We start from the raw sequence: 50,830 nt of genomic DNA, 5'->3' as shown, positions 1-50,830 counted from the left end.
GCGCCCCACACCCCCGCCGGGGCCGGCCCCTCCGCCCCCCCCCCGCGGAGCGGCCCGGCCGTGCCCGCCCCCCGGCCGGGCGGCGGCCGGGCCCCCTCGACACGTGGGGGGCGGCCGGCCCCCTCCGAAGGGTGCGGCGGCCGGGCCGCCGCACACCGAACCGACCAGGAGTACCCGATGGACACCGCAGTCCCCACCCCCACCCGCCCGAGCGGTCAGCCGCTGCTGCACCAGAAGGGCGCCGAGACGCAGGCGTTCGGCACGCTCACGCAGCTGCCGATCGGCCTCGGCCACGACACCCGCATGTACGCCTGTCAGCGGCTGAACCGTGTCCTCGCCGACACGCAGATCCTGTACTCGCTCTACAAGAAGCACCACTGGCTCATGCGCGGTGCGACCTTCTACTCGCTCCACCTCATGCTGGACCAGCACGCGCAAGCCCAACTGGCCGTCGTGGACGCGCTGGCCGAGCGGATCCAGAGCCTCGGCGGTGTCGCGGTCGGAGACCCCCGCCATGTCGCGGAGCTCACGTCCGTCCCCCGTCCGCCGGACGGCGTGGAGAAGGTGCCCGTGATGCTGTCGCGCCTCCTCGACGCGCACGAGCGGATCCTGATCGACGCGCGGGACGCCGCCGCCCGCATCTCGGCCGAGGGCGACGAGGGCAGCACCGACCTGCTCGTCTCCGACGTCATCCGCACCGGAGAGGCACAGGTGTGGTTCCTGGCCGAGCACCTCGTGGACACCCCCCTGGTGCGCGGCTGATGGAGGCGTACGGCCTCTGAGGCGCGGGGCCGGTCCGGACCCTCGCCGACGCCTCGGCCTCGACCGGAAGCCATCCGCCGCCCGTCACCCCACGCCTCGGCGTCGGCCGAAGCCACCCGCCATCCACCGCGCTCACGTCCCCAGTCCACCCCTAGACCATCCCCCCGCCCCGCCCCACCAAGGAGAGCCCGTCATGCCCAGCAAGCCCATCCTCGAACCCGCCGCCCAGGCCTTCGCCGACGCCACCGCCCAGCCGCCGTACCTCTACCAGATCCCCGTGGCGGACGGCCGCAAGGCCGTGGACGACGTCCAGAGCGGCGAAGGTGTCCCCCTGCCCGCCGTCGACGAGGAGTGGTTCACCGTCCACGGCGGTCCGACCGGTGACGTCCGCGTCCGGATCGTCCGCCCGCACGGAGCCACCGGCCCCCTCCCCGTCGTCCTCTACCTCCACGGCGCCGGTTGGGTCTTCGGCAACGCCCACACCCACGACCGGCTCGTCCGCGAACTCGCCGTGGGCACCGGGGCGGCTGTGGTCTTCCCCGAGTACGACCTCTCGCCCGAGGCCCGCTACCCCGTCGCGATCGAGCAGAACTACACCGTCGCCCAGTGGATCGCGCGCGAGGGACACCACAAGGAGCTCGACGGCACGCGGATCGCCGTCGCGGGCGACTCGGTCGGCGGCAACATGACCGCCGCCCTCACCCTGATGGCCAAGCGGCGCGGCGACGTCCGCCTCGCCCAGCAGGTCCTCTTCTACCCGGTCACCGACGCCGCGTTCGACACCGGCTCGTACCACGACTTCGCCGAGGGCTACTTCCTCCGCCGTGACGCCATGAAGTGGTTCTGGGACCGATACACGACCGAGGAGGCCGAGCGCGCCCAGATCACCGCCTCGCCGCTGCGCGCCACCACCGAGGAGCTGACCGGACTGCCGCCCGCCCTCGTCATCACCGCCGAGGCCGACGTCCTGCGCGACGAGGGCGAGGCGTACGCGGCGAAGCTCCGCGCCTCGGGTGTCCCGGTCACCGCGCTGCGCGTGCAGGGGACCATCCACGACTTCGTCATGCTGAACGCGCTGCGGGAGACGCGGGCCGCCGAACTCGCCATCGGTCTCGCGGTCGACACCCTGCGCAAGGCCCTGGCGTGACCGGGCCGACGACGAGCATGCCGGTGGCGGGCCTCGTACCCGCCCCGCGGCGTGAACAGCGGCAGGCCGACCTGCTGGTCCGCAACGCGAAGGTGTTCACCGGTGACCCGGGCCGCCCCGCGGCCCACGCCGTCGCCGTCCGCGACGGCAGGATCGCGGCCCTCGGCGACGACCACGACCTCGCCCACCTCGTCGGGCCGGGCACCCGGGTCGTGGACGCGCTGGGCCGACGGGTGGTCCCCGGCCTCAACGACTCGCACCTGCATGTCATCAGAGGCGGCCTGAACTACGTCCTGGAACTCCGCTGGGACGGGGTACGCAGCCTCCGCCACGCCCTCGCCATGCTGCGCGAGCAGGCCGGCCGCACCCCTAAGGGGCAGTGGATCCGGGTGGTCGGCGGCTGGACGGCCGAGCAGTTCGCCGAGCGCAGGATGCCGACGGTCGCCGAGCTGAACGCCGCCGCGCCCGACACCCCGGTGTTCGTCCTGCACCTGTACCAGTCGGCCCTGATGAACCGCGCGGCGGTGGCGGCGGCCGGGTTCACCCGCGACACCCCCGACCCGCGCGGCGGCCAGATCGTCCGGGGCCGGGACGGCGAGCCCACCGGCGTCCTGCTCGCGGCGCCGGGCGCCCTCGTCCTGTACTCGACCCTGGCCAGGGCGCCGGTCCTGGACGAGGCCGACAAGCGCACCTCGACCCGTCACTTCCTGCGCGAGCTGAACCGGTTCGGACTCACGTCGGCGGTCGACGCCGCCGGAGGGTTCCAGAGCTTCCCCGACGACTACGCCACGGTCGCCGATCTCGCCGCGTCGGGGCAGCTGTCCCTGCGGATCGCCTACCACCTCTTCCCGCAGACGGCAGGTCAGGAGCTCGCCGACCTGAAGCGCTGGACGGAGACGGTCAGGCCGGGGGACGGGGACGAGTGGCTGCGGCTCAACGGCGCGGGCGAGAACCTGACCTGGTCCGCCGCCGACTTCGAGAACTTCTCCGAACCGAGGCCCGAGCTCGCCGAGGGGTACGAGGCGGAGTTCGAGCAGGCCGTGCGGCTCCTGCTGGAGAACGGCTGGGGGTTCAGGCTCCACGCGACCTACGACGAGACGATCCGCCGCGATCTCGCCGTCTTCGAGAAGCTCGCCGCGGAGGGGCTCTTCCCGGGCGGCAACCGCTGGCTCTTCGACCACGCGGAGACCGTCTCCGGGCACAGCCTCGACCGGATCGCGGCCCTCGGCGGAGCCCTGTCCGTCCAGAACCGCATGTCCTTCCAGGGCACGGCCTTCCTCGGCCGCTACGGCGCCGACGCCGCCGCCCACACGCCCCCGGTCCGGGCCATGCTCGACCGGGGCCTGACCGTGGCCGCCGGGACCGACGCCACCCGCGTCTCCTCGTACAACCCGTGGGTCGCGCTCCACTGGCTGGTGACCGGGCGGACCGTCGGCGGCACGACGCTCCGGCCGGCCGCGAACCTCATCGACAGGGAGACCGCCCTCGGCCTCTACACCCGTGGCGGCGCCCGGCTCACCGGCGAGCAGGACGTCAAGGGCATCCTGCGCGAAGGCTTCTTCGGCGACCTCGCGATCCTGTCCGACGACTTCCTCACCGTGCCCGAGGACGCCATCCCGGACATCGAGTCCGTGCTCACCGTCGTCGGCGGCCGCATCGTCCACGCGAGCGCGGAGTACGAGGGGCTCGACGAGGCCGTCCCGCCGGTACGCCCGGAGTGGAGCCCGGTGGCCCACTTCGGCGGCTACCAGAGCGGCGCCCGCCAGGCGTCGCTCGTGGCCGAGGCCGTCGCCGAGTCCGAGCGGCATCGCCGATGGCGCGTCGCCCGCGGCTCAGGTCCCGAAACACCTCCGCCGTTCCACGACCCCTGCTTCGCGCACTGAACGAGGGATCCCATGAGTACAGCCTCCGCCGGCGCCGCCGACGCGCCGGACCCCCGGCCGGACACACCTCCGGGGCGCCGCTTCGAACCGGACCTCCGGTCGATGACGCGCATCACCCTGCACCCCATCGCCTCACCCATGCCCCTGGGCTTCTTCACGGTCGCGATCGCCTCCGTGATGACGGGATGCCTGCAACTCGGCATCCTCGGTCCCGGGGCCCGGGTCGCCGTCGCCCTGTGCGTGCTGCCCGCCTTCGCCCTGCAGTTCCTCGTGAGCGTCCTGGCCTTCGGTGCCCGCGACGTGATCGCGGCGACGCTGATGGGCGTCTTCGCCGGAAGCTGGCTGGCCTACGCGCTCGTCATGGTCAGCGGCGCGGCCGACGGCCCGCGCGTGCTCGGCGTCCTCAACCTGGCGTTCCTCTGCTTCGGCGCGCTGATGACGGCGGTGACGCGGGCCAAGCGGGCCCTCTGGCTCGTCCTCGCGGTCTCGCTGCCCCGCTGGGCGGCCACCGGCCTGGCGGGTCTCACCGGCGCGGAATGGCTCACCCGCACCTCCGGGGTCCTCGGCCTGCTGGTGGCGCTCGTCGCGATGTACGCGGCGTTCGCCCTGATGCTGGAGGACATGCGCAGCGAGGAGGTCCTCCCCATCGGCCGCAGCGGCCCGGCCCACACGGCGGTGGAGGGCGACCTCGCCGTCCAGCTCCGCAACCTGGAACGCCAGGCGGGCGTGCGCCGCACGCTCTGAGCCACCGCCACCGGGTGTCCCGGCCCCGGGCCGGGACACCCGGGACCCGGGGCTCTCACCCCACGGCGAAGGCTGCCACCAGGAGGGCTGGTCCGGGGCCCTCAAGGCCGGACGGGCGGCATCAGATCGCTCTCGCTGACGGTGTACGTCAGCGGCGGGTAGACGAAGTCCGTCTCGTTGTTCTCACGGCGCCGCAGCCGGTAGAACTCGTGCCGCTGCTCCTCGTCCGCCGGCACGAGGCGCGCGCCCTGCGGAAGGAACGCGTCCCCGTCGCGGAACCGGACGTAGGTCTTCGACGTCCGGAACGTCACCCCCAGCCATTCGTTGTCCGCCGCCGGGGCGGGAGCGTCCAGCACGATTCTGTGCCTGAACAGCCGATTGGTGTCGACGGAGAACGCGACGACACCGTGGTGGGCGAGGGGGATCTCGAACGTCTCGCCGCCGGGTTCCTTCGACTCGAAGATCAGCTTCCTGGGCGGGCCCGCTTCGGGATGCCGATAGCAGGAGAGGACGGCGATGAACGACCCGTCGGCCAGATCGAGGGCCTGGTCGGAGTGGCCGCCCATGGTCCGGTAGGCGTTCGTGTAACGCTCGACGAGCGCGTTGTTGAATCCGACCGGGAGCGCCGCACGTTCCCGAATCTCTCGGGCCAGCCGTTCGTGCACCGCCCGGAAAGGCTGCGCCGGGCCGCCGTATCGCGTGGTGGTACGGACGAGAGGCACCCCGCCCGCCGCGTCCGTCCTGGTGAGCACGGCGCCGCGCCGGCCCTTTCCCGTGTCCTCCAGGTGAGCCGACGCGGACAGCTCCGCGAAGAGGTCCTCCCCGGTCGGCAGGGCGTACGAGAGGACCGCGTCCGGGATCCTAGACCCGGGGCGCAAGGTAGTCCCCCGTGTTCATGCTGAAGGGGAACGCGTCGCCGTAGTCGATGAAGGACGACGTCCTGTTCTCCTCGGCGTACAGCCTGCGCAGCTCGTCCATGCCGGACGGTGTGGGCGGCCCCAGTCTCACCAGATCTCCGGCCCTGTCGAGGAACGTGTGACCGTCCCGGTGAACGGCCTCGGTGCTCGAACAGCGCACCACGTATCCCAGGCGGGTCGGGAGCAGCTCGGCGTCCAACGGCGAGGGCCGGATCTCGTGCGTGTACAGGCGGTTGGTGGAGAGCGGCACGAAGAACACGGAGCCGGGGTGGAGCGTGACGGTGAACCGCGGGGGGAGTGCGACGCCGTCGTGTCGTGCGGCCGGCTCCTTGAGGCGGAAGTGGAGCCTGGTCAGCCCGCTGGTCCCCTTCACGCCGTGGCCGAAGGGGTCGTCGGCCAGGGGCCGCAGCCGGTCCAGCCGGTCGTAGAAGGTGCAGAAGGCCATGAGGCCGTTGACGGGCATGTCCTTGGTCTTGTCGGCGTGGGCCGAGATCCTGGCCTTGGACTGCTTGCGCCCGGCCGTGGCAAGGGTGTTGTGGTAGATCTGCGCCAGGACGTGGTTCAGCGGTGCCTGGTCCCGGAAGACGGTGGCGGCCTCGTGGTTCAGGGCCTCGACGATGTGGGTGTCGGTCGGGCGAAAGCCCTCGGTCGGCCCCGAGAGGTTCGTGGAGCACCGGAGCAGCCGGAAACGCAGTGCGTCACCGCTCCGTGTGACGGCCGTCAGGTAGATCCCGCTGCGGTGGGCCGTCCCGGGCTTGGTGGACTCCGTCAGGGACTGGAACGCGTGCTCCGCGCGGATCCGTCCGAAGTGGTCGGCGTCGATGTCGAAGAACCGGCGGTAGTACACGCCGACGCCGTGCACGCGGAGGGGGAGCCGGCCGACGCCGACGAGGGGCCACGCCCTGTCGACGTCCTCGTGGTAACCGTGTGACAGCTCCCGGACGACGCACACCCGGGCGGCGGCGTCCAGCGGGCGGTCGCCCATCCCGGAGATGTCACCACACAGGTAGACGGTCTTCCCCGCGAGGTCGTGCGAACCGGCGGCAAGCTCCTCCGGCGTGATGACGGACCCGAGGAAGTCCCTGATCAAGCCGGAGTCCCGCAGCGCCGAAGGCGCGACCAGGACGGTGCCCGTCTCGTCGACGCGGGCTTCCGTCGGCTCTGTCGTGTGCATCGAACAGTACCTGCCATTCCACCGCCCCCACGGACGGCACGGGAGGGGGCGGGCCTACGCTTCGTCGGCCACGGGGTCGGCGGAGGACGGGACCGCCCTCCTTCTGCGGTACACCACCACCCCGCACACGGCGAGGAGCAGGACGGCCACGGCCGACACGCCGAGCGCCGTCCGCTCGGCGAAGAGCCTTCCCAGCACTTCGAGCGCACCGAGCCCCAGCGTCCCGTAGATCAGCGCCCAGGCCGCTCCGCCCACGAACAGGGCGGGGAGGTAGCGCGGCAACGGCATGCGCATGCTGCCCGCGAGGAAGTTGGCGGCGGTCTGGAACCCGATGGTCAGGAAGGAGACGGCCACCACCGGCGCGCCCCACCGCTGGATCGCCCGTTCGGCGCGCTGGAACTTCGCCGAAGAGATCCGTCCGGCGAACCTGCTGCGCCGGGCGCCGGCGCCCGCGAGCCATCCGACGGCGAACGTCCCTCCGGCGCGGAGCAGGACGATGACGTACAGGGCTCCGGCCGTGAGCGCGATCTTACCCACGACGCCTCCTCATGGACGCCGGGCCGAAGCCCGCCTCCCTCGTCACCCGCATGGGCGTCCCATCTCACCGGGCGCGCGAAGCGCGCAAGCCCGGTCACCGTCTCTCACCTGCGCCCCGCCTCTGCCGTTCCGACCTCTGGGATACCACCTGCGGCGCCCGCACCCGAACCGCGCGCCAGGCAAGGTCAGCCTAACCGAACGGGTATACGGCGGATACAGGGCACCGGCCCACCGGGGTCCGTCGCGACTCGCCCGCCCCCCACGCGGTGCCCCGGGGCGCACTCCCGCCACCGCGCGCCGTACGGGTGCGATCTGGACATTCCTGGTTCGGCGGAGTCGGCATCGCACGCCGTCGGCCTGCGTCCCCTTCGGGGGAACGCACCGGATCCGGCCGAGGCGCTCCGGAGTGCGCCCCCTGTGCACCCGGTGCCGTGTTCTCCCGGGTGCGGCAAGGGCAGAGGGGTGAGGGTGGCTGCTCGCGTCGTGCACCCCTGGCACGACGGAGGACCGAAGGGGTGGGAATGATACGAGTGACGGTGGTCTACGAGGCGCAGCTCCTGCGGACCGCGCTGGTGGAACTGCTGCGGTCGAGCGGGGTGATGGTGGTCTCCTCGCTGCCCCGATGGCCGCACGGCCCGGCGTCGGGGATGTCGGAGCCCGACGTGTACGTCGCGGACGCCGAGTGTCTGCCACCCACGGCGATGCGGCCCGCGGTCGCCGCCGCACCGGCGTCGGGAGAGGGCCGGGCGGGCCGTTCGGCCCTGCTGGCCCTCGTCCCCGGGCAGCGGCCGGGGGTGCTGCGACGGGCCCATGCCGCGGGGGCGACCGGCTTCGTCGACAAGAACGGCCCGAAGTGTCGATTACTGGAGGCCGTGCACCGTCTGGCCAAGGGGGAGCGCTTCATCGACGACACGCTCGCGGTCGGGTTCCTCCAGGCCGCGGAGATGCCCCTGACCCGGCGTGAGCTGAGCGTTCTCTCGCTGGCCGCCGGCGGAGCGCCGGTCGCCGAGATCGCCGCGACGCTCTTCCTGACCAAGGGCACGGTCCGCAACTACATGGCGAGCGTCATCCGCAAGGTCGGCGCCCGGAACCGCGTGGACGCCATCCGGATCGCCCAGGGCGCCGGGTGGACCTGACCGGCCCGGCGGCGTCCCCGCGGTCCGGTCCGCTCACCCCTGGACCTCGCTCCAGTGTCCCACCAGGTCGCGGTAGAGAGCGGAACGCACGAGCAGCTCCTCGTGCGTTCCGTACGCGGCCCGGGTGCCGTCGAGGACGAGGACCCTGTCCGCTCGGAGCGCCGACGACAACCGGTGGGCCACCACGACCAGGGTTCCCGGCCGTGCGCTCAGGGCGTGCTCGGCCGTGGCCTCCGCGACGGGGTCCAGGTGGCAGGTCGCCTCGTCGAGCAGCAGCAGCGGGGCGGCGGCCAGATGGGCGCGCCCCAGCGCGATCAGCTGGCGTTCGCCGAGGGACAGGGCGTCGGGCGTCAGCGTACGGTCGAGCCCGCCCACCCGGTCGACGAGCGGCTCCAGGGCGAGCGCGTCCACGGCCCCGTCGACGGCTGCCCGGCCGGCGTCGGGCCGCAGATACCGCAGGTTGTCCCGCAGGGTGCCCGTGAAGACGTACGCCTCCTGGGGGATCAGCACGCGCAGGGCGGTGAGCTCCGGGGGCGGGCAGGCCGCGACCGCTCGGCCGAAGAGCCGTACGTCGCCCTGATCGGGTGCGAGCATGCCCGCCGCGACGTGCAGCAGGGTCGACTTGCCGATGCCGCTCGGGCCGACGACGGCGAGGTGCTCACCCTGCTCGACGGTCAGTTCCAGCGCGTCCAGTACGGGGCGGGCCCCGGGACCGTACGCGGCTCGTACGCGGCGCAGTTCCAGCGCCGCGGTCGCCCGGCCCGTACGGCGCGGGGCGGGCGGGGCGGCGGCGGGGGGAGGGGTCGCGGGCAGCGGCCGGGTGAGCCGGTCGAGGACGACGAAGAGCCGCGCGCCCGCGGCGCCCAGGACGGTCATCAGCGTGTGCAGGGCGGGGAGCAGCGACTGCAGGACGTAGGTGAGCGCCCCCACCACGGCTCCGGCCGTGACGCCCTGGCGGAGGAGCCACGGCGCCGTGGCGAGCAGCAGGAGCACCGGCAGCTGTCCGGCCGTCGCCACGGAGAACGTGCGGACGGCCGCCCAGCGGGCCAGGGCGCGCTGGGCGGCCGCCGCCTCGTCGACGGCACGGCGGTTCCGCGCGGCGGTCGCCTCCTGGGCGCCGCAGGCCACGGTGTCCCGCAGGGCGGTGCGGGTGATCTCGGCGCGCCGGCCGACGACCTCGTCCGCGTCGAGGTACCGGTGCTGGGCCCGCGCCATGGGCCGCAGGGAGGCCGTGAACAGGGCGAGGCCCAGGACCAGGGGAGGGAGCACGACGAGGAGGAACTGCGGCGCGAGCGACAGCAGGCCGGCGAGGGCCCCCGCGGCGACGAAGACGAACGAGCGGGTGGCGAGCACCAGTCCGGCGAAGCTGTCCCGGGCGATCTCGGTCTGACTCGTCAGCCGGGACACCGCGGTGGCGTCCGCGCCCGCGCCCGCGGTGGTCGCGGTGCGCAGGGCGCGTACCACCGACCCCCGGACGAGCTGGTCGCGCAGCGGTTCCGTGAGGTGGGGGAGCTGGGCGAAGACCCCCCGGACGACGGGAGCGCCGAGCAGGACGGCCACGGCGGCCCCCGCCAGCCAGAGGAGCCCGGTCGAGGGAGCGCCCCGCAGGAATCCGTCGTCGAGGGAGCGGGCCACGCAGTAGCCGCCGAGGAAGGTCTGCGCGGATTCGGCGGCCGACCACGCCGCCAGTTTCGCCAGGACGCCCTTGCGGCGCAGGAGGAAGGACCGGAGCGAGGCCGTGACGCGCCGGGCCGTGTCCGTCTCTCCGGAGGCGGTCGCCGGTGCCGGAGGGTCTGTCGCCTCCGTCGTCGCCGGTCCCTCCGCCCGCCCTGTGCCCGGAGTCACTCGCCCGCTCCCGTCCCCGAGACGGCGGGCAGGGCGCCGGAGCCGGCGGACGCCGGGAGGCCGTCCGGCCCGGCGGACGAACGCCGGACGTCCGCCGGCGGGGCCTCCGCCGTGAACACCGCGCGGTACTCCGGTTCCTCCCAGAGCAGGCTGTGCGGTCCGGACCTCCGCACGCGGCCCGCCTCCATCCAGACCACCACGTCGGCCCGGGCGGCGGTGGACACCCGGTGGGCCACGATCAGCCTGGTGCGGGTGCGTGACGTCGTGGCGAGGGCGATCTCCACCTGCCGTGCGGTGGCCGTGTCGAGGCTCGACATCGCGTCGTCGAGGATCATCAGCCGGCTCCTGCCCATGAACGCCCGGGCCAGTCCGAGGCGTTGGGCCTCGCCGCCGGAGAGCGGGGCGTCGTCCACCGGGGTCCCGTAGCCCAGCGGCAGCAGTCGGACGAAGGTGTCGGCGCAGGCCGCCGCCGCTGCCTCCCGGACCCTCGCGGCCGTGGCGGGGCCCGGGGCGGGCCCGGTCCCGGCGGCCAGCGCGGCGCCGACCGTGGGGGTGGCGCCGCCGTCGAAGACGGGACGCGCGAAGGCGTACGAGGTCGCCCCGCGCAGTTCCGCGCGGGACAGCTCGGCCAGGTCGACTCCGTCCAGGAGGACGCGCCCGGCGTCGGGGTCGGTCAGCCGGCCCGCGACGGCCGCCAGGGTGGACTTGCCCGCTCCGGAGCGTCCCACGACGGCGACCGTCGACCCGCCGCCGATCGCGAGCGTCACGTCCGTGATCAGGGGGACGCCGTCGCGCGTCACCCGCACTCCCCTCAGCTCCAGGTCCCCGGGCGCGCCGGCCGGCAGGGCGGCGGAGCCGTGCGGCATCGGCGCCAGATCGGCGAGTTCGGCGGTGCGGCGGCCCGCGCTGCGGGCTCGCACCAGGGTGCCGAGCGGCGCCGCGATGCCTCCGATCCCGGCGGCGAGCGCCGCGTAGCGGGAGGCGGCGAGCAGTTCGCCGACGCTGACCTCACCCGCGGCGAGACCGACCCCCGCCACCGCGACGACGGCCGTGGTGAGCAGGGGGAGCAGGACACCGCTCCGCGCCACGGCGCGGCCGTGGACGAGCCACATGCGCGTGCCGTACCGGGTCATGTCCGGCAGCGGGGCGAGGACGCGCTCCTCCTCGTGCCGTGCCGTGCCGGCGGCGGCGATGGTACGGGCGCCGCCCAGCGCCTCGGCCAGCCGGGCGGCGACGGCGCCCTGCGCCCGCTGGTAGTGGCCGACCGAGTCGGAGGACTGGGTGGCGAACGCGCGCAGCAACAGCAGGAGCAGCGGCATTCCGGCCACGAAGACGGCGGCGGTCCAGGGGTGGATGAGCGCCAGGGCCACGAGGGCTCCGATCGGCACGAGCACGGACGACACCGAGCTCGCGAGAGCCGCCGGGGCGGTGCCGCTGTCGGTGGCGTTGACGCACAGCCGGGCGGCGACGTCGCCGCCCGAGTGGGGCGCTGCCCGGTGCGGCGCGGTGCCGAGGAGGCCGGCCAGGGCGCGCAGCCGGATCCAGGCGGTGGCGCGGGCGTTGGCGAGCTGCGTCAGGAGCACCGAGCCGGTCTCCAGGAGGACTTCCGCCGCGAGCAGTACGGCGGTCCACAGCAGCCACGTCCCGGCCCCGGGCTGGTGACGCAGCAGCAGGTCCAGGGTCCTGCCGGCGAGCGCGGGTACGGCGAGCGAGCAGGCCGCGCCGGCGACCGAGCAGAGCAGCAGCAGCGCGGTGGTGCCCGCTGTGTGCCGTACGGCGCCGCGGAGCAGCCGGTCGGAGCCGGTCGGCGAGGCCATCCGATCCCCTCTCTTCCCCTCCGGGAGCGACGTTCGGGCCGGGCCGCCGGAGCCCGGCCCCGACGGCCGGAGCCCCGGGAGCGGTGCTCCCGGGGCCCCGTGACTTCTCACCGGCGCTCGGGGCGCTGTGCGGGAAGCCGGATCAGCTCAGTTACAGGTGGTGATGCTGAGGCTGCTGTCACCGCAGAGGAGCAGGCTCGCGCGGCTGCCGGTCTCGACATCGCCGATGGCCTCGTCCTTGGGGGTCTCCAGCGACTGAAGGTCGAAGAGGTTCATGATCGTTTCCTTTCGTAGGGGACGGGTGGTGCGGGGCGACCCCGTCACGGGGCCGGTTCGTGGGGCCGCGGAAGCGGCGGAAGGAACGGCAGGTGGGCCGGGCGGTCGCCCAGCGCCGCCGCGAGGGCGAGCAGGACGCCCGCGGTGCCGGTGGAGAGGTCCATGGAGAGGCGCATCATCTGCTCGCCGGGGAAGGCGAGCCGACCCTGGTAGGACATGGCGTGCCAGCTCAGGCAACCGACCTGGCGGCGCACGTCCTCCGGTGTCGTACCGGGCCCGCCGACGTTCGTACGGGCGAGGTGGAGCACCATCCCGGCGACGCCGCGGAAGAGGCCCGGCTGGGCGTAGAAGGTGGCCTGCGCCGCCCGCACGATCTCGTGGCGCGCCCGGTCCAGGGCGTCGTCGCGCCGGTGGAGCAGGTAGTCGTCGATCACCATGCCGATGCCCACGCTGCCGGCGCCGAGGTACGGCATCGTGCGCCAGCCCTCGTCGACCTGGAGGGTCCCGGAGGCGCCGCGGACGCAGCGGCTCAGGTCGTCGTGGAGCGCCTCGGCGGCGAGGTCGAGGAGGGCGGTGTCCCGGGTGCGTTCGTAGAGCCGTACGAACAGCAGGGCCCGTCCGGCGGAGCCGTGCAGGAGCCCGGTGCGCATCTTGCCGGCCGCCCCCGGTGTCCGGGCGGGCGCCCGGAGCGGACGGGCGGAGAGCTCGGCGCATCGCAGGGCCGCCGCGTGGAGGCCGCTCTCACCGGTGGCGGTGGCCAGGGCGTCCAGGGCGAGGCCGATACCGGCCGTCCCTCCGTACAGGTCGGGGGCGAGGCCCTCGTGGTCCTGTGCGAGGGCGAGTGCGGCCAGGTCGAGCGCGGCGGCCGTGTGCCCGAGCCGTTCGAGGGTCCACGCGACACCGGTGAGCCCGTCGTAGAAGCCGAGCGGTGTGCCGGAGTCGGGTTCCTTGGCATGCCGCAGGAGCCGGTCCTCGGCCTCCGGACATCGAGGTGCCCCGCTCTCGTTCAGGGCGTGGAGCACTCCGGCGGTGCCGTGCCCGACGGTCATGCCCCCGCCGGCCGTGGCGAACTGCGCGATGTCGCCGGGAAAGAAACGATCCTCCCTGTCGGGCGTCGCCGACGCCATGATCGCGGCCACCATGGAGTCACGGCTGTTCGGCCAGTCTCCCGGCTCCGCGGGCAGGAACCGGGAGGGGTCCGCCGGACGGTCGGGCGCCCGCAGGCCCCCGCCGGCCGGCTCGCGCGTGATCTCCCGAACCGCCTCGTCCAGGAAGGCGGGAGGCAGCGGGAACCGCGCCGCGGCGGCCTCCGCGAGGTGCGCGGCCTTGGCCCGGTCCACCGCGAGCAGACTCGTGAGCGGGATGAACAGCGCGATCCGGAGACACGCGAGGGCGTACCGGTCCACATCGAAGCCCCGCCGGTCCGCGGGCGCCACGAACCCCGGGTTGGCGACGGTCTGGCGACCGCCCTCCGAGGCGGGCTGGGCCGCCTCGAAGTCCAGCAGCACCACCGAGGACTCGTCCTCGGAGACCATGATGTTGAACAGGTGCAGGTCGTTGAAGACGATCCCGCGTGCGTGCACCGCGGCCACGGCCCGCTCGACGAGCCCGTGGATCCGCAGGGCCCACTCCGTGTACTCGGCGAGCCGCTCCGCCGGCGGATCGGCCTCCATCAGCGGATGCCGCCGCGCGAAGAAGGTGTTGAGCGGCTTTCCCTCCACGAACTCCATGGCCAGGAAGTGGTGCTCGCCCACCGTGAAGCTGTCGAGGACCTCCGGCGTGCAGGCGAGCCCCGAGAGCCGTTCCAGCGCGTCGCGTTCGCGGTGCAGCCGCGTCACGGCGTCCGCGCCGTCGGCGGCGAGACCGGCGTGGGGCCGCGCCTCCTTCAGGACGACCCGCCGCCCCGTCCGCCGGTCCCGGGCCTCGTACACCCCGCCGCCGTTGGAGAAGTGCAGGGCCTTCTCGATGTCGTACGGCATGTCCTGGACGGTCACCGCGGCCCTCGCGTCGAGGTGCGGGCGCAGGAAGGCGGGCGGGGTCACCCAGGCGGGCACGTGGAAGACGGGATCGCGCCGGTCGGGCACGAGCGTGCCGGACCCGTCCTCGACGGCCGGCCGCAGCTCCCCGTGCTCGTCGTAGCAGTGGCGGAGGGTGAAGCTGCCGTACCGCAGGTGCACGGGGCCCCGGCCCCAGCGCAGGTCGCTGAGGATGTACGGACCGGACCGGCCCTCCAGCAGCCCCGCCAGATCGGTGGCCACGCGCTCGCACTCCGCGTCGTCGGCCGGGTAGACGGTGATGAACTTGCCGCTCGCCGAGCGGTCCGCGTACTTGGCGTTGCGCTGGTGCAGCAGGTACCGGCTGGGGACGAACTTGAAGGCCACGTCCTGTCCCAGACAGTACGCACGGACCGTGGCGAGGACCGCCTCCGCGTCGTCGAGACGGGCCGAGACGTGGATCTTCCAGCCCTGCGACGGGAGCGGGTGGTCCAGGGGACGCAGGGCGAGCCAGTCACCCGTACGGTGAGACGTCCAGCCTTCGGGTACGGGGAGGGTGGCCGCCCGGTAGAGGGAGCCGCCCGCTCCCTCCGCGAAGACCAGACGGTGCGGCGCGTCGTAGAAGTGACGGTCGGCGTCGCAGAACACCGCGTACCCCTTGTTCACTGCGCACTCCCTCGGTCGGTGACGGACACGACGCTGTCACGTCTCCCGAGGGCCCCGACAGTCGCCGCTGTCACCTTCCACCCATGCGGAACGCATGGGTGGGAACAGCCCCGCGCACACCCCTCCGGTCCGCACGGCCGACCCCGCCCGTGGCGGCGGACGGTGCCGTGCGGGGGGAGGTTCCGGCCGGGCCGCCGGGCGGGCCTCGTGGCCCCGGGCGCGGTCCGGCGGTCCGTCAGACCGCGGGCGGGGGACCGCCGACCAGGGCCCGCGCCGCGGCGTACTCCTCGCGCGCCGCCTGCTCGGCGACGTCCAGGTATCCGTACGCGTCGATGCCGACCGGGATGCGCAGGGGCGTGGGGCCCTCCGTGTGGACGATGTCCAGGACCCGTGCGGCGAAGTCGTCGGGGCGTCCGGTCTCGGGGCTGTCGGCGAGCCCCCGCGCGCCTTCGAGCATCTCGCGGTTGGTCACGTCGTAGGCGGGGACCCGGTGGGCGGCCTCCGTCATGGCGGTGCCGTACCGGGTGGCGAACATGCCGGGCTCGACGACCGTGACGCGGATGCCGTGCGGGGCCGCCTCCACCGCGAGGGCCTCGCTCATGCCTTCGAGCGCGTGCTTCGCGGCCACGTAGGCGCCGAGGCCCGGGAAGGCCATCCGGCCGACGATGGACGAGATGTTGAGGACGTGGCCGTGGCCCTGGGCCCGCATCAGGGGCAGGACGAGCCGCGCGAGTCGCCAGGGCCCGACGAGCAGGATCTCCAGCTGGTCGCGGAGTTCGGCGTCGGAGACCTCCTCGACCGCGCCGAACAGACCGACGCCGGCGTTGTTGACGAGGACGTCGATGCCGCCGAGGCGGTCGACGGCCGTCCGGACGGCCTCCTCGCAGGAGGCCGCGTCCCGCAGCTCCAGCGGGACCGGGACGATCCGGCCGGGCCAGGCGGCGGCCAGCTCCTCCAGGTCCGCGGTCTTGCGGGCGGTGACCACGAGTTCGTGCCCCGCCCCGGCCGCCGCCGTGGCCAATGCCTTCCCGAGGCCGGAGGAGCACCCCGTGATCAACCAGCGCCTGCCCATGGATCCCCCCGTATGGATCGCCGAAGTGGTGACGCGCGACCGGTCCGGCCCCTCGCGCCGCCGGGTGCGCACCGTCCCGCCCGCGCCGGGCGGCCGGGGGCGCGCTTCATCGTGGAGGCGAGATCCGGCCACGGCCATCCCTCACGCAGGGGCGCGCGGACGCACGGGCGGGCGCATCGGCGCCCGGTTCCTCACCGCCCTGACGCGGCGAACCACCCGTTCCGGGGCGCAGAGTTCACGCCACTCTCCCCGGGGCCGTCCGGAGGGCGGCCTGCGCCACCCGAACGCGGCCGGACGCCCCTGTCGCTCGGATGTACGGCAGTCACAGGGATGTCCCGGAGCATCCGGGGCAGCCGTACCCCGAGGTCCGCACGCGGCGGCCGCACGGCCGCGACGTTCGGAGGCGACCACCGCCCCGGGCCGGACGGTAAGGATCCGGGCGGGGGCGAGGGGCGGCACACCGCTCGCCGACGAAAGGGCGGACGGCAGAAGGCGGCAACGGAACACAGGGAGCACCGATGCAGGTCCGTCCGTGGCGCGTCCAACCCGATCCCCGGCTGACGGCTCACGCGGTCGCCGGCCGGTACCGGCTCGACGGCCTGCTGGGGAGAGGAGGAGCGGCCGATGTCTACGAGGCCGTGGACCTGCGGCTGCGGAGGCCCGTGGCGGTGAAGGTCTTCCGCCGGGGCGACGCCCGGACGGAGGAGCACTCCGACGACGAGGGACGGCTCCTCGCCCAGATGCAGCACCCCGGTCTGGTGACCCTCTTCGACTCCGGTCGCGACGAGGGCCGCCCCTTCCTGGTGATGGAGCTCGTCCGAGGGACGACCCTGCGCCGGCGCATCGCCCGCTCCGCGCTCTCGGTGACCGAGGCCTGCCGCATCGGGGTCGCGCTGTCCTCCGCCCTCGCCCACGTGCACGGACGGGGAATCGTCCACCGTGACGTCAAGCCGTCCAACATCCTGCTGGACCCGACGGACGCCCCGCGCCTGACGGACTTCGGGATCTCCCGCCGCTTCGCCGCCACCGACGTCCGGACGGCCGCGCCCGACGACGCGGCCGGCGGCGTCGCCGACCCCGCCGCCGACGGCGAGGGCATCCTCACGGGGACGGCTTCCTACATGGCCCCGGAACAGGCGCTCGGCTGGACCACGGGGCCGCGGGCCGACGTCTACAGCCTCGGCCTCGTGCTCCTGGAAGCCCTCAAAGGCGAACGGGAGTACGGCGGCCCGCCCCTGGAGGCGGCGCTCGCCCGCCTGCACCGCCCGCCGGCCCTGCCCGACGGACTCCCCCCGGAGCTCGGCGAGTTGCTGAAGGCCATGACGGCGCACGAGGCCGACAGCCGGCCCGACGCCCACACCTGCCAGCAGGCCCTGGCCGCGGTGCCGATCCCCGCCGCGTGCGACGCCCGGCAGACCGGCCCCCGGCACGCCGCACCGTCGGCGTCCGAGGGCCACGCGCACCGGGCCGGAGTCCACCGCTCGCCCGGTACGTCCCCGAACGGGCCGACCAGGCCCACGAAGGCGGAGTCCACCTCTTCCCCCCGCCGCCCGGGGCGGCTGCTCGCCAAGAGCGCGGCCCTGGCCGCCCTCGGCGTCACGCTGACGGGCTCCATCGGCGCCGCCCCCGTCGGGAGCCGGGGTGCGGTGGAGCCGGTCTCCCACCGCGTGACCACCCAGCGGACACCGGACGTGCCGAAGACGATGACCGTCGGCGGAGCCGCGCCGTGTGAAGTGACGCTTTGCGGACAGACGGAACGGCAGGAGAACACGACGGCCACCGGCCGCACAGGAGGAAGGAAGCAGACATGACTCGTGATGTCTGGACCTACACCGAGACCGCGACCCACGCGACGGAGCTGGATCTGACGGGGTACAAGGTCGAGTGCTCCGACGGCGGCATCGGCAAGGTGGACAAGCACTCGGCGGAGGTCGGCCGCAGTCACCTGGTCGTGGACACCGGTCCGTGGATCATCGGCCGACAGGTCGTCATCCCGGCCGGAGTCGTCACCGCCGTCGACCTCGACGAGGAGACCGTCTTCGTCCACTGCACCAGGGAGCAGATCAAGAACGCCCCCGAGTTCGTTCCCGGCCAGGAGGACGACGCGACCGGACCGCACAAGATGAAGTTCGTCGACTACTACCTGGCGTTCTTCCGGTAGGACCGCGGTGCGGGCCGCCGATCGGCGGCCCGCGATCACGGCGCCCGCCTCGGGTGAGCAGGCGTCACCCCGCCCGGCGACAGGCCGGTCGGGGACCGCGAAGAAGGGGTGTACCCAGGTACACCCCTTCTTCGGGTGGTAGGCACCATGCGCCCCCGCACCGCCGACCGCGACTCTTGGGACATGCGAAGAACGCGGTTCGACGGAGGGAACGGAACGGTGCGACGTACCGGAAGGACCGAGCACGGCGGCACGGCCGAGGCCCTGCGTCTCGTGGGCGTCACCAAGGTCCATGGGACCGCCGACAACGCCGTCACCGCTCTCGACGACGTGAGCCTGAGCCTGCCCACCGGAACCTTCACGGCGGTGATGGGCCCCTCCGGCTCGGGCAAGTCCACGCTGCTGCAGTGTGCGGCCGGGCTGGACAGGCCGGACCGGGGCAAGGTGTTGGTGGACGGCGAGGAGATGACCGGCGGGAGCGAAGCGGCGCTGACGAAGTTCCGTCGGCAGCGGATCGGGTTCGTCTTCCAGCAGTACAACCTCCTGCCCACCCTGACCGTCCTGCAGAACACCACGCTTCCGCTGAAGCTCGCCGGGCGCCGCGTCGACAAGGGCCTGGCCCGGGACGTCCTCGGCAGGGTGGGCCTGGCGGGGCGCCTGGACCACCGGCCGGACCAGCTCTCCGGCGGACAGCGGCAGCGGGTCGCCATCGCCCGGGCGCTCGTCACCGAGCCCCGCGTGATCTTCGCCGATGAGCCGACCGGGGCGCTGGACACCCGCAGCGCGGGGGAGATCCTCCGTCTGCTGCGGGAGGCCGTCGACGTCCACGGCCGGACCGTGGTCATGGTGACGCACGACCCCGTCGCCGCCTCCTCCGCCGACTCCGTGCGGTTCCTCGCGGACGGCCGCCTGGTCGGACGGATGACGGACCCGACCGTGGACGGCGTCGCGGAGCGGCTGGCCCACCTGGGCGACCTGGTCCACTCCGAGCCCCGAACGGAGGTCTGACCGTGCTCGCACTGGCCCTGCGCTCCCTCAGGTTCCGCCCCGGGCGCCTCCTCGCCACGCTGCTGGTGACCTTCCTCGGCGCCTCGATCATCATGGCCTTCAACTCGATGCACGACACCGCGCGGGCGGAGGACGTCGACGACGTCAGCGCGGAGACGCTGGGCCTCGTCGCCGGGGTGGTCGGCGGCTACGGCACGCTGCTGGTCTTCTTCGCGGTCGCCTCCACGATGACCGTGAACGTACGGCAGCGCGGCGACGAGATCGCCCTGCTGCGCAGCACCGGGGCGACGCCGGCCCAGGTCAGACTCATGATCGTCGGCGAGTCGGCCGCCGTGGCCGTGATCGGCTCGCTGCTGGCCGTCGGACCGGGCATGCTCGGCGGCCGGCTCCTGCTCGACATGTTCCAGGACAGCGGGCAGGTGGCCGGCGACGTCGAGTACGGCTTCGGCCTCATCGCGCTGCTCTCGGGCGTCGACGTCACCCTGCTGGCCTCCGTCGGCGCCGCGTTCCTCGCGGTGCGGCGCGCGACGAGGAACGCGGCCGGGGCCGCCACGGCCTCCCGGAAGCGGGGCCGGGTCCGCGTCCTCCTCGGCTCCGTCGCGGTCGCCGCCGGCGCGTCGGGCGTGTGCCTCACCCTCACGTTCGACCCGGACGACCCCTCGCTGATGGCGCCGGCGGCCTACGGGGCCATCGTGATCGCCGTCGGCCTCGCCCTCCTCGCCCCCTTGGTGCTGCGCTCCCTCACGGGCCGGTTCGCGGGGCTGCTCGCCGGACTCGCCGGAGTCAGCGGGTATTTGACCGCGCACAACCTGCGGCAGCGCGCCGCACAGCAGTCCGGCGTGCTCATGCCGTTGATCGTCTTCACCGGCATGGCGACGGCGACCGTCTACATGCAGGCGATCGGCAACGACGCGCTGGAGGCGTCCGGTGTGAGGCGGTCGGTGGCCGACAAGAACCTGGAGACCATCAACCTCGTGGTCGTCGGCATCGTCGTGGCCTTCGCCTGCGTCATGCTCGTCAACAGCCTGTACGCGGCGACCTCCGACCGCGGCAGGGAGTTCGGCCAGCAGCGTCTGGCCGGCGCCACCCCGGGCCAGGTGCTGAGCATGGTCGCCGCCGAAGGGCTGGTCCTGACGGTCCTCGGAGTGGTCTTCGGCACCGTCGCCGGCATCGCGGGGATCCTGCCCTTCAACGCGGTCAGGACCGACGCGGTCCTGCCCGACCAGGGACCGGGGATCTGGCTGGGCATCGTCGCGATCGCCGCCGGGGCGACGCTGATCACCACCCTGTGCACGGCGGTCCGGGTCCTGCGCACACCGGCGATCGACGCGGTGGCGGTGACGGCCTGATCCCGTCCGCCGGCTCGCGGACTAGGGTCATGCCCGAGGCAGGGGCGACGGAAGGGGAGCGGAATGCGGTTCCGGAGCGCGGCAGTTGCCGCCCTGAGAGGCCTGGCCCTCGCGGTGTTCTCGCTGGCGGGCTCGATCGTCCTCATCGTGCTGACCGTGGTCTCCGGGGTCCTCATGGTGACCGGCGTCGGCGCGTTCACCACCCCCTGGGTGCTCCAGGGAGTCCGCTGGTTCGCGAACGTCCGCAGGGCGCTCGCGGCCGAGTGGTGCGGGGTCCGCATCCCGGCCGCCTACCGCCCCTTCCCCGCCGACCTGCGTACGGGTGCCACCGGGCAGATCGAGAAGCTCGGCCACCTGGGGAAGGACCCGGCCACCTGGCGGGATCTGCGCTGGCTGTGCGTCGACATGACCGCCGGGTTCCTCACCGCGCTGCTCCCCGCCGCGTTCTTCCTCTACCCCGTCGAGGGATACGCGATCGCCCTCGGCCTGTGGCGCGTCCTTCCCGACGCGGGCATCTATTGGTACGGCTTCGTGCACCTCACCGGCCCGCTGTCCGCCCTCGCCGCCGCCCTCCTCGGGACGGTGCTCCTCGCGATCGCCCTCCGCTTCAACCCCCTTCTCCTGCGGGCGCATTTCCTCCTGACCAGAGCTCTCCTGGCCCCTGCCGAGCGGGACCTCCGGCAGCGGGTCGACGAACTCACCAGGACCCGTCACGACGCCGTGGACACCTCCGCGGCGGAACTGCGCCGGATCGAACGCGACCTGCACGACGGGGCCCAGGCACGGCTGGTGGCCGTGGGAATGAGCCTGGGCACCGTCGAGGCGCTCATGGAGAAGGACCCGGTCAGGGCCAAGGAGCTGTTGGCCAGGGCCCGTTCGGACTCCGCCGACGCCCTGGCCGAACTCCGCGACCTCGTCCGCGGCATCCACCCGCCCGTGCTCGCCGAGCGCGGACTGGCCGACGCGGTCAGAGCGCTCGCCCTGCGCATGCCGGTCCGCGTGGAGGTCGCCGTCGACCTGCCGGGAAGGCCCCCGGCGTCCGTCGAGACCGCGGCCTACTTCGCGATCAGCGAGACCCTGACCAACGCCGTCAAGCACTCGGGCGCGGAGCGGATCCGGCTGGACGTCGGCCACCGGGACCGCGTGCTGCGGATCTCCGTCACCGACGACGGCCGGGGCGGCGCGGACCCGCGCGGGTCGGGGCTCACCGGGATCGAGCGCCGACTGGGTACATTTGACGGTGTCCTGGCGATCAGCAGCCCGGCCGGCGGCCCCACCCTGGTGACGATGGAGATTCCGTGCGCGTTGTCCTCGCCGAAGACCTCTTCCTCCTCCGGGACGGCCTGATCCGCCTGCTGGAGGCGTTCGACTTCGAGGTCGTCGCGGCGGTGGACAACGCACCCGAACTCACCCGGGCCTTCGAGGAGCTGGAGATGGAGGTCGCGATCGTCGACGTCCGGCTCCCGCCCTCCCACACCGACGAGGGCCTGCAGTGCGCGCTCGCGGCGCGCCGCAAGCGCCCCGGGCTGCCGGTGCTCGTGCTGTCCCAGCACGTGGAGCAGTTGTACGCCCATGAGTTGCTGGCCGACGGCAGCGGCGGGGTCGGCTATCTCCTCAAGGACCGCGTCTTCGACGCCGGGCAGTTCGTCGAGGCGGTGCGCCGGGTGGCCGCCGGCGGCACCGCCATGGACCCCCATGTCATCTCCCAGCTCCTGAACCGCCATTCGGCGGCCGACCGCCCGGTGAACAGGCTGACGCCGCGTGAGCGCGAGGTGCTGGAGCTGATGGCGCAGGGACGCTCCAACGCGGCCATCGCGGCGCGGATGGTGGTGACGGAACGGGCTGTCGCCAAGCACACGGCGAACATCTTCACCAAGCTGGGCCTCACCCCGTCGGACGACGACAACCGCCGCGTCCTCGCCGTCCTGGCCCACCTCGACCGGAACTGAACGACCGGGTCCCGGTGCGGCGAAGCCGCGCACAGGACGGACGGGCAGGGCCTCGACGAGACCGGGTGCGGAGGCGGGCGTCGTCGACCGATCCGGCTACCCGGGCGTGCCACCCGAATGGCCCCGGACCTCCGGAGGTCCTCCGTACGGCCCAGGGGGTGCACCGGAGAGGGGTGCCGCCCTCGGTCGACGGGTTCGTGGCGGCTCCGTGCGTGATCCGCGTGATTCCGGGGAGGCGCCTGGGGGTGACGCGGTGGACATTGGACGGACACCGCGCAGACGAGAGGACCCCCATGAGCCAGAACGACGGCCGCGGCGACGAGGTCTACCAGCCCCAGCCGCAGGACGAGCCCTCGGAACTCCAGCCGGACAGGGACGGCAGCATCGACGAGCCCGACACGGACGCCCTCCTCGACCAGGGGTACTCGCCGCCCGAGCGCCCGTACGCGAGCGAGCGGAACGACACCACCGCCGAGGGGCAGCGCAGGGGCGAGAGCCTCGACGGCCGGCTCGCCCGGGAGCGGCCCGACCTGGAGGACCCCGCCGGGGACGGCATCGGGGACCTGGCGGACGGCGACGGCGAGCCCGTCGACCCCCAGGCGGGCCGCGAGCGGGCCGGGCGGCTGGCGCCGGCCACCGACTTCCCCCACGAGAACAACGTGCGCGCGCACGACGTCGGCATCGACGCGGGGGCGGCGTCCGCGGAGGAGGCCGCCATGCACGTCATCCAGGACCCCGACGAGGGGGAGACCTGACGGGGACGGCGCCCGCGCGCTCCGAGACACGGTTGTTCGTGGCGGGCCCGCTCCGGGACACGAGTGACCGGGAGACGGGGCGAGGAGGCCGGGCGCGGCGCTGACGGGATCGCAGCGCCGCGCCCGGCCTCCTCGTCGTGCCCGGATCACCGGGAGAGGAGCCGGTTGAAGAACGACCGGTACTGGCGCAGGGCCACCCGCAGGCTCTCCGTGTCGACGGCGTCCCCTTGGCCCCACTGCCCTTCGAGGTTCCTCTTGTGGTCGGCGAAGGTCGCGGCGAGCTGCCGCATGACATCGGCGACCAGGGCGTCGGCCGCGAGCACGGCCTCCCGGGGATCGTCGACGAACATGCTCTGGACGTCGCTCCAGCGGTCGCGGAACGACGCGTCGTCCCGGCTGTCCAGCAGGCGGGCCGTGTCGTCGTCCTGATCCTCCGCCGCCGATTCCCTCCGGGCCGGTTCCGCGGCACCCGCTTCCTGCCGGGCCGCGCGTGGGGCGTCCGCCCCTTCCCGGGCGGGACCCGCGGCCTCCGCCTCCTCCCGTGCGGAGCCTCCGGCGTCCGTGCTCTGCCGGTCCCGGATTCCGGCGTCCGTCCCCTGCCGGTCCCGGTCTCCGGCGTCCGTCTCCTCCCGCGTACGTTCCTCGGGAGCCTCGCCCCGTCCGGGCTCTCCGCCGACATCGGTGGTGTCACCGACGGCCGTGCTCTCTCCCGGGTACACGGGCGCGTTCCCGGCGCCGCTTTCCCGCTCCCGTTCGCCTTCCGTGTCCGTCCCGCGACCGCCCCGCTGGGCGATGTCCTCGGTCGACAGCCCGCTCGCGGTCCGCGACGGTGCTTCACGATCTCGCATGGCGCACCTTCCGTATCAGCTCCGGCCGGGACCGGCCGAGCTTCCGTTGGTGAGGAGATCGTCGAAGAGAGCCCGGTAGTGGACCATGGCTCCCCGCAACTGCTCGGTGGTGGCCCGCTGCGTGGTGCTGAGCGTGTTGATCTCGTGCGCCGCCCAGTAGTGCTCCAGCGTGCGCCCGTGCTCCACGGAGAGGTCCCGTGCCTGCTGCTCGAAGTCCTCGGTGGGATACCCGCGCTCGTGCATGAGGGACGTGACGAGCCGGTCCGCGTCGTGTACCGCGCCTTCGGGCCGGTCCACGAACTCCTCCTGGACTCCGCGCCACTCCTGGGCGTAGCGCTCCCGCTGCCCACTCGACAGCGGCTTGATGTCCAGGGCCTCATGGCGCTTCTCACGGGCGCCCAGTTCGTCCTCGGCGGCCCGCCTGCTCCCGGCGTCCTCGACCGTCCGGTCGTACTCCGGTCCGAACTGCTCACGGAGACGACGTCGGCGTCGCATACTGACGGCCGTGGCGATCAGCGCGATCACCACCACAGCGCCGATGACGATGGCCAGAATCATTCCTGTTGACATCGGCCTCGCTCCCTCGGGAAGTCGTTCGTCCCACGGCGGTTTCCCGAGCGAGCCGTCCTGAAACGTGTCGCGTGCCGGTCGTCCGGAACGGCCGGATCCAGGGGCCGTACGCCGACGTCACCGCTGGTCGGCGGGCTCCTGCGCGGCGGGGACGCGACGCAGCGCGAGGAGGGTCGCGTCGTCGGTGCGGTGGGGGCCGTCGAGACGGTCCAGGACGCGTTCGGCGTACTCCTGCAGCCCGTCGTGCCCGGCCGCCGGAGCCGTCTCGCGTGCGCACTGCTCCGCCGCTCCGAGGAAGCGGTCCCGGTCCTCGTCAGGGTCGGTGTCACGGCGCTCGACGAGGCCGTCGGAGTACAGGAGGACGATGTCGCCGTCGGCGAGGACGGTCTCGGCCGCCGTGTAGGTGGTGCCCGGCAGCACTCCGATGGCGAGCCCGGGGCTGCCCGGCGGGTCGGGAAGCTGGCCGGCCCGGCCGCCCCGCAGCAGCACGGGGCGGGGGTGGCCCGCGCAGGTCCAGCGGAGCAGCGAGCGTTCGGGATGGTAGCGGGCGATGACGGCGGTGGCGGTCGACTCGATCCCGTCGCCGCAGGCGACCTCGTTCAGCCACCGCGTCAGCTCCTCCACCGGCTCCTCGGTGTAGGCGAGACCGGCCAGCGCGTAGCGGAGCTTCGCCATGAGGGTCACCGCCTCCAGGCCGTGCCCGCGGGCGTCGCCGAGCGCGACCAGAAGCCGTCCGTCGGGGAGTCTGAGTGCCTTGTACCAGTCTCCGCCGACGCCGGAACCGGTGGACTCGGGCCGGTAGACGACGGCGGTGTCGAGACCGTACGAGGCCAGCTCGTCCTGGAAGCGGGGCAGGACGGCGTCGCGGAGCACCTCGGCGACCTCGGTCAGGGCGACCGCGCGCGAGCGCTGGCGGCGGGCCTCCTCGTCGGCGGCCCGGGCCAGGGCACGGCGGCGGTGATCGTCGCTGACGTCGACGAGGACGGCCCGCACCGCCCACACGGGGCCGCCCTGGGGGCGTACCGGCTCGGCGACCAGGCGGATGAACCGTTCGACGGGGCCCCGCATGCGCAGCTCGCACGCGGAGCGTCGTTTGCGCAGGAGGACGTCGTAGAGCAGACCGTAGAACTCGGGCAGGCCTTCGGCGGCGACCAGGGAGGCGAGACCGCGCAGGTCGGGTACGGGGGCCGCCGGGTCGAGGCCGAGGACGTAGGAGAAGCCGAGGGACGGCTCGACGGTGCCGTCGGCGAGGTTCCACTCGGCCCAGCAGGTCCTGACCAGTTTCTGGGCGGCCCGGGCCATCCGGAGGCGATGGCCCGGTTCCCAGGTGACGAGGAGGTCCTGGCCGCAGGGGGCGACGCGGACCTCGCTGCTCAGCCGCGCGGGAGGTCCGGCGGGGCGGGGGACGAACCACTCCACCGCCTCCGGCCCCTGGGCCGCGCGTCCGTGGTGGGCGTCGGCGAGCATCCGGGGCAGTGCCGTGCTCTCCATGACCGGAAACCGTTCGAACAACAGGACCGGGCCGGACCATCGCGGTACGGATTCCTCCGGCAGGTAGGCGACGGAGTAGTCGCGGGCGGCCTCGTTCTGCGCCACGTACAGGAAGTCCTCGATCCTGCCGTCGCCGCCGATCACCGGCCTGACCAGCATCGCCGCCATCGGCAGGGCTTCGAGCAGTTCCCTCACGACGCCCGGGACCCGCGCCGAGGTCCGTGCGGCCGGGCCCGCCGGCTTCCGGGACGGCGGCTGGTGGGCCCGGGTGTAGGTGGCGATCCGCTGCCGCTGGGCGGCCAGCATCTCGTCCACGGCCTGGAGCCCCAGCCGCGCCCGCCCCACCCCGTCGCGAGGGTGATGCTCCATGGGCGCCGCCCTTCCGAGGAATGTCCGCCACGACTCGCGCACCATCCTCGCCTCGCGCGGCCGCGGCGGCGACCGCTGGCAGCGAGGCGCCGTGGGCGCGTGCCCGCCCCCGCTCGGGGGATCCCGGCTCCGTTTCTTGGCCGGCCGCAGTCCCCTCGGTTCCGGCCCCGTGTCCGGCGGCCGGGAACCACCTGGTCGCTCCCGTCCCCTCGGTCCCGGCTCCGTGGCCGGCAGCCGGGAACCGCCTGGTCGGCCGCCGTCCACGGGCCGGATATCCTCCGTGCCTCGGGCCCTGGGGAGGGGTCGTGGTGTGGGGAGGAAGCATGGATTCCAGTAGTGACGTGCGGTCGAGAACCGCGGTGGCCTCCAGGGAGTGCCCCGAGTGCTCGGCGTCACTGCCGCCGGACGGTGCGTACGTGCGGTGGTGCGCCGCCTGCGACTGGAACGTGGACCCGGGGGCGCCGGACCCGGAGCCCGGACGGATCGCGGCGGCGCGGCGCCGGCTCGCGCAGCGGTACGGGCAGGAACTGGCCGGGCAGATGGAGGGAGCCGTCGCCGCTCGGCCCCGGCGCGACGCCGCCGCTGTTCTCGCGCTGACGCTCTCGATGCTCGTCCACGGGCTCACCGTCCTCCTCGTGGTCGCCGGAGCCCTGCTGGTCGTGCTCGGATGGGATTCCGGTGCCCTGCCCGTGGTGGGGGCGCTGCTCCTCGCCGTCGCGGCGGTGCTGCGACCGCGGTTCGGGCACCTGCCCCAGGACGCGCCGCTGATGGACCGCGACGACGCGCCGCGGCTGTTCGCACTGATCGACGAGGTCGCCGCGGTGGCCGGAACGACCGGCGTGGACACCGTGGTCGTCGATGCCGGGGCCAACGCGTCCGTCACGACGTACGGTCTGCGCAGGCGGCGGGTGCTGTACCTGGGGCTCGGGCTGTGGGAGATGCTCGATCCGCAGGAACGCGTGGCGGTGCTGGGTCACGAGCTCGGGCACTTCGCCCACGGCGACCTCCGCCACGGCACCGTCACCAGCGGTGCGCTGCGCTCCCTGCACCTGTGGCTCTACTTCCTCTCACCGTCCGAGCCCGAGGGGATGATGGACCGCTTCGTGAACGCCATGATCTTCCTGCCCCGGTGCCTGGTCCTCGGGACGGTGACGGTACTGGACCTCCTGACGCTCCGCGCGGCGCAGCGGGCCGAGTACCTGGCCGACGCGACCGCGGGCCGGGCAGGGTCCACCGAGGCCGCCGTCGCCCTGATGGACCGGCTGCTGCTGTGCGACTCGGCCGAGGCGGTGCTGCGACGGGAGGCGGTGGCCGCCCAGATGCGGGGCGGCGCGGCCGGCCGGGAAGCCAGGGCGCTCGCCGAACAGAACCTGTGGGGGCGGCTGGCCGAGCGCATGGGGGCCGTACCGGCGCACGAGTACGAGCGGTTGCGCAGGGTCTCCGCTCGTCGCGGCCACAGCGTGGACGACACGCATCCGCCGACCCATCTGCGGCGGCGGTGCGTGGCCGCGGCCGGGCCCCACCCCGCGCGGGTGGTCTGCGACGACGAACGCCGGGCGGCCATCGCGGACGAACTGGCCCCCGCCCGGAGCGCGTTGGCACGGACCGTCATCCACGACTACGCCGGCTGAGGGTGCCGGCGGGCCCCGGTCCGGGGGCGGCGGCACCGGATCAGCCCGTGCTCCGGCAGCGGCGTACGTGCGGCTCCGGGGCCTCCGTCCACGCCCGCTGATCCAGGTCGGCGTAGGCGAAGGTGGCCGGCGGTGCCCGCCGGGGTGCGCGTCCAGAGACTCCGCCCGTGCGATGAGGACGGTCTCCCACTCCTCCTGGCCCCGGTTCCGGTCGTCGGGGAGGAAGGGGTCGATCTCCTGCCAGTACGGCCCAGGCGCAACCGCCCCACGCCGACGCGGCGGCCCGGCTCGTGGCCCGGGCCCGGCACTCCGCGGCGTCCGGCTACGCGGTGGCCACCATCGACGCCGCCGGATGCGGTGACCGGCCCCGTTCCGCCGCCGACGAGCGGGCGCGCGCCGACCTCCGCCGGGCGATGCGGGCCGGCGAGCCGGTCGACGAGATCTTCGAGTCCCTGGTCGGCTCGCTGGTGGAGAAGGCGGTCCCGGAGTGGCGGACCACCCTGGACGCCCTCCTCGCGCTGCCCGGGATCGACGGCCCGGTCGGGTACTCGGGGTGGACCGCCGTGGGCATCCGCCTCGCGGTGGTCGAGCCGCGCGTCGCGGCCGCAGGCTTCTTCGCCGGCGGTTTCGTGCCTCGTGCCCAGCGCGAGGAGGCACGGCAGGTCACCGTCCCCCTGCTGTTCCTGCTGCAGTGGGACGACGAGGGGAACCCCCGGCAGCGGGCCCTGGACCTGTTCGACGCCTTCGGCAGCGAGGAGAAGACGCTCCACGCCAATCCGGGCGGACACGTCGGCACCCCGTGGTTCGAGGTGGAGGACGGGGTGCGGTTCTTCGACCGACACCTGAGGTGAGACCCGGCGACCGGGCCGGCGACAGAGAACGGCCGCGGCCGTGCCGGGTCGGCCGGCGGTCGCCGCCCCGGGTGTCGGTTCCTCAGCCGGTGTCCGTACGGACCCGGGCAGGTGGGGCATCCGGGTGGGCACCCGTGGCGTCCAGGCCCTCGCGTGCCATCCGGTACTCGCGGGGGTGGTCACCGGCTCCCGGCAGGGAGAGGGCGGTACGGAACTCCCGCCGCGCCTCGGCGCGGCGACCCGTCGCCGTGTAGGTGCTGCCGAGACGGATGCGGACCCCCATCTCCAGCCAGGTGCTCGTGTGCGGGGTGAGCGTGGACAGGGCCTCGTGGTGGAGGTCGACGGCCGAGCGGAGATCGCCCCGGCTGTGCTCCGCGGCGGCGAGCCTCGACAAGGACGCCGTGCGCAGGGGCAGGTCCTCGACCTCGCCGGCCAGTTCGGCGGCCCGGCGCAGCAGGCTCGCGGCCTCCGCGGGCCTGCCGAGGGCCAGTTCGAGCTCGGCGGAGAAGCAGAGCGTGCTGCTGATCGTCCTGGGCCGGCCGTTCTTCTCGGCGAGGGCGAGGGCCGTGTCGTAGTGCGCGAGGGCCTGCTCGTGCCGCTCCTCCCGGTGGTGGAGGGAGCCGAGGTTGCAGTGCGACACCCCGGTGAGCCAGTCGTCGTCGACCTCGGCCGCCAGCTCCACCGCCCTGCTCAACTGGGCGATCGCCTCCTCCGGGTGCCCCAGCTGTCCCAGCGCGATGCCCGTGCCGGCGATGGCCCGGGCCTCTTCCCGCAGGTCACCCAGTGCGCGGGCGTACTTCAGGGCTTCGGCGAACCAGCTCCTCGCCTGCCGGAACCGCCCCTGGTAGACGTCGACCAGACCCATGCAGTTGCGCAGTGCGGCGGGCATCCGCCGGTCGGTCGACCCGTCTGCACAGCTCAGGGCGAGGTCCAGGGCGGTACGGCACTCGTGGTGGTGCCCCTGGCCCGCCAGGTGGTCGACCAGGGCTTCGGCGATCCGGCACGCGTGGTCGCCCTGGCCGGCGGCGACGGCATCGGCCACCACGTCGACGAGCTCCCCTCCCGCCGCTTCCAGCCACGCCGAGGCCTCCCGCCAACCGCTGAAGGCCGCACCCGCGCAGGACGGTCCGGGGATCGCCGCACCGTCGACGGAGGCGAGGGACGGGAAGCCGCTGGGTCCCCAGTCGCTGGCCATGCGGCCCGCCGCCGTATAGAGCGACAGGACGGCGTCACGGTCCGCGGCGGCCTCCCCGGGCGCCGCCGAGGCGACGCGCCGGGCATGAGCCCGTACGAGATCGTGCAGCCGGTACCGGCCGGGTTGCGGCTGCTGAAGCAGGCTCGCGTCGACCAGGTCCTCCAGGACGTCCTCGGCATCCTCACGGGAGCCGCCCAGCATGGCGGCGAGGGTGAGCCGGTCGAAGCGGGCGGTGGGGGTCACGCCCAACGCGCGGAAGCCGCGCCGCAGTTCCGGACCGAGCTGGTCGTACGACATCCGGAAGGCGGCCTCCACGCTGCGGTCCTCGGCCCGCAGCTCGTCGAGGCCCCGGGTGCCGTCGGACAGCCGGTCGACCAGGAAGGCCAGGGTCCAGGAGGGGCGGCTCTGCAGCCGGGCGCTCGCGATGCGCAGGGCCAGGGGCAGGCCGCCGCACCGTCGTACGAGCGCCCGCGCCGCCTCGGGCTCGCCGCCGGCCCGGGACTCCCCGAGGAGTTCGCGGAGCAGTCCGACGGCCTCGTCCGTGCCGAGCGGCTCCACGGTCAGCCGCAGGTCGGCGTCGAGGCCGGTCAGTCGCTGCCGGCCCACCACCAGGACCCGGCTGCCCGCTCCCGCGGGGAGCAGCGGCCGCACCTGCTCGGCGCTGCGCGCGTTGTCGACGACCAGCAGCAGCCGCAGCGCGCTGGTGGCCGAACGCCAGGCCGTCACGAGCTCCGCCAGATCGTCCCCGGCGCCGTCCGGGGTGTCGGGGACGGGCGGGGGGTCCGGCGGCACGGCACCCTCGTCGAGGACCGCCCGCAGCATCCGGCGCAGGGCCCGCTGCGGGGCGACCTGCTCATGGGCGGCGCCGTACGCGTGCAGGTCGACGAAGAGGCAGCCGTCGGGGTGGGCGTCGGCGAGCGCCCAGGCGGCCCGGACCACGAGGGCGGTCTTGCCGACGCCCGCCGTGCCGTCGACCGTCGTCACGGAGACGGCCCCGGGCGGTGTGGGGGCGGTGAGCAGCGCGAGTTCCGTCTCGCGCCCGACGAGACAAGCGGTGTTTCCGGGCAGGTCGTTCCGACGCACGCGGGGACGAGGCGGGTCGCGCGGGTCCAGTGGGGGGCGCGGGTCGTGTGGGTCGTTCGGGTCGCGTGGGTGGTGCGGTGACTGCGGGACCTGCGGGACCTGCGGGACCTGCGGGACCCGCGGGACCTGCGGGACCTGTGGGGCGTGCACGTCGTGTGGCGTGTCCGGGTGGGTGTGCGCGTGCGTGCGCGTCCCCGCCGTCCGGCCGAGCAGCAGCGCATCGTCCCGGCGCAGGAGCGCCTGGTGCACCCGCCGCAGCTCCTCCCCGGGTTCCACGCCCAGCTCGTCGACGAGCCGTCGACGGGTCTCGCGGTAGACGGAGAGCGCTTCGGCCTGCCGACCGCTGCCGTACAGGGCCCGCATGCGCAGCGCGGCGAACGGCTCCTCGTACTGCTGCGCGACAGGTGCGGCCAGGAGGGCGTCCAGGGCCTCCGTGCAGCGCCCGAGCCCCACCAGACACTCCGCCAGGTCCAGTCGCGAGGCGCGCCGTTGCTGGCCGAGGCGGTGTCGCTGGGCGTCGGCGAACGGACCCGGCAGACCGGGGAGCGGCTCCCCGTGAAGCAGCGCCAGAGCCCGGCCGCCGTGGTGGAGCGCGGCGTCGAGGTCGCCGGCGGCCTTCGCCCGCTGGGCGCTCGCGGCCTCCTCGGCGAGATCGTCCAGGTCGGTCCGGACTCCGTCGGCGGCGAGCCGGTAGCCGCCGCGTCCCCCACGGACGACGGAGCGCTCCGCCCCGGTGCCCGGCGCGTCCAGCGCCTTGCGCAGCGCGTAGACGTAGCTCGGCAGGACCCGGTGTCCGGTGCCCGGGGGCTCGTCTCCCCAGACGTCGTCCAGGAGCTGCTGGTACGTGACGAACGCCGGGGCCCGCAGGATCAGCGAGGCGAGCACGGCCTGCCGCCGCACCGGACCCAGCACCAGGGGCGCGTCGCCGCGCCGGGCACGGACCGGCCCGAGCAGATCGACCCGCAGGTCGCTCCAGGTGTCGGCGGCGTCCGTGCCCGTCCCCGATGAATTCACGCTCACGTCGAATCCCCATGCCCCGTGCGTCCGGTGCCACTCGCCACCGGAGCTCGTTTCAACAGGAGTTCATCGGAAGAGCAGCGCGTTCCGCCAGAGTCTGTCAGGCCCGTGGTCGGCCTTGCGCGGCCAGGTCTCCATGCCTTGTCGCGCGGCCCGTACGGGCGTCGGGGGGACGGGGCGGCACACCCGGCTCGGCCGCGAGGCCCCGGGTGTGCCCCCTGGCGTCCCGTCACCAGCCCGGCCCCGCCGGTCCGTCGTGGACACCCCGGCGTGATCCGTACGGCGGCCCAACCCGTCATCGAGAAAGGTCGATCACCGTGTCCCGGACCCATGGAGCATCCGGTCTCCCGCCCGCCCGCCGCGGCGGGCGATGGGAGCGCTACCGCGTCACCCACCCGTTCTCCGCGCGGGATCTGGCACTCCTGTGGGGGTCGATCGCGGGTGTCCTCGCCGTCGCCGTCCTGCTCGGCTGGGCACTCGACATGAAGGGCGGTGTCATCCTGGTCGCGGCGGCCCCCTTCATCGTCTCCTGGTTCGAGAGGCGACGCACGGCCTTCCAGTTCGACGCGGCCGGCGCCCGCTTCGGCGAGACCCTGCTGCCGTGGTCCGACGTCACCCAGTTCGTCGTCTCCACCCCGCCGGGCGAGGAGCACGCGCTCATCGGGGCCCGGCTGCGCCCCGGCGCGTCCCTGCCGCACGGCGCGTCCGTCCTCCCGCCGAACGAGGCGATGCCCGCGCCGATCCACGTCGCCGTGCCGCGCGCCCGGTTCGATCTGGCGAAGATGACCAGGAAGGCGGGCAAGTACGCTCCGTCGCACCTTCGGATCGTCGTCGCCGAGCCCTCGGGCGAACGCCCTGCGGTGTGAGGGCGTGACCGAGGATCCGGGCGGCGGGAAGGGCCCTGAGCCGGCTGCCCGCGGGAGTCATCAGGCCCCGCACGGGCCGCGGCAGCGCCCCCAAGGACCGAACCGCACCGGCCACCAGGGGCCGGCACAGCTCTCCGAGGACCCGTTCCCCGGAGAGGCCGCTCACATCGTCGTAGGTGGAGGGGAACCGCATGTCGCAGTCGCACGAGCCCTGGTACAGGCATCGCCCGCAGCCCTGGCCCGCGCCGGACAACCCGTACGCGCCCGAGGGGTACGGTCCGCCGCCTCCCCGCCCGCGCCGCCGGCGGTGGCCGGTGGCCGCGGCGGCCCTCGCCCTGCTGTTGCTCGGCGGGGCCGGCGTGTACGCCCTCGACGAGCGCTCCGGACCGGAACGCGGGGGATCGGGCGCGGCCGGACAGGACCGCGCCGCATCGGAGAGCGGCGCCCCGCCCACCACGGCGCCCCCGAAGGCGAGCGCCCGCCCCACCCCGGCGCCCTCCCGCATCCCCACCACCGAGGAGATCGCCCAGGAGCGCGAGGCCGGTGAGGCGAGTGCCTGGATCGTCGACGACCGCACCGACCTGCCCCGCCGGAACATCCCGACCGAGGACCTGTGGATCGTCGGCGACACCGTCGTCCAGGCCGTCTACAAGCGGGTCGTCGCCCACCGGCTCCGCGACGGCGCCGAGTTGTGGAGCGTCACCCTCCCGACCCCCGTCTGCGAGACCCCGGTCAACCCGACCCCCGACGGCAAGGTCGTCATCGTCCTGCAGAACGTCGAGGCCTGGACCGGCGCCCGGTGCAACCAGCTCCGGATGATCGACCTGCGCACCGGAAGGGCGGGCTGGCACCAGCGGCTGACCGAGACCGGCGCGGGGGACGGCACGATCATCGTGGACAGCGCGATCAGCGGCGGCACCGTGGCGATCGTCCAGAGCATGAAGGCCGCCGCGTACCGGGTCGCCGACGGGAGGAAGCTGTACGACATCCCCCTGGAGAACCCCGGGAAGTGCTACCCCGGCCGGGTCGCGGGCGGCAGCCGGCTCCTGGTGCTCGCCGACTGCGCGATCACCGCGATGGAGAAGGCGTACGACCAGATCCGGGAGATCGATCCGGCCACGGGCAAGGTCCGGTGGCGCTACCGGACGGAACCGGGCCGGAGGATCGGGCAGGTGCTCTCCGTCGCACCGGCGGTGATCACCACCGTGCACCGGGAGACCCACGCCGACGACTGGCGGGTCGTGGCCCTCGGCCCCGACGGCCGGGCCCGCAGGACCATCGACCCCCGGCCCAAGGGCTTCAAGCACTGCGGCGACACGGTGGACACCTCCGCCGACGCCCAGGCGTGCCGGGAGGCCGTCGTCGGCGGGGGTCTCGTCCTCCTGGGCGGCACCGACCGGGTGGGCGCCTACGACCTGGGCACCGGGAAGCTGGTCTGGGGGGTGAAGGCCGGGGGGACCTCGTACGGCTACTTCCCGCTGCGCGTCGGACCGGGCAGGACCGGGCTCGTCTACCGGCCGGGCACGTACAGCGAATCCGGACGCGTCCTCCGGATCGGTCCCGGTGGAGCGGACACGGTCAAGGACGTGCTGAGGCTTCCCGCCTCCACGGCGAAGGTCGAGTTCGGGATGGGGGTCGTGGGGGAGAACGCCTACGTGGGCGACCGGCTCGTGCTCGCGCCCGGCGGCCTGAACGGTGACGACACCCGGCACGAGCCCCGCATGCTCTCGTTCGCTCCCTGAGGTAGGAGACGGACACGCCGCCGACCCGACGGCGCTCACGAAGCTCACCCGATGGTGTGGAGTTCCGGGGGACGGCTGTGTGCTCCGGGTCCGCCACCGGGGCCTGATGGGCCGTCAACACGGGGGCGGCGGGCCGTGAGCGCGACGCCGTCCGCGACGGGGCCGGCGCGCGTCGCGCTCCTAGAATTCCCCCACATGTCCCTCTGGCTGCTCAACCAACTCAGCACCTTCACCCTGGCCGCGATCACCGTCGGCGGTACCGTCCTCGTCGCCGTGGCCGGCAGCGTCCTGCTCCGCCGCCGCTACCCGTCACTGGCCAGGGGCGAGCACAACGACATGGTCGGGGTGACCCTGGGGATGTTCGGCGCCATCTACGGGATCATCCTCGCGTTCGTCATCGTGACCCTCTGGACGCAGCTGGACAGCACGCAGACCATCGTCGCGTCGGAGGCCACCGACATGGCGCTCATCGCCCGCGACGCCGCCGCCTTCCCGCCCGAGGTCCGCGCCGACCTCGACGCCGCGCTGAGCGGCTACGTCCACGCGGTCGTGGAGGACCAGTGGCCCCGGATGCGCGCCGGGCGGCCGAGCTACGGGGCCACGGAACGGCACCTTCAGGCCGCCTTCGACGTGCTGCAGTCGTACGACCCGAAAAGCGCGCGCGAGGAGGTCTTCTACGAGGAGGCCGTCAGCCACCTCAACGACGTGGCCGCCCAGCGCCGGGCCCGCCTGACCATGGCCCAGCAGGAACTGCCCCCGCTGCTCCAGGTGCTGGCCTTCGGCGGAGCGATCGTCCTGATCCCGCTCACCTTCCTGTACGGCATGCGCAAGCTGCGCGTCCAACTGCTCTTCGTCGCCTCGGTCGCCGCCCTGATCGGCTTCAGCCTGCTCCTGGTCCTCGTCCTCGACCGCCCCTTCGCCGGTGAACTCAGCGTGAGCCCCGCGCCGTACCGGGAGGGCGCCCTCGCCCGGTACTGGAGCGGGTGAAGCGGCCGCGTCGTCGCATGCCGGGCCCCGGCTCTCCGCGCTACACCAGCGGTCCGTCCGTGGCCGCGATCGGAGCGGGGAGGCTGCTGGACCCCATCAGGTAGCGGTCCGCCGCCGCCGCGGCGGACCGGCCCTCCGCGAGGGCCCAGACGACGAGGGACTGTCCGCGCCCGGCGTCGCCCGCCACGAAGACGCCCGCCGGTCCCGGCCCGCCCGTCGACGCGCTCGCGCCCGTCGACGCGCTCGCGCCCGTCGTACGGGCCGCGAAGTCGGCGGTGCGGGCGAAGTTACCCCGGTCGTCGGGGAGGAGTCCGAGCCCCACGGCCAGGCGGGTGTCGTGCCCCGGGCCGCGGAACCCCAGGGCGAGCAGGACCAGTTGCGCGGGCAGGCTCCGCTCGGTACCCGGCCGTGGAGCCCTGTCGGAGGGGTCCACCAGCGCGATGCGCACCGCCCCCACCCGCCCGTCGGCGCCCTCGTCGAACCGTACGGAGGCCGCGGAGAACACCCTCGGATCGGCGCCGTCGCGGTGGAGGGCCTCCTCGTGGGCGTGCGAGGAACGGTAGATCTTCGGATGGACCAGGGGCCATGGCTCTCCCGGGTGCCGTGAGGTGCCCCGCACCGGGTTGATGTCGAGGTGGACGACGGAGGTGGCACCCTGACGCAGCGCCGTGCCGAGGCAGTCCGTCCCCGTGTCGCCGCCTCCGATGATCACCACGTCTTGGCCCTCGGCCGTCACGGACGGTCGCTCGCGGTCGTCCTCGGCGAAGCGGTTCGCCGCTGTCAGGTACTCCATGGCGTGGTGGACGCCCTCCAACGTCCTTCCGGGTACGTCGAGTTCGCGTGGCTCCGTCGAGCCGACGGCCACGATCACCGCGTCGTGCGCGTCTCTCAGCGCGGTCGCGTCCAGATCGGCGCCGACGTCGACGCCGGGGCGGAATCGCGTGCCCTCCTCCCGCATCTGCGCGATGCGCCGTTCGAGGTGCCGCTTCTCGAGCTTGAACGCGGGGATGCCGTAGCGGAGCAGCCCGCCGAGGCGGTCGGACCGCTCGAAGACCGTGACGCTGTGGCCGGCCCGGGTGAGCTGCTGGGCCGCCGCCAGCCCGGCCGGTCCCGAGCCCACCACCGCGATCGATCTGCCCGTCGGCCGTTCCGGCGGGTGGGCGCGGACCAGGCCCAGGGCCCAGGCCTCGTCGGCGATGGCCTGCTCGACGTTCTTGATGGTCACCGGTTCCTCGGTGAGCGCCAGGACGCAGGCGTCCTCACAGGGCGCCGGGCAGACGCGTCCGGTGAACTCGGGAAAGTTGTTGGTCGCGTGGAGGCGCTCCGACGCGGCGAGCCAGTCGCCGTGCGCGGCGTAGACGTTCCACTCGGGTATGAGGTTGCCGAGCGGGCAGCCCCCGTGGCAGAACGGAACGCCGCAGTCCATGCAGCGACGAGCCTGCCGGGAGATCAGGGGGAGCAGGAACTGGCCCGCGTACACCTCGCTCCAGTCGCCGAGACGTTCCTCGGAACTCCTCGCGGGGACTGGTTCCCGGGGAGTGCTGAGGAAGCCGAAGGGGTCGGTCATCTCGCCCTCGGAAACGCTGCTCGGACGGTGGAACGGGAGTCCCTTCAGCGTACGCCCGGGAAACCGTGGCGCGCCGTGCGGTCGGGGTGGGGGAGCGGCACGCCCGGCTGGAGTGCGAGGCGGCCCGGAATCTCCCTCGGCCCGGGAACGGACCCCTAGCATGGACGCACAGACGTGTAGGCGGTACGGGTCGCTTCCGCGGGTCACGGGCAGCCGGACCGGGTTCCTCGCGGCCGGTCCGTCGGTGGCTCACCCGAGGAGCGCTCTGCCGCAGGGGAGGCCGCGGCCGGCCGAGGAGCGAACACCGTGACATTCGAGGATCACCCGCGACCACCGGGCGTGGAGACGCTGTGGTGCGGGAACGTCGCCGAGAACGCCCCGGAGGCCGCGCTCCACACGGACCGGCTCGACGCGGAGGAGACCAGGCGGCTCGGGGCGTTCACCTCCGGTGCGGACCGCGACGCCTACCTGGTGGCGCACGTCAGGCTGCGCGCCCTCCTCGCCGATCGGCTGGCGACGACGCCGGAGCGCGTCGAACTGTCGCGGGAGCCCTGCGCGGCGTGCGGAGGCCCGCACGGGCGACCGTACGTCCGGGGTGGCGGGGTCCACTTCTCCCTCTCGCACACGAGGGAGTTCGTGGTGATCGCCCTGGCGTCGCAGCCGGTGGGTGTCGACGTCGAGGCCGTCCCGGGCGAACGCGCCGCCGCGGAACTGGCGCCCCGGATGCATCCGAGGGAGGTCGCGGAGATCGTCCGCCTCGCCGAGGGCGACCGGCCGTCGGCCGTCGCGCGGTGCTGGACCCGCAAGGAAGCCCTGCTCAAGGCCCGGGGCGTGGGCCTCAACGAGGACACGGCCGTCTCCTACGTGGGAGCGGGACCACGTCCGGCCCTCCTCCCGGAGTGGATCCTGGCCGATCTGCCGGTGCCGCCGGGCTTCGCCGCGGCGGTGGCCGTGGGGCGGAAGAGTGCCGCTGGTCCGGGGCGCTGACCGCCGCCGCTGATGCCGGGGCGCCGGCCCCGGCGCCGCTGTTCCGGGTCCCACCACGTGAGACCCACGCCCATGCGCTGAGATGCGCGCCGTCGCCCTCATACGGCCGCCCCCCGGTTCCGAATCCCCTGTGACGATCGACCGCTGATCGAGAAACGAGTGGTGCCGACCGATTCGGACGGCTCTCGCTCCTGTCCTTCGGTTCGCGGACGTAGCCGTCCCGAGGAGTTCCGATGAGGCGTGATCAACTCGAAGTGCTGCCGGCAGGTTCGGCCGAGCGGTCCGTACCGGCCGCCGACCGGGCGGACCCCGCCGCCGTCACCCGCGATCGCTTCGCCACCCTGCTCGCCGAGGTGATGGGGACCGGCGGCGTGCCGGACGACAGCCACTTCTTCGACGAGCTGGGCGCCGACTCCTTGGTGATGGCCCACTTCTGCGCGCGGGTGAGGAAGGACCCCGACCTGCCGTCCGTATCCATGAAGGACGTCTACGGCCACCCGACCATCCGGGCTCTCGCGTCCTCCGCCTGTGCCGCCGGCCCGCCGCCGGCTGCCGAGCCGGTGGCGACCGGGCTGCCGGCCGCCGCGTCGCCGGAGCCGGCCGGCCGGCCGCACTACGTCCTCTGCGGCGTGCTGCAGACCGTGGCGTTCCTCGGCTACGCGTATCTCGTCGCCCTGGTCGCCACGTTCGGGTACGGATGGATCGCCGCCGGGGAGGGAATCTTCGACACGTATCTGCGCGCGGTCGCGTTCGGCCTCGTCACGATGACCGTCCTGAGCGTCCTCCCCATCCTCCTGAAGTGGATCCTCGTCGGCCGGTGGACAGCGGGTGAGCTGCGGGTCTGGAGTCTGGGCTACGTCCGCTTCTGGGTGGTCAAGACGCTGACCCGGTCCAGTCCGCTGGTCCTCTTCGTGGGGTCGCCCCTCTACACGCTCTACCTCAGGGCCCTGGGGGCGCACATCGGCCGCCGCTCGCTGGTCCTCTCCCGCAGCCTGCCGGTCTGCACCGACCTGCTGACCGTCGGCGACGACTCGCTCGTGCGCAAGGACGCGCGCCTCAGCTGCTACCGGGCGTCCGCCGAGGTGATCCAGACGGGGACGGTCACCCTCGGCAGCGACGTCATCGTCAGCGAGTCGACGGTGCTCGACATCGACACCACGATGGGCGACGGCTCCCGGCTGGGCCACGCCTCGGCTCTCCACGCCGGGCAGACCGTGCCCGCCGGCGAGCACTGGTACGGATCGCCGGCGCAGCGCGGCGACGAGGACTTCCCGGCCGTCCCCGCCGTCCCCTGCGGGACGGCACGGCGGACCGTGCACGGCGTCCTGCAGCTGCTGACCGCGATCTTCGTCTACGTGCCGCTGGTGGCCGGCGGGGTGGACATGCTGCTCGCAGGAGCCCCGCAGTTCACCGCCGTCCTGGAGGCCGGGCCCGCCGTCCTGTCGACCTGGGTCTTCTACCTCGACATCCTCGCGGTGTCCGCGCTGGTGTACTTCGGCGCCGTTCCGCTCGCGCTGCTCCTGGCGATCGCCCCGAGGATGCTCCGCCGGCTCATCACACCCGGCAAGGTCTACCCCCTCTTCGGCCTCCATCACGGAGTGCACCGGGCAGGCGTGTTCCTCACCAACCGGCGCTTCCTGACGCGCCTCTTCGGTGACAGCTCGGCCGTCGTCCCCTACCTGCGCGCCCTCGGATACGCCCTTTCGCCCGTCGAACAGACCGGGTCGAACTTCGGCACGCAGGTCAAGCACGAGAGCCCCACCCTGAGTGCGGTGGGCACCGGAACCATGGTCGCGGACGGGCTCTCGATGATGAACGCCGACTACTCCAGCACCTCGTTCCGCGTGTCGAAGACGGAGATCGGGGCGCACAACTTCCTCGGCAACCGCATCGCCTACCCGGCGGGCGGCCGGACGGGCGACGACTGCCTCCTTGCCACCAAGGTCAGGGTTCCGCTCGACGGGCCTCTCCATGAGGGCGTCGGCCTGCTGGGCTCACCGAGCTTCGAGATCCCGCGGTCGGTACGGCGGGACCGGACGTTCGACGACGTGAAGAGCGGCGGGGAACTGCGCCGCCTCCTCGCGGCGAAGAACCGCCACAACGTCGCCACCATGGCCGTCCACCTCGTCGTGGGATGGATCTACCTGTTCTGCGTCACCCTCACGTTCTCCGCGGCCGCCGATCTCCACGCGACCTTCGGCGTGTCGGCACTGGCGCTGGCCAACGTCTTCGTCCTCCTGTTCAGCACGGCCTACTTCGTGCTGGTGGAACGCGCCGTGACCCTCCTCCACCCGCCCGGGCCGCTGTTCTGCTCCATCTACGACCGGCGCTTCTGGCTGCGCGAGCGCTACTGGAAGGTCCCCTCCGAGAACTACGTACGGATCTTCGACGGCACTCCGTTCAAGGGCCCGGTGTGGCGGCTCCTCGGAGTCGACGTCGGCCGAAGGCTCTTCGACGACGGCTGCAGCCTCACGGAGCGGACCATGGTGTCGCTCGGCGACCACTGCACGCTCAACGCCGGCAGCGTCGCCCAGTGCCACTCGCAGGAGGACGGCACCTTCAAGTCCGACCGGATCGCCATCGGTTCCGAGGTGACCCTCGGAGTGGGGGCCTTCGTCCACTACGGCGTCACCGTCGGCGACGCAGCGGTGCTCGAAGCGGACTCCTTCCTCATGAAGGGCGAGGTGGTCCCGCGGGGGGCGGTCTGGGGAGGCAACCCGGCCCGACCGGCCGGCCGTACACACCGTGGCGACCAAGGAGCGTTGTGATGACCGCGCACACCCCGACCGGTTCGCGGACCCGCGTCGACGGGAACACCACCCCGGGATTCACCCGCGTGCCCCCGTGGTCGCGGACTCCGACTCCGGGCCGTGCCCTGCACGAGACGCCCGTCACCGAGGACCTGCTCACCGCGCTGCACCGCGCGGCCGACGACGCCGGAGTGACGGTCTCCGCCGTGCTGCTCGCGGCCCACGCGAAGGTGCTCTCCGCCCTCTCCGGCGACACGGTGGTCTCCGGCGGCCGCGTGATCGAGCCCGGTGGACGCTGGGTGCCGTGGTCCCTGACGGCGGAAGTCCCCACCTGGCGCGCACTGTTGGCCGCCGCCGAGACCGAGCTGTCCGCCCCCGCCCGCGCCGGGCAGTCACCGCCGGAGCCGTCGGACGGCCGGGGGCCGCCCGACGCGCTCCTCGACACGGCGGGCCCCGTAGGGCCGGCGGCCGACGGTCCGGTGCTGGCGGTGGCGCTGGCCCGCCGTGACGGTCGGCCGGTGCTCCGCCTGCGATACCGCACGGACGGCCTCGACGCCGAGGCCGCCGCCCGCGTCGCCCGCTACCACCGCGCCGCCCTCGAACAGCTCGCCTCCGCTCCGGATTCCGCGCCCGCCGACCTGAGCCTCGTCTCCGAGGAGGAGCGCCTCCACCAGATCCACGGACTCGCGGGGCGGTCCCGGACGCTGCCGGACCGCAGGTTCCACGAACTCTTCGAGGAGCGGGCGGAGTCCTGCCCGGACGCGGTCGCGGCCGAGTGCGCGGGAGAGACGTGGACGTACCGAGAGCTCAACGCGCGCGCCAACCGGCTCGGCCGGGCGCTGCTGGGGGCGGGGATGCGCTCCGAGGACGTGGTGGCCGTGGCGGCCGAACGCGGCCTGGACTGGATGGCGGCCGTCCTCGCGGTGTTCAAGGCCGGCGGCGTCTACATGCCCGTCGAACCGCACTTCCCGCCCGATCGCATCGCCAGGATGCTCTCCCGGGCCGACTGCGATCTGGTGCTGACCGCGCCGGGCGCTACGGACCACCTCGACCGCGCCCTGACCGGTCGGCCCGGCACCCGCACGCTCTCCATCGACAAGGAGAGCCTGAGCGGCGCCGACACGGCCGACCTGGGGGTCACCGTCGAAGGTTCCCACCCCGCGTACGTCTACTTCACCTCGGGCTCCACGGGCGAGCCGAAGGGCGCCGTCTGCGAGCACGCGGGGATGCTCAACCACCTGTACGCCAAGATCGACGACCTAAGGATCCGCGAGGGCGGAGTCGTCGCCCAGACGGCCCCGCAGTGCTTCGACATCTCGCTCTGGCAGCTGGTGTCGGCCCTGCTGGTGGGGGGACGCACCCTGATCGTCGAACAGACCGCGATCCTGGACGTCCCGCGGTTCCTCGACACGATCGCCGGCGGACGGGCGGAGGTCGTCCAGCTGGTGCCCTCCTACCTGGACGTCGTGCTGTCCGCACTGGAGAGGCGGCCGCGCGCGCTGCCGGACCTGCGGTGCGTGTCGGTGACCGGCGAACCGCTGAAGAGGGACCTCGTCCGCCGCTGGTTCGCCACCGCACCCGGGACCCGGCTGGTCAACGCGTACGGACTGACGGAGACCTCGGACGACACCAACCACGAGGTGATGGAGGCCGCCCCGGACGGCGCGCGCGTCCCCCTCGGGCGCCCGATCCCCAACGTGTACGTCTACGTCGTCGACCAGGACCTGACGCCCGTGCCCCTGGGCGCGCCCGGCGAGATCGTCTTCTCGGGCGTCTGTGTCGGCCGCGGGTACATCAACGACCCCGAACGCACCCGGCACGCCTTCCTGCCGGACCCGCACCGCCCCGGCGAGCGCCTGTACCGGAGCGGCGACTACGGCCGCTGGCTGCCGGACGGCAAGCTCGAATTCCTGGGCCGCCGGGACACGCAGGTGAAGATCCGCGGCTTCCGCATCGAGACCGGGGAGGTCGAGAACGCGTTGCTGGCGGTCCCCGGGGTCCGCGACGCGGCCGTCGTCGTCACGCCGACCGGGGACCGGACGTCGCTCGTCGGCTTCTACACCTCCGACGCGCCGCTGGGCACCGACGTCCTGGCGGAGCGGCTGGCCCGGTCCCTGCCCGCCTACATGGTCCCCTCGGCGCTCCACCGGCGCGACGCACTCGACCTCACCGCGAACGGCAAGGTCGACAAGAAGGCCCTCGCCGGGCTTGCGGAGACGCTGACCCCGGCCGACGCGGCCCACGAGCCGCCCCGCACCCCCACGGAGCAGCGCCTTGCCGACGCGTTCGCCACCGTCCTCGGCCTGCCGCGGGACCGCGTCGGGCGACGGGACCACTTCTTCGACCAGGGCGGAACCTCCCTGTCCGCGGTGCGGCTCGCCATCCACCTGGACAGGGTCGTGCCCCTGCCGGAGGTGCTCAGCCACCCCGTCCTCGCCGACCTGGCCACCCTGATCGACAGCCGTACCCCCCGAGCCGTCCCACCCACTTCCGGCGCGACGAAAGGACGAAGGTCATGACCTCCACACTCCTGCCGAGGAACACCTCCCCGAACGCACCCACGACGTGGGAGACCGAGGCCGCCGAAGGACTGACGCACTGGGCCGTCGAGCAGCGCGACACCCTGCGCGCCCTCGTCACCGAGCGCGGTTCGCTCATGGTCCGCGGCCTGGGACTGCGCGAGGTGTCCGACCTGCGCGAGCTGGCCCGGCACCTGACCACCGGAGCGGTGACCGAGAGGGAGGCCTTCGCCGCCCGTGAGGAGTACGGCGACGGCCTCTACTCCTCGGCCACGTGGCCGCCCAACCAGCCCATGTGCATGCATCACGAGCTCAGCTACACCGTCGAGTTCCCCGGACTGCTGCTCTGCGCGTGCCTCCGTGCGCCGGACGAGGGCGGGGCCACCGCCGTCGCGGACGCCCACGCCGTACTCGAGGCGCTGCCGGCCGAGCTCACCTCACGCATCGCGCGCGAGGGATGGCTCCTCACACGGAACTACAACGACGACATCGGGGCGAGCGTCTCCGACTCCTTCGGCACCGACGATCCGGCCGCCGTCGAGGAGTACTGCCGTGCCCACGCCATCGACTTCGACCGGCGGCCGGACGGCGGACTGCGCACGCGCCAGCGCCGCAGCGCCGTCGTCCACCATCCCGTCACCGGTGTGCCGTGCTGGTTCAACCAGATCGCGTTCCTCAACGCCCGGACACTGGCCCCGGAGATCCGGGAGTACCTGGTCGACGAGTACGGATCCGACGGCCTGCCGTTCGACACCGCCTACGGCGACGGCGACCCGATCGACGACGACACCGTGCGCCTGATCAACTCGGTCTACGAGGCCCACACCGTACGCGTCCCCTGGCAGACCGGCGACCTGCTCCTCATCGACAACATCAGCACCGCGCACAGCCGGGAACCGTACACCGGGCCCCGGGACGTCGTCGTCGCCATGGCGGATCCGGTCCGCATGGACGACTGCTCGCCGCTCTTCGGGAGGGCCGACCGATGACCACCACCCGCTCCGTCCCCCCGGCCGCCGGCCGCGTCGGCCCCCCGCCGTTCGCCGTGATTCCCGGATCCCAGGTCCGCAGCGCCCTCAGCGGGCGCGAGAAGCAGGTCGTCGAGCTGGTCGAGGCGACCTACCGGCTGCACGGCTCGGGCCGGTCGGTCAACCCGCCCTCGTCGTTCCTGAACTTCCCCGACAGGCCGACGGCGCGGATCATCGCGCTCCCCGCCTCGCTCGGCGGTGACGCACCGGTCAGCGGCCTCAAGTGGATCTCCAGCTTCCCCTCCAACGTGGCCGCGGGGATACCCCGGGCCTCCGCCGTCCTCATCCTCAACGACCCGGTGACCGGCTACCCCTTCGCCTGCATGGAGAGCTCCATCATCAGCGCCACCAGGACCGCCGCCTCCGCCGCGTCCGCCGCCGACCGGCTCAGCCGCGACAGGCCGCGACCCCTGCGCGTCGGGTTCTTCGGCGCGGGACTGATCGCCCGCTACATCCACACCTTCCTGGTGGGCACCGGCTGGTCGTTCGACGACATCGGCGTCTACGACGTCTCGCCCGACAGCTCCGCCGGATTCCGCACCTACCTCGAACAGACGGGGACGGCCGGCCGGATCACGGTCCACAGCGGAGGAGAGCAGCTGATCCGCCAGAGCGATCTCGTCGTGTTCGCCACCGTGGCCGCGCAGCCGCACGTCCACGAGGCGTCATGGTTCGCCCACAACCCCGTGGTGCTCCACGTCTCGCTCCGCGACCTCGCCCCGACGGTCCTGCTCGCGTCGACCAACATCGTCGACGACGTCGACCACTGCCTCCGGGCGGCGACGTCACCCCACCTCACCGAGCAGCTCACGGGCAACCGGGACTTCGTGGACGGCACGCTCGACCAGGTCGTCGCCGGCGAGGTGACGATCCCGCGCGACCGGCCCGTGGTCTTCTCCCCGTTCGGTCTCGGCGTGCTCGATCTCGCCGTCGGCAACCTCGTCTACGACGAGGTGGCGAGCCGCGGCGGTCTGCACCTCGTCGACGACTTCTTCACGGAACTGAGCCGCTACGGCTGAGCCCGAAAGCCCCACGCCACAACGGACGTTCCCCCGCGTCCCCGGCAGGCGAACCCGAGCCCGCGGCAGCGAGGCCCGGCACACCGCCCGACGGGACACCGGGTGCTCGCCACGACCGAGGAGTGACCATCGTGCCCGTCATCACCGCCCCCGAGGCATTCAACGAAGAGGACCTCTACGTCGACCTCCGGCACCTGTTCGGATGCTCGCTGTTCCTCAAGTGCGAGGGGTTCAACTTCGCCGGATCCATCAAGCTCAAGGCCGCCCGCGAGATGGTCGAGGCCGCCGAGCGGAGCGGGGTCCTGAAGCCGGACTCGGTTCTGGTCGAATCCTCCTCCGGGAACCTCGGCGTCGCCCTCAGCATGATCGCGGCGAGCAGGGGCTACCGCTTCGTGTGCGTCACGGACTCACGGTGCAACCTCTCGACGAGGCTGACGATGGAAGCCCTGGGCAGCCAGGTCCACGTCATCGCCACGGCGAAGGCCGACGGCGGCCTCCTCGGCGCCCGACTGGCCCATGTGCGCCGCCTCTGCGCGTCCGACGACCGCTTCGTCTGGCTCAGCCAGTACACCAACTCCGACAACTGGAAGGCCCACTACCGGAGGACGGCGCCCGCCATCGGCCGGAGGTTCCCGCAGCTGGACGTGCTGTTCGTCGGGGTCGGCACCACGGGCACCCTGATGGGCTGCGCGCGCTACTTCCGGACCTGGCACCGGTCCGTGCGGATCGTCGCCGTCGACAGCGTCGGCTCGGTCACCTTCGGGGGCCCTCCCGGCCGGCGCATGATTCCCGGCCTGGGCATGAGCGTCCCGCCACCGCTGTTCGACCGGGACTACGTGGACGAGGCGGTGTCCGTGGAGGAGGCCGACGCCATCCGCACCTGCCGCCGGCTGGCCCGGCGCGGCTTCCTCTTCGGCGGTTCCACCGGCACGGTGGTCAGAGGCGCCACGAAGTGGCTGGCCGAACACGGCAGGCCCGGGCTCACCTCCGTCGCCATCGCCCCCGACCTCGGCGAGCGCTACCTCGACACCGTCTACCAGTCCAACTGGGTCCAGGCCCTCTACGGCGAGGACGCCCTCGCGGACGACGTGCGGGACGACCTGGAGGACGCCTTCGTGGCCTCCTCCGAAGCCGGTCACCCGGGCGCCCCCGCAGTCGGCCACCCCGCCTCCTCCGAAGCCGGCCACCCGGGCGCCTTCGCGGACGCCCCCGGAACAGCGGCGGAAGCGGGCGACGGCGCGGATCTCCGCCACCGCGAACGGCACGCCCCGATGCCTACGCCCGCCGCGCCGAGGCCCGCCGAAGCGGACGCGAGGACCCCCGGTCCGTCCTGAGGCCGCTCAGGCCGGGCGTGCCACGGACCCGCGGGCGTCCGCCCGCCCGCGCCCGGGCCGCCGCGAGCACCACGGCCGCCGCCGCTCCGTACGCCGCCGTCGCCCCGTCGCCGCCCACCAGGTACGCGACCGCTCCGGCGAGGGCGACGCCCAGCCACTCCCAGCGGCCGTCCAGGGCGACGAGGGCGACGAGCAGGAGGGCGTACCAGGAGTAGCCGGGGGTCATCAGGAGGAAGGCCGTACCGGTGGTCAGCAGGCCTCCCCGCCAGGGGCGTTCCGGGTCACCGCGCCACCAGACGGTGAGGACCACCCCCGTCATGGCGAGAAGCGCCACGGGCAGCGCCCAGGAGTCCGGCAGGACGAGTCGCAGCAGGACGTACCGTCCGCCCGCCGAGGCGTCGTCGTACCCCTCCTCCTGGGCGTACCCGCCGAGGTAGCCGAGGACCGATCCCCGTGACAGCAGGACGTACGGGAGGTAGAGCGCGCCGACGGTGACGGCGGCGGGCAGCAGGACGGCCAGGGCCGCACGCGGCCGGCGCACCCCCGGGACGGCACAGGGAAGCAGGACGGCCGGCAGCAGCTTCGCGGCGATCGCGAGCCCGAGCAGCACCCCGCCCGTCACGCGCCGCCGGGCGACGACGGCGAGGGCGGCGACGGAGAGGAGGACGGCCAGGACGTCGACGTGGGCGTTGTTGACGGCCTCGACGGGCACGACGGGACACCAGCCCCACAGCGCGGCCCGCCACGGGGAGCCCCGCCCGCGCAGGACGAGCAGCAGCAGGCCGGTCACGGCGAGGGAGAGCAGGGCGCCGCCCGTCTGGAGCGCCTTGTGCCGGACGTCCCCCGGTGACAGGCCGTGGACCAGCAGGAACCAGCCCTCGGCGGTCGGTGGATAGACGGTGTGCACGGCGGGTCGGTTGATCCGGGTGCAGCCGCCGTCGGCGAGCGGGGCGAGGTTCCCGTCGTGTCCGCAGGCGTCCCGCTCGGGGAAGAGCCAGCGATCACGCAGTCCCGCGAGCGCCGGGTCGCCCGGCGCGTGGTCGTACGGCGAGACGCCGGCGGCCTGCACCCGGCCGTCCCACGCGTAGCGGAAGGAGTCCGTACTGGTACGGGGTGCGGCGACCAGGCCGGTGGCGGCCACCACGGCCGCCCCCGCCAGGACCAGCGGGACGACCGCGCGGGCGGGGACCCGGCGCAGGGCGGCCACGGCGGCGGCGTACAGCGCCCAGCATCCCGTGTACCCGGCGAGGAAGGCGGCACCGGCCGCGTCGCCGCGCAGGAGCACCGTGAGAGCGGCGGCCAGGGCCGCGAGCGGCAGCGCGGCGACGAGGAGGGGACGGGCGGTACGGGGCATGGACGCAGCCTGGCAGCGGCGGCGTCCGGCAGGAGGGCGACCCGTCGGGGCGTTCGGGTTTCGTAAGGTGTCGCAGCGCCCGTACGCCCCCTCACGGCGGTGTCATGGACGGCATGACCTCCCGCATGTCCAGACGGCCCCGTCCCACCCTGCCCGCGCTCCGGCCGCCCGAGTTCACCGGACGCCTGCACGACGCGAGAACGGCGACGGCCGTCGGACGGCTGCTCGGCGCGGCGTTCGCCGTCTGCTTCCTCACCGGTCTCGTCAGCCACTACCTCCAGCACCCGCCCGACTGGCTCGCCGACCGGCTGCCCACGCGGCCGGTGTGGGGATACCGGCTGACGCAGGGGCTGCACGTCGCCACCGGCCTCGCCGCGATCGTGCTGCTCCTGGTCAAACTGTGGACGGTCTATCCGCGTCTGTTCACCTGGCCGCCGGTGCGGTCCGTCCGCCACGCCCTCGAACGGCTCTCCGTCGCCGTACTCGTCGCCACCGCCGTGTTCCAGGTCCTGACCGGGCTGCTCAACATCGTCCAGTGGTATCCGTGGCCGTTCTCGTTCGTCCCGGTGCACTTCGCGGTCGCCTGGGTCGTCGCCGGCTCGATCCTGCTGCACCTCGCGGTCAAGGCCCCGGAGATCAGGGCCCATTGGCGGCGCCGGTCGCCCGGCACGCTCGAACTGCCCGCCGAGGACGTCCGCGACCGGCGCTCGCTGCTTCTCGGGGTGGGCGCGGCGGTCGGCGTGGTGACGGCGACGACGGTCGGGCAGTCCTTCACTCCGCTGAAGTCGCTGGACCTCCTCGCCCCCCGCCATCCCGACCACGGACCACAGGGACTGCCCGTGAACCGGACCGCCGCCGCGGCCGGGGTGTCGGCGGGCGGCCTGGGGGAGTGGCGCCTCGACGTCCTCGGCCCCCGCGCGTACAGCCTGACCCTCGACGCGCTCGGGGCGATGCCCCGGGCGTTCGTGACGCTGCCGATCGCCTGTGTGGAGGGCTGGAGCGTCGACGCCGACTGGGCAGGGGTCCGCGTCCGCGACCTGGTCGAGCGGGCGGGCGGACGGCCGGGCAGGGACGCCGTCAGGGTGACGTCGCTGGAGGTCGCCGGCTCCTACCGGGTGATGGAGATGGGCACGGAGTACGTGGACGATCCGCTGACCCTCCTCGCCCTCGCCCTGAACGGGCGGAGACTCTCGCTCGACCACGGTTTCCCGGCCCGGATCATCGCCCCGAACCGGCCCGGCGTCCTGCAGACCAAGTGGGTGCACCGGCTGGAGGTCCTGTGAGGACGGTGAGCGCGGCGCGGTACGCGGTCGGCGGCGTCGGCCTCCTCCTGATCGGCCTCGGCGTGTGGCTGGTCGCGGAACAGCCCGACCCGGTGGACGTGTTCGTGTGGTGGGCCGGGGCGCTCGTCCTCCACGACGGGATCATCGCCCCGCTCGTCCTCGCCGTCGGCCTGCTGCTCGCCGGGCGCCCCGGGCGGGGACTGCCGCGCGGGGCGCTGATCGTCGCCGCGAGCGTGACCCTCGTGACCCTGCCGCTGCTCCTCCGGCCTGGCGCCGCGGCCAACCCGTCGGCGCTGCCCCTGCCGTACGGGCGCAACCTCCTGATCGTGCTCGTCTGCGTGGCCGTGGTGACGGGTGCGGCGGAGCTCGTACGGCGTCGGCGGGCACGGTCTCAGGGAGACGACGGCGCGGACGGGTGAGGCACGAGGGACAGGAAGGGCCGAGCGGCCACCGTCCAGCTCTCGGAGACCGACCAGCCCGTCCGGGTGGCGAGCGCCGACAGGGCGCGGGCGCCCACCCGGGCCCAGGGGAACGGTGTGCCGCGACCGCCCCGGCCGTCGTCGACCCGCACCTCGCAGCGCTCGTCCACGTCCACCGGAGCGCATTCGGCGAGGACGAGGCCGGTGCGGGAGACGACCTGCCGCAGCCGCCGCAGCAGTGAGGCCGGATCACCGCCTATCCCCGTGTTGCCGTCGATCAGGAGCGCGGTCTCCCAGCGGCCCTCGGCGGGCAGCGGGTCGAAGACCGACCGGCACAGAGCCGCTGCGCCGAGCCGTTCCGCACGGGCCACGGCCTCCGGGCTGATGTCGATGCCCAGCGCCCGGCGGCCCTCGGCGGTGAGGGCCGCGACGAGCCGCCCCGGTCCGCAGCCGATGTCCAGGACGCTGCCGCGGCAGCGCTCCAGGACGGACAGGTCGGCCGCGTCCGGCGCCTCGCACCACCGCTCGACCTCCAGGGGCAGGAGCCAGCCGTCGTCCCGGCGGAGGAAGAGCGGGCCCCGCCCGGCGCGCAGGGCCGCGGTGTACGGGTCGGCCCGCCAGGTCGTCGTCGCGGTCACGTCGTCGCTCCCGAAGGAGCGCCGGCCGCCCGACCGCTCCCCGCCGGAGCGGAGGCCAGCGCGTCGTGCAGGGCCGCGAAACGGGTGCCG

The 50,830-nt window shown here is 73.7% G+C and carries 39 protein-coding genes and 2 pseudogenes (1 of these 41 only partly in view); 25 read left to right on the top strand and 16 right to left on the bottom strand.

The window, feature by feature from the left end; genetic code table 11:
* The first annotated feature begins 177 nt into the window (after nt 1–177).
* From ABT129_RS20135 to ABT129_RS20120, 4 genes are all read left to right on the top strand, one after another.
* On the top strand, nt 178–762 hold the full coding sequence (locus ABT129_RS20135; RefSeq protein WP_351902982.1) for a Dps family protein: 585 nt from the start codon (nt 178–180) through the stop codon (nt 760–762).
* 193 nt (nt 763–955) lie between these two features.
* Nucleotides 956–1,909, top strand: a complete 954-nt coding sequence (locus ABT129_RS20130) for an alpha/beta hydrolase (protein ID WP_351902979.1) — start codon at nt 956–958, stop codon at nt 1,907–1,909.
* A gap of 17 nt (nt 1,910–1,926) precedes the next feature.
* A complete protein-coding gene (locus ABT129_RS20125; RefSeq protein ID WP_351902999.1) occupies nt 1,927–3,792 on the top strand; it encodes an amidohydrolase in 1,866 nt (621 codons plus the stop codon).
* 12 nt (nt 3,793–3,804) lie between these two features.
* Entirely contained in the window at nt 3,805–4,536 is a 732-nt protein-coding gene (locus tag ABT129_RS20120; RefSeq protein ID WP_351902976.1) for an acetate uptake transporter family protein, read from the top strand.
* 101 nt (nt 4,537–4,637) lie between these two features.
* Here the strand turns inward: ABT129_RS20120 and ABT129_RS20115 are convergent, their stop codons facing one another.
* The 3 genes from ABT129_RS20115 to ABT129_RS20105 are packed head-to-tail and all read right to left on the bottom strand — an operon-like array spanning nt 4,638 to nt 7,164.
* A complete protein-coding gene (locus ABT129_RS20115; RefSeq protein WP_351902973.1) occupies nt 4,638–5,414 on the bottom strand; it encodes an alpha-ketoglutarate-dependent dioxygenase AlkB in 777 nt (258 codons plus the stop codon).
* Complete coding sequence (locus ABT129_RS20110) at nt 5,398–6,627, bottom strand: hypothetical protein (RefSeq protein WP_351902970.1); 1,230 nt, start codon at nt 6,625–6,627, stop codon at nt 5,398–5,400. The genes ABT129_RS20115 and ABT129_RS20110 overlap by 17 nt, the downstream gene beginning before the upstream one ends.
* Nucleotides 6,628–6,681: 54 nt before the next feature.
* Nucleotides 6,682–7,164 carry a DedA family protein gene (locus ABT129_RS20105; protein ID WP_351902967.1) on the bottom strand — a complete coding sequence of 161 codons (483 nt, stop codon included), beginning with the start codon at nt 7,162–7,164 and terminating at the stop codon, nt 6,682–6,684.
* A 521-nt stretch (nt 7,165–7,685) separates the two neighbouring features.
* Between ABT129_RS20105 and ABT129_RS20100 the strand changes: the two genes are divergently transcribed.
* Nucleotides 7,686–8,300, top strand: coding sequence for a helix-turn-helix transcriptional regulator (locus tag ABT129_RS20100; protein ID WP_351902964.1), 615 nt, complete (start codon nt 7,686–7,688; stop codon nt 8,298–8,300).
* Nucleotides 8,301–8,333: 33 nt separating this feature from the next.
* On the opposite strand, the gene ABT129_RS20095 is transcribed toward ABT129_RS20100, so the two are convergent.
* The 5 genes from ABT129_RS20095 to ABT129_RS20075 all read right to left on the bottom strand — a co-directional run bounded on the left by ABT129_RS20095 (nt 8,334) and on the right by ABT129_RS20075 (nt 15,970).
* Nucleotides 8,334–10,145, bottom strand: a complete 1,812-nt coding sequence (locus ABT129_RS20095) for an ATP-binding cassette domain-containing protein (protein WP_351902961.1) — start codon at nt 10,143–10,145, stop codon at nt 8,334–8,336.
* On the bottom strand, nt 10,142–11,962 hold the full coding sequence (locus tag ABT129_RS20090) for an ABC transporter ATP-binding protein (RefSeq protein WP_351902958.1): 1,821 nt from the start codon (nt 11,960–11,962) through the stop codon (nt 10,142–10,144). Before ABT129_RS20090 ends, ABT129_RS20095 begins: the two co-directional genes overlap by 4 nt.
* A 147-nt stretch (nt 11,963–12,109) precedes the next feature.
* Nucleotides 12,110–12,238 (bottom strand): mycelium formation morphogenetic lantipeptide SapB, encoded by a 129-nt coding sequence (ramS, locus tag ABT129_RS20085; RefSeq protein ID WP_030325150.1) that lies wholly within the window; start codon nt 12,236–12,238, stop codon nt 12,110–12,112.
* 44 nt (nt 12,239–12,282) lie between these two features.
* Entirely contained in the window at nt 12,283–14,898 is a 2,616-nt protein-coding gene (lanKC, locus tag ABT129_RS20080) for a class III lanthionine synthetase LanKC (RefSeq protein WP_351902954.1), read from the bottom strand.
* Nucleotides 14,899–15,133: 235 nt separating this feature from the next.
* Complete coding sequence (locus tag ABT129_RS20075) at nt 15,134–15,970, bottom strand: SDR family oxidoreductase (protein WP_351902951.1); 837 nt, start codon at nt 15,968–15,970, stop codon at nt 15,134–15,136.
* Between the two features lie 518 nt (nt 15,971–16,488).
* Here ABT129_RS20075 and ABT129_RS20070 point away from each other — a divergent pair.
* The 7 genes from ABT129_RS20070 (at nt 16,489) to ABT129_RS20040 (ending at nt 23,192) form a co-directional block, all read left to right on the top strand.
* Nucleotides 16,489–17,781 (top strand): serine/threonine-protein kinase, encoded by a 1,293-nt coding sequence (locus tag ABT129_RS20070; protein WP_351902948.1) that lies wholly within the window; start codon nt 16,489–16,491, stop codon nt 17,779–17,781.
* Nucleotides 17,778–18,131: a PRC-barrel domain containing protein gene (locus ABT129_RS20065; protein WP_351902945.1), complete on the top strand. Its 354-nt coding sequence runs from the start codon at nt 17,778–17,780 to the stop codon at nt 18,129–18,131. Before ABT129_RS20070 ends, ABT129_RS20065 begins: the two co-directional genes overlap by 4 nt.
* Nucleotides 18,132–18,314: 183 nt before the next feature.
* The gene (locus ABT129_RS20060) at nt 18,315–19,139 is read left to right on the top strand and encodes an ABC transporter ATP-binding protein (protein ID WP_502981823.1); all 825 of its coding nucleotides are present in this window, start codon (nt 18,315–18,317) and stop codon (nt 19,137–19,139) included.
* Between the two features lie 2 nt (nt 19,140–19,141).
* On the top strand, nt 19,142–20,488 hold the full coding sequence (locus tag ABT129_RS20055) for an FtsX-like permease family protein (protein WP_351902939.1): 1,347 nt from the start codon (nt 19,142–19,144) through the stop codon (nt 20,486–20,488).
* A gap of 63 nt (nt 20,489–20,551) precedes the next feature.
* Nucleotides 20,552–21,835 (top strand): sensor histidine kinase, encoded by a 1,284-nt coding sequence (locus tag ABT129_RS20050; protein WP_351902936.1) that lies wholly within the window; start codon nt 20,552–20,554, stop codon nt 21,833–21,835.
* A complete protein-coding gene (locus ABT129_RS20045; protein WP_351902933.1) occupies nt 21,787–22,437 on the top strand; it encodes a LuxR C-terminal-related transcriptional regulator in 651 nt (216 codons plus the stop codon). Before ABT129_RS20050 ends, ABT129_RS20045 begins: the two co-directional genes overlap by 49 nt.
* 293 nt (nt 22,438–22,730) lie before the next feature.
* Nucleotides 22,731–23,192 (top strand): DUF5709 domain-containing protein, encoded by a 462-nt coding sequence (locus ABT129_RS20040; protein ID WP_351902930.1) that lies wholly within the window; start codon nt 22,731–22,733, stop codon nt 23,190–23,192.
* A gap of 146 nt (nt 23,193–23,338) precedes the next feature.
* Here the strand turns inward: ABT129_RS20040 and ABT129_RS20035 are convergent, their stop codons facing one another.
* The 3 genes from ABT129_RS20035 to ABT129_RS20025 form a co-directional block, all read right to left on the bottom strand.
* Nucleotides 23,339–24,040, bottom strand: coding sequence for a hypothetical protein (locus ABT129_RS20035; protein ID WP_351902927.1), 702 nt, complete (start codon nt 24,038–24,040; stop codon nt 23,339–23,341).
* Between the two features lie 15 nt (nt 24,041–24,055).
* Nucleotides 24,056–24,610, bottom strand: coding sequence for a hypothetical protein (locus ABT129_RS20030; RefSeq protein ID WP_351902925.1), 555 nt, complete (start codon nt 24,608–24,610; stop codon nt 24,056–24,058).
* 117 nt (nt 24,611–24,727) lie between these two features.
* Nucleotides 24,728–26,470, bottom strand: a complete 1,743-nt coding sequence (locus tag ABT129_RS20025; protein WP_351902923.1) for a PP2C family protein-serine/threonine phosphatase — start codon at nt 26,468–26,470, stop codon at nt 24,728–24,730.
* A 323-nt stretch (nt 26,471–26,793) separates the two neighbouring features.
* Between ABT129_RS20025 and ABT129_RS20020 the strand changes: the two genes are divergently transcribed.
* Nucleotides 26,794–28,101 carry a M48 family metallopeptidase gene (locus ABT129_RS20020; RefSeq protein ID WP_351902920.1) on the top strand — a complete coding sequence of 436 codons (1,308 nt, stop codon included), beginning with the start codon at nt 26,794–26,796 and terminating at the stop codon, nt 28,099–28,101.
* A 275-nt stretch (nt 28,102–28,376) separates the two neighbouring features.
* Nucleotides 28,377–28,952, top strand: a pseudogene (locus ABT129_RS20015) (alpha/beta hydrolase family protein); the annotation flags it as partial.
* A gap of 82 nt (nt 28,953–29,034) precedes the next feature.
* Here ABT129_RS20015 and ABT129_RS20010 read toward each other — a convergent pair.
* On the bottom strand, nt 29,035–32,250 hold the full coding sequence (locus ABT129_RS20010; RefSeq protein WP_351902917.1) for an AfsR/SARP family transcriptional regulator: 3,216 nt from the start codon (nt 32,248–32,250) through the stop codon (nt 29,035–29,037).
* 314 nt (nt 32,251–32,564) lie between these two features.
* Between ABT129_RS20010 and ABT129_RS20005 the strand changes: the two genes are divergently transcribed.
* From ABT129_RS20005 to ABT129_RS19995, 3 genes are all read left to right on the top strand, one after another.
* Nucleotides 32,565–33,113, top strand: a complete 549-nt coding sequence (locus ABT129_RS20005; protein WP_351902915.1) for a hypothetical protein — start codon at nt 32,565–32,567, stop codon at nt 33,111–33,113.
* A gap of 191 nt (nt 33,114–33,304) precedes the next feature.
* The gene (locus ABT129_RS20000; RefSeq protein WP_351902912.1) at nt 33,305–34,855 is read left to right on the top strand and encodes an outer membrane protein assembly factor BamB family protein; all 1,551 of its coding nucleotides are present in this window, start codon (nt 33,305–33,307) and stop codon (nt 34,853–34,855) included.
* 195 nt (nt 34,856–35,050) lie between these two features.
* Nucleotides 35,051–35,842: a bestrophin-like domain gene (locus ABT129_RS19995; protein WP_351902909.1), complete on the top strand. Its 792-nt coding sequence runs from the start codon at nt 35,051–35,053 to the stop codon at nt 35,840–35,842.
* Nucleotides 35,843–35,882: 40 nt separating this feature from the next.
* On the opposite strand, the gene ABT129_RS19990 is transcribed toward ABT129_RS19995, so the two are convergent.
* Nucleotides 35,883–37,409 (bottom strand): glutamate synthase subunit beta, encoded by a 1,527-nt coding sequence (locus ABT129_RS19990; RefSeq protein ID WP_351902906.1) that lies wholly within the window; start codon nt 37,407–37,409, stop codon nt 35,883–35,885.
* Nucleotides 37,410–37,715: 306 nt separating this feature from the next.
* Between ABT129_RS19990 and ABT129_RS19985 the strand changes: the two genes are divergently transcribed.
* The 6 genes and pseudogenes from ABT129_RS19985 to sbnA all read left to right on the top strand — a co-directional run.
* A complete protein-coding gene (locus tag ABT129_RS19985) occupies nt 37,716–38,396 on the top strand; it encodes a 4'-phosphopantetheinyl transferase family protein (protein WP_351902903.1) in 681 nt (226 codons plus the stop codon).
* 233 nt (nt 38,397–38,629) lie between these two features.
* Nucleotides 38,630–41,164, top strand: a complete 2,535-nt coding sequence (locus ABT129_RS19980; RefSeq protein WP_351902900.1) for a Pls/PosA family non-ribosomal peptide synthetase — start codon at nt 38,630–38,632, stop codon at nt 41,162–41,164.
* On the top strand, nt 41,164–43,665 hold the full coding sequence (locus ABT129_RS19975; RefSeq protein ID WP_351902897.1) for a non-ribosomal peptide synthetase: 2,502 nt from the start codon (nt 41,164–41,166) through the stop codon (nt 43,663–43,665). The genes ABT129_RS19980 and ABT129_RS19975 overlap by 1 nt, the downstream gene beginning before the upstream one ends.
* Nucleotides 43,662–44,654 (top strand): TauD/TfdA family dioxygenase, encoded by a 993-nt coding sequence (locus tag ABT129_RS19970; RefSeq protein ID WP_351902894.1) that lies wholly within the window; start codon nt 43,662–43,664, stop codon nt 44,652–44,654. Before ABT129_RS19975 ends, ABT129_RS19970 begins: the two co-directional genes overlap by 4 nt.
* Nucleotides 44,651–45,712, top strand: coding sequence for a 2,3-diaminopropionate biosynthesis protein SbnB (gene sbnB, locus ABT129_RS19965; protein WP_351902892.1), 1,062 nt, complete (start codon nt 44,651–44,653; stop codon nt 45,710–45,712). The genes ABT129_RS19970 and sbnB overlap by 4 nt, the downstream gene beginning before the upstream one ends.
* A 131-nt stretch (nt 45,713–45,843) precedes the next feature.
* Nucleotides 45,844–46,794, top strand: a pseudogene (gene sbnA, locus ABT129_RS19960) (2,3-diaminopropionate biosynthesis protein SbnA); the annotation flags it as partial.
* Between the two features lie 193 nt (nt 46,795–46,987).
* Here the strand turns inward: sbnA and ABT129_RS19955 are convergent.
* The gene (locus tag ABT129_RS19955) at nt 46,988–48,400 is read right to left on the bottom strand and encodes a glycosyltransferase 87 family protein (RefSeq protein ID WP_351902886.1); all 1,413 of its coding nucleotides are present in this window, start codon (nt 48,398–48,400) and stop codon (nt 46,988–46,990) included.
* A 125-nt stretch (nt 48,401–48,525) separates the two neighbouring features.
* On the opposite strand from ABT129_RS19955, the gene ABT129_RS19950 reads away from it, so the two are divergent.
* Nucleotides 48,526–49,683 carry a molybdopterin-dependent oxidoreductase gene (locus tag ABT129_RS19950; protein ID WP_351902883.1) on the top strand — a complete coding sequence of 386 codons (1,158 nt, stop codon included), beginning with the start codon at nt 48,526–48,528 and terminating at the stop codon, nt 49,681–49,683.
* Nucleotides 49,680–50,102 (top strand): hypothetical protein, encoded by a 423-nt coding sequence (locus tag ABT129_RS19945; protein ID WP_351902880.1) that lies wholly within the window; start codon nt 49,680–49,682, stop codon nt 50,100–50,102. The genes ABT129_RS19950 and ABT129_RS19945 overlap by 4 nt, the downstream gene beginning before the upstream one ends.
* On the opposite strand, the gene ABT129_RS19940 is transcribed toward ABT129_RS19945, so the two are convergent.
* Both ABT129_RS19940 and ABT129_RS19935 read right to left on the bottom strand, forming a co-directional pair.
* The gene (locus tag ABT129_RS19940) at nt 50,075–50,740 is read right to left on the bottom strand and encodes a class I SAM-dependent methyltransferase (protein ID WP_351902877.1); all 666 of its coding nucleotides are present in this window, start codon (nt 50,738–50,740) and stop codon (nt 50,075–50,077) included. The genes ABT129_RS19945 and ABT129_RS19940 overlap by 28 nt on opposite strands.
* Nucleotides 50,737–50,830: the 3' portion of a TIGR04282 family arsenosugar biosynthesis glycosyltransferase gene (locus ABT129_RS19935; protein ID WP_351902874.1), read on the bottom strand. It continues 569 nt past the right edge of the window; 94 of the gene's 663 nt are visible here — the last part of the coding sequence; its start codon lies beyond the right edge, outside the window — the gene reads right to left on this strand; its stop codon occupies nt 50,737–50,739. Before ABT129_RS19935 ends, ABT129_RS19940 begins: the two co-directional genes overlap by 4 nt.

The organism is Streptomyces sp. NPDC002057 (genome assembly GCF_040296665.1).
In the GTDB taxonomy this organism is placed as follows: domain Bacteria; phylum Actinomycetota; class Actinomycetes; order Streptomycetales; family Streptomycetaceae; genus Streptomyces.
Note: the sequence above shows the minus strand (reverse complement) of the source record. Positions and strands in the feature narration are given on the sequence as shown.

What these genes read in the sequence shown, in the direction of transcription:
- ABT129_RS20135 (WP_351902982.1), top strand. Translation starts at nt 178, where the DNA reads ATGGACACCGCAGTCCCCACCCCCACCCGCCCGAGCGGTCAGCCGCTG.
- ABT129_RS20130 (WP_351902979.1), top strand. Translation starts at nt 956, where the DNA reads ATGCCCAGCAAGCCCATCCTCGAACCCGCCGCCCAGGCCTTCGCCGAC.
- ABT129_RS20125 (WP_351902999.1), top strand. Translation starts at nt 1,927, where the DNA reads ATGCCGGTGGCGGGCCTCGTACCCGCCCCGCGGCGTGAACAGCGGCAG.
- ABT129_RS20120 (WP_351902976.1), top strand. Translation starts at nt 3,805, where the DNA reads ATGAGTACAGCCTCCGCCGGCGCCGCCGACGCGCCGGACCCCCGGCCG.
- ABT129_RS20110 (WP_351902970.1), bottom strand. Translation starts at nt 6,627, where the DNA reads ATGCACACGACAGAGCCGACGGAAGCCCGCGTCGACGAGACGGGCACC.
- ABT129_RS20100 (WP_351902964.1), top strand. Translation starts at nt 7,686, where the DNA reads ATGATACGAGTGACGGTGGTCTACGAGGCGCAGCTCCTGCGGACCGCG.
- ABT129_RS20090 (WP_351902958.1), bottom strand. Translation starts at nt 11,962, where the DNA reads ATGGCCTCGCCGACCGGCTCCGACCGGCTGCTCCGCGGCGCCGTACGG.
- ramS (WP_030325150.1), bottom strand. Translation starts at nt 12,238, where the DNA reads ATGAACCTCTTCGACCTTCAGTCGCTGGAGACCCCCAAGGACGAGGCC.
- ABT129_RS20075 (WP_351902951.1), bottom strand. Translation starts at nt 15,970, where the DNA reads ATGGGCAGGCGCTGGTTGATCACGGGGTGCTCCTCCGGCCTCGGGAAG.
- ABT129_RS20070 (WP_351902948.1), top strand. Translation starts at nt 16,489, where the DNA reads ATGCAGGTCCGTCCGTGGCGCGTCCAACCCGATCCCCGGCTGACGGCT.
- ABT129_RS20065 (WP_351902945.1), top strand. Translation starts at nt 17,778, where the DNA reads ATGACTCGTGATGTCTGGACCTACACCGAGACCGCGACCCACGCGACG.
- ABT129_RS20060 (WP_502981823.1), top strand. Translation starts at nt 18,315, where the DNA reads ATGCGAAGAACGCGGTTCGACGGAGGGAACGGAACGGTGCGACGTACC.
- ABT129_RS20050 (WP_351902936.1), top strand. Translation starts at nt 20,552, where the DNA reads ATGCGGTTCCGGAGCGCGGCAGTTGCCGCCCTGAGAGGCCTGGCCCTC.
- ABT129_RS20040 (WP_351902930.1), top strand. Translation starts at nt 22,731, where the DNA reads ATGAGCCAGAACGACGGCCGCGGCGACGAGGTCTACCAGCCCCAGCCG.
- ABT129_RS20035 (WP_351902927.1), bottom strand. Translation starts at nt 24,040, where the DNA reads ATGCGAGATCGTGAAGCACCGTCGCGGACCGCGAGCGGGCTGTCGACC.
- ABT129_RS20030 (WP_351902925.1), bottom strand. Translation starts at nt 24,610, where the DNA reads ATGTCAACAGGAATGATTCTGGCCATCGTCATCGGCGCTGTGGTGGTG.
- ABT129_RS20025 (WP_351902923.1), bottom strand. Translation starts at nt 26,470, where the DNA reads ATGGAGCATCACCCTCGCGACGGGGTGGGGCGGGCGCGGCTGGGGCTC.
- ABT129_RS20020 (WP_351902920.1), top strand. Translation starts at nt 26,794, where the DNA reads ATGGATTCCAGTAGTGACGTGCGGTCGAGAACCGCGGTGGCCTCCAGG.
- ABT129_RS20000 (WP_351902912.1), top strand. Translation starts at nt 33,305, where the DNA reads ATGTCGCAGTCGCACGAGCCCTGGTACAGGCATCGCCCGCAGCCCTGG.
- ABT129_RS19995 (WP_351902909.1), top strand. Translation starts at nt 35,051, where the DNA reads ATGTCCCTCTGGCTGCTCAACCAACTCAGCACCTTCACCCTGGCCGCG.
- ABT129_RS19990 (WP_351902906.1), bottom strand. Translation starts at nt 37,409, where the DNA reads ATGACCGACCCCTTCGGCTTCCTCAGCACTCCCCGGGAACCAGTCCCC.
- ABT129_RS19980 (WP_351902900.1), top strand. Translation starts at nt 38,630, where the DNA reads ATGAGGCGTGATCAACTCGAAGTGCTGCCGGCAGGTTCGGCCGAGCGG.
- ABT129_RS19975 (WP_351902897.1), top strand. Translation starts at nt 41,164, where the DNA reads ATGACCGCGCACACCCCGACCGGTTCGCGGACCCGCGTCGACGGGAAC.
- ABT129_RS19970 (WP_351902894.1), top strand. Translation starts at nt 43,662, where the DNA reads ATGACCTCCACACTCCTGCCGAGGAACACCTCCCCGAACGCACCCACG.
- sbnB (WP_351902892.1), top strand. Translation starts at nt 44,651, where the DNA reads ATGACCACCACCCGCTCCGTCCCCCCGGCCGCCGGCCGCGTCGGCCCC.
- ABT129_RS19955 (WP_351902886.1), bottom strand. Translation starts at nt 48,400, where the DNA reads ATGCCCCGTACCGCCCGTCCCCTCCTCGTCGCCGCGCTGCCGCTCGCG.
- ABT129_RS19950 (WP_351902883.1), top strand. Translation starts at nt 48,526, where the DNA reads ATGTCCAGACGGCCCCGTCCCACCCTGCCCGCGCTCCGGCCGCCCGAG.